Here is a 56295-nt window from a genome sequence, read left to right as displayed (position 1 = left end):
GCTGGCGCCGCGATGGGCGATCACCAGCGGTTTGGGAGGCTGGGTGGCGGCGGCCGCAGGCGCAGCGCTCGCGGTGGGTGCCGGCACCGGAGCCGCGGACACGGGCTTAGGGCGCGGCGCGGTGGCGCAGCCCGCGACCAGCGCGGCGCAGGCCGCGGCGGCCGGAAACAGCCAGCGCCGGAAGGCAAGAACAGGGAAGAGGCTGGGGCGCCGGCGCGGCGCGCTCAATCGGGACTGGCTAGGCATGCAGCGTTCCTGTGGTGAGACCAAGGCCCGATTGTAAAAGATGGGGAAGCGGGCGCAGCAAGCGCCAGCCGCTGGCGTGCTCAGCCGACCAGCCGCCCGCGCCGCACGCGCATGCCTTTGCGCACCAGGTCGGGCGCCAGGCCCGACAGCGTGCCCAGGGTATCGCTGCCGTTGGCATGGCAGATCGCCACGCCGAGCGCATCCGCCGCATCGCTGCCGGGCTGGCCGGGCAGCATCAGCAGCCGCGTCACCATTTCCTGCACCTGCGCCTTGTTGGCGCGGCCATAGCCGACCACCGCCACCTTCAGCTGCAACGCGGTGTACTCGAACACCGGCAAGCCATAGCCCACCAACCCGCAGATCACCGCGCCGCGGGCCTGGCCGAGCAGCAGCGTGGACTGCGGGTTGACGTTGACGAAGACCTTCTCGATCGCGGCGCAGTCGGGTGCATAGGTGCGCGACACTTCGCTGATGCCGTCGTAGAGGGTCTTCAGCCGTTCCGGCAGCGTTGAATTGCCGTCGCTCTTGATCGTGCCCGAGGCCACGTAGGCAAGCTTGTTGCCGTGCTTCTCGATCACGCCGAAGCCGGTGGTGCGCAGGCCGGGGTCGATGCCTAGGATTCGCATTGGGTGGGTAGGGTGGATGCCGTCGCTAGTGTATTGCCTTTTGCGCCGGCACCTAATGCAAAAAGCGGTTTCGCTTTCCCTTGCAGGAGAACGAAACCGCTTCGGGAGCCGGCGGCCTTGCCAGGCAAGACTGCAAGCACTGCCAGTGCTTAGTGGCGGAAATGCCGCGTGCCGGTCACCACCATGGCGATGCCGCGCTCGTCGGCGGCGGCGATCACTTCGTCGTCGCGCATCGAGCCGCCAGGCTGGATCACGCAGGTCGCGCCCGCGTCGACCACCACGTCCAGGCCGTCACGGAACGGGAAGAACGCGTCCGATGCCACTGCCGAGCCGGCCAGCGTCAGGCCGGCGTTCTGCGCCTTGATGCTGGCGATGCGGGCCGAATCGACGCGGCTCATCTGGCCCGCGCCCACGCCCAGCGTCATGCCGCCGCCGCAGAACACGATGGCATTGGACTTGACGAACTTGGCCACGCGCCAGGCGAACATCAGGTCGTCCATTTCCTTCGGGGTCGGGTGGCGGCGCGTCACCACGCGCAGCTCGGACGGCTGCACGTTCCGGGCGTCCGGGCTCTGCACCAGCAGGCCGCCGCCGACACGCTTGAAGTCATACTGGTTGATGCCCTTGCCCAGCGGGATCTCGAGCAGGCGCACGTTCTGCTTGGCCGCGAACACGGCACGCGCGCCGGCGCTGAACGACGGGGCGATCAGCACTTCGACGAACTGCTTGGCCACGGCCTGCGCGGCGGTTTCGTCCAGCTCGACGTTAAAGGCGATGATGCCGCCGAAGGCCGAGGTCGAATCGGTCTTGAAGGCCTTGTCATAGGCTTCCAGCGCATTCGCGCCCAGCGCCACGCCGCACGGGTTGGCGTGCTTGATGATGACGCAGGCGGCGCCGCTGGCGGCGTCGAATGACTTGACGCATTCCCAGGCCGCATCGGCGTCGGCGATGTTGTTGTACGACAGTTCCTTGCCCTGCAGCTGCACGTAGTTGGCCAGCGCGCCGTCCACGGCCTTCAGGTCGCGGTAGAACGCGGCGGACTGGTGCGGGTTCTCGCCGTAACGCATTTCCTGCACCTTGTCGAAGGCCAGGTTCAGCGTCTGCGGGTAGGCGCTGCGAGCCTGGTGCGACTTGTCGGCACCGAGGCTGGTCAGGTAGTTGGTGATGGCGCCGTCGTATTGCGCGGTGTGCGCGAACACCTTGGTGGCCAGGCGGAAATTGGTGTCGTAGCCGACGCTGTTGGCGTTGGCGCGCATTTCGTCGAGCACCACGGCATAGTCGGCCGGGTCGACGATCACGGTCACGTCGCGATGGTTCTTGGCCGCCGAACGCAGCATGGTCGGACCGCCGATGTCGATGTTCTCGATCGCGTCGGGCAGGGTGCAGTCATCCTTGGCCACGGTCTGCTGGAACGGGTACAGGTTCACCACCAGCAGGTCGATGGTCGGGATGTCGTGCTCGGCCAGCGCGGCCATGTGCTCGGGCAGGTCGCGGCGCGCCAGGATGCCGCCGTGCACCTTCGGGTGCAGCGTCTTGACGCGGCCGTCGAGCATTTCCGGGAAGCCGGTGTAGTCGGCCACCTCCGTCACGGGCAGGCCGCTGTCGGCCAGCAGCTTGGCGGTGCCGCCGGTGGAAAGCAGCGTGACGCCGAGCGCGTTCAGTTCGCGCGCGAAATCGACGATGCCGGTCTTGTCGGAAACGGAGAGTAGGGCTTGCTTGATCATGGCTGTGGGAGACGCTTCAAATTCAAAGTAAACCGTGCTGCTGCAGCTTCTTGCGCAGCGTATTGCGATTGATGCCGAGATAGGCGGCGGCCAGCGACTGGTTGCGCTCGGCGCGCACCATCACGGCTTCCAGCAGCGGCCGTTCGACCGCCTCGAGCACCATGTTGTACATATTCGACGGCTCTTCGCCGTCCAGGTCGCGAAAATAAGTGTCCAGGCTTTCCCGGATGCACTGGTCGATAGCGTTGCGGCTCATGCGGCAAGCAACTCCCCGTTTTTGTTGTTGTTCGCTTCGTCTTGGTCTTGTGCTGCGTCGTCCACGTACACCAGCCGGTCAGAGATCTGCGCCTGCTCGTCGAAGAACGCATTGACCGCCGCCAGTTGTTCGGCGGTGCTCTCCAGCGTGTTCATGCGGTGGCGGAACAGGTTGGCGCCGCGCAGCCCGCGCGTGTACCAGGCAATATGCTTGCGCGCGGTGCGCACGCCGGTGAATTCGCCATAGAAGGCGTAGTGGTCTTCCAGGTGCGCATTCATGATGGCACGGATCTCGGCAACTTCCGGCGACGGCAGCATCTCGCCGGTCTTCAGGAAGTGCTCGATCTCACGGAACAGCCAGGGCCGGCCCTGCGCCGCGCGGCCGATCATGATCGCGTCCGCGCCGGTCAGCGCCAGCACTTGCTTGGCCTTCTGCGGCGTGGTGATGTCGCCGTTGGCGACCACCGGGATCGAGACCGCTGCCTTGACCGCGGCAATGGTCTCGTACTCGGCGTCACCGTGGTACAGGTCGGCGCGGGTGCGGCCGTGGATGGTCAGCATGCTGATGCCCGCATCCTCGACCATGTGCGCGATGCGCAGCGCATTGCGGTTCTCGCGGTTCCAGCCGGTGCGGATCTTCAGCGTGACCGGCACCCGGTCGCCCACGGCGCCGACCACTGCCTGGACGATGCGCACCACCAGCGGCTCGTTCTGCAGCAGGGCCGAGCCGGCGGCGACGTTGCACACCTTCTTGGCCGGGCAGCCCATGTTGATGTCGATGATCTGCGCGCCGCGGTCCACGTTGTAGCGCGCGGCCTCGGCCATCATCGACGGCTCGGCGCCGGCGATCTGCACGGCGATGGGTTCGACCTCGCCGGCGTGGTTGGCGCGGCGCATGGTTTTCTCGCTCTTCCACAGCTGTGCGTTGGACGCCACCATTTCCGACACCGCATAGCCCGCGCCGAGCTGCTTGCACAGCTGGCGGAAGGGCCGGTCCGTCACGCCCGCCATCGGGGCGACAAACAGGTTGTTGCGGAGTTGGTGAGGTCCGATCTGCACGGTTGGGCGGCGGTTCTGAGAGGCCGTCCCGGTGACCGTAGCGCCCTCGCGGCGCGGATGGCGCCAGGGAAGGGATCGGGACAGCCTGCTCTGAGACGGAAGACGAAACGGAAAAACATGCCCCTGCCGAAACTGCTGCCGGCGTTGGATCGGGACATGTGCGAGGGCAGGATTCTACCGCCAAACCATCGCCATTGCCCAAGATTTGAGCATCCGGAGCGCAACCCGGCAGGGACCGTGGCGCAAACGCCGCCATGCGCGTGGCGCTTGCGCCACTGGCGAGGTCAGCGACGCATCCCGAACATCATGTGGCGCGCCAGCGCGTGCCGCAGCGGCGGCAGGCAGGCCAGCACGGCCAGCGACGCGCCCCGCGCGTGCGCGGCCAGCGGGTAGGAGATGCCGAACACGCGTGGCAGCAGGTCGGTCACGCCGATGGTGACGGCGCGGTCGAGCCGGTGGCGGCTGGCGAAGGCTTGCAGCGCCTGCGGCGTGCAGGCGCTGCGCAGCGAATCGGCCAGCGCGAAGGCGTCGCGCAAGCCCAGGTTGAGCCCCTGTCCGGCCACCGGGTGCAGCGTTTGCGCGGCATTGCCGACGGCCGCCACGCGGCCGTTGACGGTCACCGGGGCCGCATTCAGGCCGAGCGGGAAGGCATGGCGCTTGCCGGCCAGCGTGAAATGGCCCATGCGGTCGCCAAAGGCCCGGCCCAGTTCCGCCGCGAACTCCGCTTCCGGCAGCGCGATGCGCCGCGCGGCCTGCTCCGGCGGGCAGCACCACACCAGCGCATAGCCCGGCACGCCGTGCTCCTCGTGCGGCAGCAGCGCCAGCGGGCCTTCGTCGGTAAAGCGCTCCCAGGCCCAGCCCGGCTGCGGGCGCGAGCAGGTCACATGGGCGATCACCGCGGTCTGGCGATAGTCGCGCGTGCGCGCGCCGCGACCCTGGTGGGCGGCCTGCTGGTGGAACAGCCCGCCCTCGGCCTGCACCACCAGGCGCGCGGCCAGGTACTCCACCTGGCCGTCGTGGCCGGTGCCGGCCAGTCGCACGGCGCCGGCATCGGGATCGTCCGCGGCGCTCGGCGCGTGCTCCTGTGCGATCTGGTCGATGCGGGTCTCGAACACGCGCTGCAGCCGGCCTTCGCCCGCCGCCTGCGCGGCATGGGCGAGCGCGCGCTCCAGTGCCTCGCACAAGTCGCCGTAGCGGACCACGTAACCGAGCGCCGGCACGCCGTAGTCGTCATGGTGCAGCCGCACATGGCCGAAGCGGCCGCGCTGCGAGACATGGATATGCTCGATCGGGCTGCCGGGCACCGGCCAGGCGCCGATCTGCTCCAGCAGCTGGCGGCTGCCATGCGACAGCGCGATCGCGCGCGGATCGCGCGCGGCGCGCGCCGGCGTGGCGGCATCGACCAGTGTCAGGCGCCAGCCGGTAGTGCGGAGCAACTGGCAGGCCAGCGCCAGCCCGACCGGGCCGCCGCCGACGATGGCGATATCGCGCAGGCTTTGGAAATCAGGCTGCGCGGCCGGCATCGTCGCTGCCTCCTGCATGACCCGCATCCGCCTCCGTTGGTGCTGCCGCATCGCGCTTCCAGCAGATCGCATCCGAGCGCGACTTGCCGGCCGCAGCGTCGCGCAGCGCGTTCTCGAGCTTCTGGTGGTTGAAACCCGGCAGTGCGCGCAGCTGCTCAAGCAGTGCACCATGGTTGGCGGCATTCAGCGGCGCCACGCAGCCCTGGCCCGAATCGGGCGTGCCGATCAGGATCAGCCAGGCCGTGCCGGCCCAGGGCGCGCGGTCGGACACCCGCACCACCACGCGCTCGAGCGTGTCCCAGGCGACTTCCTCGCGCTGGCCGTCGGGGCGGTGCACCACCACGCGGTCGTCGTACAGGTTGATGATGAAGGGTTCGGACGGATCGGGCCGGCGGTCGCTGCCAGCATTGCTGCCGCTGCGGGACTGGCCCGGAAAGATCCTGCGCAGCCAGCCGATCATCGCAGACCTCCGGCAACGCTCGCGTTGTCGCGCATCAGCGCCTCGATCTCGTCGGCCAGCACCGGCACGCCGCGCGTGATCAGCTCGCAGTCGCCCTCGGTGACCACGGCGTCGTCCTCGATGCGGATGCCGACATGCCAATAGCGCTCGGGTATGTCCTCGGCCGGGCGCACATAGATGCCGGGCTCGATGGTCAGCACCATGCCCGGCTGCAGCGGTCGCCACGGACGCTCGCCTTCGCCGCCGTGGCTGGCCACGCGGTATTCGCCCACGTCATGGACATCCATGCCTAGCCAGTGGCCGGTGCGGTGCATGTAGAAGCGGCGGTAGCTGCCGCTGGCGAGCACATCGTCGAGCGTGCCCTCCTTGTTGCGGTCGAGCAGGCCGGTATCGAGCATGCCCTGTGCCAGCACGCGCACGGCGGCGTCATGCGGCACGTTGTAGGGCACGCCGGCGCGGGTCTCGGCAATGGCGGCGTCCTGCGCGGCCACCACCAGGTCGTACAGCTCTCGCTGCGCCGGCGAGAAGCGGCCCGAGACCGGGAAGGTGCGGGTGATGTCCGAGGCGTAGCCGTCGAACTCGCAGCCGGCATCGATCAGGCAGAGGTCGCCGTCCCTCAGTTCGGCGGGGCCGGCGCGGTAGTGCAGCACGCAGGCGTTGGGGCCGGCCGCGACGATCGAGTTATAGGCCACGCTCTGCGCGCCATGGCGGCGGAACTCATAGAGCAGTTCCGCCTCCAGGTGGTATTCACGCAGCCCGGCGCGGGTGGCCTGCATGGCCCGCACATGGGCCCCGGCGGAGATCTGCGCCGCGCGGCGCATGGTGGCCAGCTCGCCGGCATCCTTGAACAGGCGCATTTCATCGAGCACGGTGCGGATGTCGAGCGCAACCGACGGCGCGGCCACCCCGGCGCGGCCCTGCATGCGCACGGCGTCCATCCAGCGCCGCATCTGCACGTCGGTGCGGGTCGAGTCGGCCAGCGGGTAGGCGATCTGCGCGCGGTTGGCCAGCAGCGGCGGGAGCGCGGCGTCGATCTCTTCGACCGAATGCGCTTCATCGAAGCCGAACGCGGCGCGCGCGCCATCCGGGCCGAAACGGAAACCGTCCCAGATCTCGCGCTCTTCATGCTTGGGGCGGCAGAACAGGATGCTGCGGTCGGCATCGGCGGGGTCGCCCGGCGCGCCGGCCACCAGCACCAGCACGGCATCGGGCTCGGTAAAGCCGCTCAGGTAATAGAAATAGCTGTCGTGCCGGTACGGGTAGTCGCTGTCGCGGTTGCGCATGGCTTCCGGCGCCGTGGGCAGGATCGCCACGCCGCCGCCGCCGGCGCGCAGGTGCTGCAGCACACGGGCGCGGCGGTCGCGGCAGGCGGCGAGGAGGGCGTTGTCGGGTGAGGACATGGTAGGGCCTGGGATGAGGAGGATCAGGGCGATTCTACCGCCGCTGGCGCCTCGCTGGCCGCGGGATCGTCCGGGCGCCTTGCCAGCCCCCGCCCAGTCAGTCGACCTAGCGCCCGTGCGCCGCCACAGGCGCTGCTGTCGCAAGCGCCGCATCCAGCTCGGCCAGCTGCGCCGGCGTGCCCACGTTCTCCCAGCGTCCGTCGAAGCGTTCGCCGGTAGCGGCGCCGGCCTCGATGGCCTCCCAGTAGTAGGGTGTCATCGGCATTTTGGTGCCAGGTTCGATGGCGGTGAAGAGGCGCGTGTCGTACAGGCCGATATTGCCGAATGTCAGCCGTTCGCCACCGTTGGCCAGTGTCCCGTCGAGCGTCAGCAGCCCGTTCGGTTGCAAGGTGAAGTCGCCGTTCGGGTGAAAGTCCGGGTTGGGCACCATCACCAGGTGCATGCGCGGGGCGGGCGCGCCGGCCATGTCGTGCGCGCGAGGCAACAGCCTGCGGAAGTCGTAGTCGCAGAAAATGTCGCCCGACACGGCCAGGAAGATCTCGCCGCGCTCCGGGTGCGCGGACAGCAGCGGCAGGGCCTGTGCGATGCCACCGGCGGTTTCCAGCGCAGTGCCCTCGGCAGAATAGGCCAGCCGCACGCCAAAACGGCTGCCGTCTCCCAGCGCGGCTTCGATCTGTCCGCCCAGCCAGGCATGGTTGATGACGATGTCGCGCAGGCCGGCACGCGCCAGCGCCTCGATCTTCCAGACGATCAGTGGCTTGCCGCCAACCGCCAGCAGCGGCTTGGGGCAGGTATCGGTCAACGGACGCATGCGGTCGCCGCGGCCGGCGGCGAAGATCATGGCCTTCATCAGAACAGAGCCTCCAGGGCAAGCAGCGCGGCCATGCCACCGGCGATGGTCCAGCCCACGCTGCGGGTTCGAGCGGCGATCAGGATGGCCACCACGCCGGCCACCAGCCGCGCGTTGGCGGGGGTGAGGGCAAGCTCGCCATGCTGCATCAGCAGGTCAGGGGCGATCAGCGCCGACAGCATCGCTGCCGGCACGAACTGCAGCGCGGTGCGGAACCACGACGGCAGCCGCACGCGGCCTTCCACGGCGATGAACGACAGGCGGATCAGGAAGGTCGCCAGGCCCGCGGCAAGGAAGACCCACAGCAGGGTCATCGCACTCATGCGGCCTCCTTGCCGGCTGGTCCGCCTGGCGTGGCATCGGCGCCACGGCTGGCCGGGCGTTGCCCGGGGCGGTTGCCGCGGCCCAGCACCAGCATGCCCACGGCAATGCCGCCGAGCGCCGCCACCATCAGCCCGAGCTTGTGCGGCAGGCTGTAGCAGGCCACCGCCAGCACGCTGGCGGCCAGCGCCGCGGCCACGTGCGAGCGGTGCTTCAGGCCCGGCACGATGATGCCGATGAAGGTCAGCGGCAGGAAGAAATCGAGCGGCCAGTCGCGCGGCACCTGGGCGCCGACCAGCACGCCGGCCAGCGTCGACAGCTGCCAGCTGGCCCACAGCGCGAAGCCGCCGCCGAAGTAGTACCAGTGGCGGTAGCGGGCGCGCGGGCCGCTGTCGCCAAGCCGGTGCGTCATCGCGGCAAAGGCTTCGTCGGTCAGCAGGTAGGCGATCAGCGCCTTCCAGCGCCGCGGCAGGTGCGCGAGCGTGGGCGCGATGGTGGCGGAATACAGCGCGTGGCGCAGGTTGACCATGGCCACCGTCAGCGTGATCACCACTGCCGGCGTGCCGGCAGTCCACAACTGGGTCAGGATCATCTGCGAGGCGCCGCCGAACACAACCACGCTCATCGCGCAGGCCAGCCACGCCGGCATGCCGGCGCCGACGGCCAGCACGCCGTAGATCAGGCCGAACGGCACCACGCCCAGCAGCATCGGCGCGAGCGCGCGCGCGCCGGCCAGCCATTCGCCGGCGGCGGTGATGGCGGGCGCGCGGTGGTCGGGCAGAACGGGCTGGTTGTCGGGCACGGCGTCAGAACGTGTAGCCGGCCGGGCTGGCCACGCCTTCGAGCGCGTCCAGCAGCCGGATCAGCTTGCGCAGTTCGGTGTAGCGGCCGGCCACCTGGCGGGTGTACTTCATCACCAGCGGCAGGTTGGCCAGGTAGCCGTCCTTGCCGTCGCGGTGGTACAGGCGGGCAAAGATGCCCAGCACCTTGAGGTGGCGCTGCAGGCCCATCCACTCAAAATCGCGATAGAACTCGCCAAAGTCGGCGCTGACCGGCAGGCCGGCCTTGCGCGCGCGCTCCCAGTAGCGGATCAGCCAGTCCAGCTGCTGCTCCTCGTCCCATTCGATATAGGCGTCGCGCCACAGTGAGACCGCGTCGTAGGTGATCGGGCCGATCACCGCGTCCTGGAAGTCGAGTACGCCCGGGTTGGCGCCGCCGTCGAGCACCATCAGGTTGCGCGAGTGGAAATCGCGGTGCACGTAGACCTGCGGCTGCGCCAGGATATTGGCGAGTAGCGCTTCAGTCACTTCGCGCAGGTCCGCCTGCTGAGCCTCGGTCAGGGTGGCGCCGAGGTGCCTGGCCACATACCACTGCGGGAACAGGTCGAGCTCGCGCTGCAGCAGCGCGCGGTCGTAGGCCGGCAGCTCGCCGGGGCGGGTGGCGGCCTGGATGCGGACCAGCGCGGCGGCCGCGTCGGCGTACATGCCGTGGGCGGTGGAGTCATCGAGCCGCGACAGGTAGGTCTGGTTGCCAAGGTCGGCCAGCAGCAGGAAACCCTGCTCCAGATCCTGCGCCAGCACGGTCGGCACGGTCACGCCGGCCGCGCCGAACAGCCCGCATACGTGGATGAACGGGCGGCAGTCCTCGTGCGCCGGCGGGGCGTCCATCACGATGGCGGTGGGATGCGCCGGATGGCCGGTGCTGACGCGGAAATAGCGCCGGAAGCTGGCGTCGGCCGAGGCGGGGGCGCAGGAATCGGGATCGGCGGACCAAGTCGGGCCAAGTCCGGATACCCAGGCCTTGAGCTGGTCCAGGCGCGGGTCGTGGGGGAGAGCTGCCATACAGATACGTGTGGGGAACGGGCGCAGAGTGGAAACGTAAATGAAACCGAAAGTAAGCGGGAAGGCGACCCTAGGTTGCCCCGTATAATACCCGACCAGACCCGGGCGCCGGGCGGCCTCCGGGTGGGGCCATTCGGTGCCCCGCAGCCTGCTCCGGCGGGGGCTGGCGGCTTGCAGGCGGGCCGCAGCCGACGCCGAGACTGACAACCCGTGCGAATGACCGAACAACGACGATCACCGAACAACAGGGCCTTGCCTTCGCCTGCCCCAACCAGCGTTCCTGCCCGAGCCAGGCGCGCCGGCGGCCTGCACGCGGGCGCGCTGCGGCCGCTGGTGCTGGCCATGGCCAGCCTTTCGGCCGGCGCACACGCGCAGATGTCCGGTTCGGCGATCCCCGATCTCGACCAGGTCGAGCCGGTGTTCGAAGCCGCTCCGAAAGCGCCGCCGCTTCCCGTGGAATCCGGCGAACTGGTGCCGCGGCTTGCCGAACCCGGCAAACAGTCTGACGCCGGCTCCGACGCCCCGACCTTTATCGAGGCCGACCGCATGACCGGCTACAGCGAGCGCGGCGTCGAGCTGGAAGGCCATGCCGAGCTGCGCCGTGACGGCGGTGCGATCAAGGGCGACAAGCTGACCTACGACCAGGACACCGACGAAGCCTTCGCGCAGGGCAATGTGCGCATGTCGCGCAGCGGCACGCTGGCGGTCGGCCCCGAGGCGCGGATGAAGGTCGAGGCCAACGAAGGCTATATGCTGTCGCCGGACTATTATTTCCAGCAGACCGGCGGCTCGGGCAAGGCCGAGCGCATCGACTTCCTGGACAAGGACCGCAGCACCGCCAGGCACGCGTCATACACCACCTGTTCGCCGGACAACGCCGACTGGTATTTCAGCGCGAACCGGATCGACCTGGACAACGACCGCCAGGTGGGCGTGGCCTACGGCGGCGTGCTGAATTTCTTCGGCGTGCCGATCGCGGCGGCGCCGGCGTTCAGCTTTCCGCTGAACGACGACCGCCGCAGCGGTTTCCTGCCGCCGCTGATGGGCTACAGTTCGCGTGCGGGCTTCGACCTGACCACGCCGTACTACGTCAATATTGCGCCAAACCGCGACCTGACCATTTATCCACGGCTGATGACCGAGCGTGGCCTGCAGCTCGGCGGCGAGTACCGCTATCTCGGTCAGGGCTACAGCGGGCGCCTGCGCGCCGAGTTCCTGCCGGACGACAAGAGGACCAATTCGGACCGCTGGGCCTACTCGATCCAGCATAGCCAGAACCTGGCCAAGGGGCTCAATGCCTACCTGAACGTGAACCGGGTATCGGACGACCGATATCCGGACGACTTCAACCGCAGCGTTGCGCAGTCCGCGCAACGCCAGTACACGCAAGAAGGCGGCGTTACCTACAACTGGCAGGATTTCACGCTGCTGGCGCGGGTGCAGAAGTTCCAGACGCTGCGTCCCAGCGAACCCTCGTACGAGCGCGTGCCGCAGCTCAACGGCAAGTACATCCGCTATGACCTGGGCGGTTTCGACGTGCAGGTGGAAGCGGACTATACGCGCTTCCGCATTCCGCTGACGTCCACCGGCTTCCAGCAGCCGCAGGGCGAGCGCATGTATATTCAGCCGAGCATCAGCTACCCGATCGTGCGGGCGGGCTGGTTCGTGACGCCGAAGGTTACCTTCAACGCGGCGCAGTACCAGATGGAGGCGGCTTCCAATGCGCCTACGGCGCAGAATAACTTCTCGCGCGTGCTGCCGACCATGAGCCTGGATTCGGGCATGACGTTCGAGCGCGAAGCACCGACTGTCAGCCGCCTGTTCGGCGTGAACTATGTGCAGACGCTGGAGCCGCGCCTGTTCTACGTGTACACCCCGTTCCGCGACCAGAGCCAGTTCCCGCTGTTCGACACGGTGCAGTCCGACTTCGGCTACGGGCAGATCTTCAGCGAGAACCCGTTCACCGGCTACGACCGCGTCGCCGACAACAACAAGCTGACCGGCGGCCTGACCACGCGCCTGATCGAAGCCGACACCGGAATCGAGCGCTTCCGTGGCACCATCGCGCAGCGCTACGACTTCACCGGCCAGCGCGTGCAGATCAACGGCACGCTGGCGGATCCCAAGGCGGGTTTCTCGGACCTGCTGGCGGCCACCACCATCCAGATGTTCCGCGGCTATTACCTGGACGCGGGCGTGCAGTACAACCCGGACAGCGACCGGATCAACTACGGCAACGTGGCGGTCTCTTACCGGCCCGAGTCGCGCAAGGTGATTAATGCAGGCTACCGCTACCGCCGCCCGACTTCGGTGACCGACAACACCGCGATCGACCAGTTCGAGGTGTCAAGCCAGTGGCCGATCACGCGCCGTGCCTACGGCATCGCACGCTTTGCCTTCGACCTGACCGCGAGCCAGATGGTCGATGCGCTGGCCGGCGTCGAGTACGCCGCCGACTGCTGGGTCGGCCGCGTGGTCTACCAGCGCTTCCGCAACACCACGCAAGGCTACACCGGGCGGGTCTTCCTGCAGGTGGAGTTCCGTGGCCTTTCCAAGATCGGTTCCAACCCGTTGAACATCCTGCGCCTGAACGTGCCCGGCTATGAGCCGGTGTCGGCCAAGCCGGTGCCGACGACCCAGTTCGATCACTATGAATGACGGATTACGATGAAACGTCAAGAATTCGCCGTGTTTTCCTTTCTCCTGACGTCCTGGCACCGCTTGCTGCTGCCGGCCGTGCTGGCCGCCATGACGGTGCCGGCTGCGGCGCAGCTCAAGGCGCCCGGGACGGCGCCGCGCTCCAGTGGCATCTTCGTGCCGCAGGCGTCTGACGTCGCGGCGCCGTCGAGCCAGCCCAAGCTGGGCGTGCCCCAGGCCGGGGGCCAGAAGCGTTCGCAACTGGTCGACGAAGTGGTCGCGGTCGTCAACAACAGCGTGATCACGCGGCGCGAGCTGCTCGACCGTGCCGATGAAATCGAAGGCCAGCTGCGTGCCGCCGGCCGCCCGGCGCCCGCGCGCGCCGACCTGCTGGGCGAGGTGCTTGAGCGCCTGGTAATGGAGCGCGTGCAGACCCAGGCCGCGCAGGAGGCCGGCATCCGCGTGACCGACCAGGAAATCGACCGTGCCATCGAATCGGTGGCACAGCAGAACCGGCTGAACGCGACCGAGCTGCGCCGCCGCGTCGAGGCCAGCGGCATGACCTGGACCAAGTACCGCGAGGAACTGCGCAAGCAGGTGCAGGTGATCCGCCTGCGCGAGCGCGAGGTCGATTCCAAGGTGCAGGTCTACGACGGCGAGATCGACAACTACCTGGCGGCCCGCGGCGGACAGGGCGCCGCCAGCGGCCCGACCGAATACAACGTGGCGCAGATCCTCGTGCGCGTGCCCGAGAATGCCTCGGACGCACAGAAGCAGGCGCAGCGCGCCAAGGCCGAAGGGCTGCTCAAGCAGGCCCAGGGCGGTGCCGACTTCGCACAGCTGGCGCAGGCCAACTCCGAGGGCCCCGAGGCGGCCCAGGGCGGCGCGATGGGCTTCCGCGAGATCGGCCGCCTGCCGGCACTGTTCGCCAACGCCGTGGTCGACCTGCAGGCTGGCGGGGTGGCGCCGCAGGTGGTGGAGAGCGCGGCGGGCTTCCATGTGGTCAAGCTGGTGGCCAAGCGCGCGGCGCCGGCATCCGGCCCGGCCGCGGCCTCGAAGATCACCCAGACCCAGGTGCGCCATATCCTGATCCGCACCGGCCCCAACATGCCCGAGGCCGAGGCGCGCCGCCAGCTCAGCACGCTGCGCGACCGCATCACCCACGGCGGCGATTTTGCCGACGCGGCCAAGCGCTTCTCGCAGGACGGCTCGGCGCAGAACGGCGGCGACCTCGGCTGGGTCTCGCCGGGAGAGCTGGTGCCCGAGTTCGAGCAGGCCATGAGCCGTCTGCGCCCGAACGAGATCTCGGAGCCGGTGGTCACGCAGTTCGGCGTGCACCTGATCCAGGTGCTCAACCGGCGCGAGACCGAGATGTCGCCCGAGAAGCAGCGCGACTTCGCCCGTGCCGAAGTCCGCGAACAGAAGCTGCGCGCAGCCTATGATGACTGGGTGCGCCAGCTGCGTTCGCAGGCGTACGTGGAGTACCGGGTCAACCGGCAGCGCTGAAGCGCCGGTCCCCGATCCGCTGACCTGACATGCCCGACCCGCTAGCCCTTGCCATCTCGACCGGAGAACCCGCCGGCATCGGTCCCGATATCACCATCGGGGCGTTGCTGCAGCTGGCGGGCGCCAACAATGGCGTCGGCGGCGGGCAATACCGCTTCCATGTGCTGGGCGATGCCCGCCTGCTGGCCGACCGCGCGGCGGCGCTGGGCGCCACGCACGCCTGGGAGCGGCGCATTGCCGACGGCGACGTGGTGGTCGAGGACATCCCGCTGGCGGTCGCGTGCGAGGCCGGGCGGCTCGACGCGCGCAACGGCCCCTATGTGCTGAAGCTGCTCGATGCCGCCATCCGCGGCTGCCGCGCGCGCGGCAAGGCCGCGCCCCGGTATGCCGCAATGATCACGGCGCCGGTGCAGAAGAGCACCATCAACGACGCCGGCGTGCCCTTCACCGGCCATACCGAATACCTGGCCGAGAGCGCCCGCGTGCCGCGCGTGGTGATGATGCTGGCCGGCCCGCAGCCCGCGCACGACGGCGCCATGCTGCGCGTGGCGCTGGCCACCACCCACCTGCCGCTGCGCGCGGTGCCCGATGCGCTGTCGGTGCCGCTGCTGGTGCAGACGCTGTCGATCATCGATGCCGACCTGCGCCGCTACTTCGGCATCTCGCGGCCGCGCATCCTGGTCACGGGCCTGAACCCGCACGCCGGCGAAAGCGGCCATATGGGCCGCGAAGAGATCGACATCATCACGCCCGCGCTGGCGCAGGCAAAAGATGCCGGCATCGACGCGCGCGGGCCCTTTCCGGCCGACACGCTGTTCCAGCCGCGCCACCTGCGCGATGCCGACTGCGTGCTGGCGATGTACCATGACCAGGGGCTGGCGCCATTGAAATACGGCACCTTCGGCCACGGCGTGAATATCACGCTGGGGCTGCCCTTTATCCGCACCTCGGTGGACCATGGCACCGCGCTCGACCTTGCCGGCACCGGCCAGGCCGAACACGGCAGCATGATCGAGGCCATCCGCAGTGCGGTCACCATGGCCGGCCACGCCAATGGCCGGCGCCCTGGCAGCAACGGTGCCACGGGCAGCCATCCTGGCCACACCCATTCCGGCCTGCAGCCGCCATGCTGAAGCTGGACGAATAACCCATGCGTTCAAACGTGCACCAGGGCCATGTGGCCCGCAAACGATTCGGGCAGAACTTCCTGGTCGACGACACCATCATCCACGGCATCGTCAATGCCATCAGCCCGCAGGCCGACGACGTGCTGGTCGAGATCGGTCCCGGTCTGGGCGCGCTGACCGACCCGCTGCTCGAACGGATCCCGCAGATGCAGGTGGTTGAGCTGGACCGCGATCTGGTCGAGCGCCTGCGCCGCCGCTATGGCGAGCGCCTGCAGGTCCACGCCGGCGATGCGCTGGCGTTCGATTTCGACAAGCTCGCCGTGCCCGGCCGCCCGCTGCGCATCGTCGGCAACCTGCCGTACAACATCTCCAGCCCGCTGCTGTTCCACCTGATGGATTTCGCCGACCAGGTGCGCGACCAGCACTTCATGCTGCAGAAAGAGGTGGTGGAGCGCATGGTGGCCGAACCCGGCAGCAAGGCCTTCGGCCGGCTCTCGATCATGCTGCAGGTGCGCTACTACATGGAACACGTGCTGGACGTACCGCCGGGCGCCTTCAATCCGCCGCCCAAGGTCGATTCCGCCGTGGTCCGCATGATCCCGTGGCCGCGCCACAGCGACGGCCGGCTGCGTTCGCCGCATGCCGATTGCGACATCACCGTGCTGGGCGACGTGGTCACTGCAGCGTTCTCGCAGCGGCGCAAGGTGCTGCGCAACACGCTCTCGTTCCTGCGCGACCAGGTCGACTTCGATGCGATGGGCTTCGACCTCGGCCGCCGCGCCGAGGAAGTGCCCGTCGGCGAATATGTCGAACTGGCCCGGCGCCTCGGTGGTACGCCATCCGGCCAGGCCGGACAGGCCGCCTGAGGCCCGCACATCCCGATTCCCGAATCCCGAGTTTCCCGCGACTATTTCGTGCAAGACCGTCCCATGACAGCCCAGACCCAAACCAACCGGCGTCCCGTGATCCTGACCGGCGACCGTCCCACCGGCCCGCTGCACCTTGGCCACTATGTCGGCTCGCTGAAGAGCCGCGTGACGCTGCAGGACACGCATGAGCAATACGTGCTGCTGGCCGACACCCAGGCCATGACCGACAACGCGCACGATCCCGACAAGGTGCGCCGCAACGTGCTGGAAGTGGCGCTGGACTACCTGGCCGTGGGCATCGACCCGGCCAAGACCACCATCACCGTGCAGTCGCACCTGCCGGCGCTGGCCGAGCTGACGCTGATGTACCTGAACTTCGTCACGGTGGCGCGGCTCGAGCGCAACCCGACCATCAAGGAAGAGATCCAGGCGCGTGGCTTTGGCCGCGACATCCCGGCCGGCTTCCTGTGCTACCCGGCATCGCAGGCCGCGGACATCACTGCCTTCAAGGCCCACGTGGTGCCGGTGGGCGAAGACCAGGCGCCGCTGATCGAGCAGACCAACGAGATCGTGCGCCGCATCAACCACCAGGTCGGCCGCGAAGTGCTGCCCGAATGCAAGGCCCTGATCCCCGAGTTCGGCCGCCTGCCTGGCGTCGACGGCAAGGCCAAGATGAGCAAGTCGCTGGGCAACGCGATCGCGCTGGGGGCTTCGCCTGAGCAGATCAAGGCTGCGGTGCACAGCATGTACACCGACCCCAACCACCTGCGCGTGTCGGACCCGGGCCAGGTCGAGGGCAACGTGGTGTTCACCTACCTGGATGCGTTCGACCCCAACACCGAGGAAGTCAAGGCGCTGAAGGAGCACTACCAGAAGGGCGGCCTGGGCGACATGGTGCTCAAGCGCCGCGTCGAGGGCATCCTGCAGGACATGCTGGCCCCGATCCGCGCGCGCCGCGAAGAACTGGCCAAGGATCCGGACTATGTGTTCGACATCCTGCGCCAGGGCACCGCGAAGGCACGCGCGCTGACCCAGCAGACGCTGGACGAAGTGCGCGACGCGCTCGGCATGTTTTCGTTCGAGGCACGCCGCTGAGCGTCAGGCAGCGGCGGCTCCGGCCGCCGCAGTATTGCGCTTGCCGCGCCGCTCAGGCGCGGCGATTGACCAGCACGATGCCGGCCAGCACCAGGAGTGCCGCCATGGCAAAGCGCGGGCCCACCGCGTCGTGCATCAGCACCACGCCGAAGGCGACCCCGAACAGCGGCGTCAGGAAGGAAAATACCGACAGCCGCGACGCCAGGTAGCGCCGCAGCAGCCAGAACCAGGTCAGGTAGCTGGCAAACGCGATCAGCACTGACTGGTAGAACAGGCTCGCCAGCACCACCCCGTCGATCTGCACGGTTGCGGTCTGGCCGGCGGCCACCGCCATCGCCAGCAGCATCACCGCGGACACCGCCAGCTGGTACAGCAGGGTCTTGCTGGCCGGGGCGCTGGCCAGCGGGCTGGCGCGCACCACCACGGTGGTGGCAGCCCACAGTGCGCCGGCGAGGATGCCAAGCGCATCGCCCAGCAGCGTGCTGCCCTGCGCCGACGGCGCGGCAATGCCATCGGCAAAGGCCAGCGCCATGCCCGCGAACGCGAGCGCCACGCCCAGCCATTGCCCGGTGTGCAAGCGCTCGCCCGGCACCACGAAATGCAGGCCCAGCGCGGTGAAGATCGGCGCGGTGTACAGGAACACCGCCATGCGCGAGGCCGTGGTGTGTCCCAGCCCGACGAAGATGCAGAAGAACTCTGCGCCGAACAGCAGCCCGGCCAGCAAGCCGGCGTTCAGTGTGCCGTCGCGCCGCCACAGCGGCGTGCCGCGCCAGGCGGCAAAGCCGAACACCAGCAACGCCGCCACCGCCGAGCGCACGCCGGCCTGCAGCACCGCGCCCATCAGCGGCGCGGTGACCTTGATCACCACCTGCTGCAGGCCCCAGGCGGCGCACAGCACCACCATCAGGCCCACGGCGATGCCGTCGAGCGGCTGCCGGGTCAGGGCTTGCGTGCTCATCGTCAGCGTCCGTCAGGGACGGCTGGCGTCGCGGGTGGAATGGCGCTCGATCAGTTCGATCTTGTAGCCGTCCGGGTCTTCGACAAAGGCGATCACGGTGGTGCCGCCCTTGACCGGGCCGGCTTCGCGCGTGACCTTGCCGCCGGCGGCGCGGATGCGCTCGCAGGCGGCCGCGGCATCGTCGGTCTCCAGCGCGATATGGCCGTAGGCCGTGCCCAGGTCATACTGGTCGACGCCGTAGTTGTAGGTCAGCTCCAGCACCGCGGTCTCGCTCTCGGGGCCGTAGCCGACGAAGGCGAGGCGGTACTTGTACTCAGGGTTGTCGCTCTGGCGCAGCAGCTGCATGCCGAGCACGCGGGTGTAGAAATCGATGGAGCGCTGCATGTCGCCGACGCGCAGCATGGTGTGGAGGAGTCGCATTTGAGGGCCTTCAACTGTTTTAGGTATAGGAAGGCGCCATTTTAGTGCGTTTGGCCGAAACGTACCGGCCCGCTCCCGCTCGCTCAGAATGTCGGCAACAGCTCGGGCGGGTGCGCCCGCAGTTGCGCGCGCGCATCGCGGAACTCGGGGAAGATCGATTCCACGGTCTGCCAGAAACGCGGGCCGTGGTTCATTTCCTTCAGGTGCGCCAGCTCGTGCGCGGCGACATAGTCGATCATCGACAGCGGGAAATGCATCAGGCGCCAGTTCAGCCGGATCTTGCCGTCGGCGGTGCAGCTGCCCCAGCGCGTGGCGGCCGAGGTCAGCGCAAAGCCGGTGTGGCGCACGCCCAGCTTGTCGGCGTAGATATCGAGGCGCTCGGCCAGCAGCCGGCGCGCCTGCTGCTGCAGCCAGCCCTGCACGCGGTCCTTGATCTGCTGCTCGTCGGCATGGCCCGGCAGCGCCAGGTGCAGCACGCGGCGGTCGGCATCGAACAGCAGCGCGCCGAGCGGCGACTCCAGCGACAGCGTCAGCGGCTGCCCCAGGAAGGGCAGGCTGGCGCCGTCGCGCCATTGCACCGTGGGCAGGATGCGGCGCGACTCGCGGTGGCGCCACTCGCCCAGCTTGTTGAAGATCCAGCGCTGTTTTTCCAGGATGGCCGACTCGATGTCCGCCAGCGTGACCCAGCGCGGCGCCGTGATCGACAGGCCGCGGTCGTCGATGGTGAAGCCGATGGTGCGGCGCGCCGAGCGCTTGAGCGTGTAGTGCAGCGGCCGTTCGCCGATACGCAGCAGGCGTGCGTTGGGTTGCGGCACCGGCCAGGCGGGCTGCTGCGGGGGCTCCGGCGCAAGCGGGGCCGCAGGCTGCGGCGCCTGGGCGGACTCCGCCAGCGGCAGCTCCAGCTGCGCGCCGTCGGCGTCGGTGGCGGGTCGCAGCAGCTTCATGCGGCGGGCCCGGCCGGGGCCGCGCTCCGGTAGCTCTGCGGATCGATGCGGCGCATGTCGCGCTCGATCCATTCCGCCACCTCCTGGTTGAGCTGGTCCGCGGTCTTGTTGGCCGAGGCGATCGCCGGGCCGACCGAGATCGTCACCATGCCCGGGTGCTTCAGGAACGAATTGCGCGGCCACACCCGGCCCGAGTTGACCGCCATCGGCAGCACCCAGGCGCCGGTTTCCACCGCCAGGCGCGCGCCGCCGCTCTTGTAGCGTGCCTTCTCCAGGCCCGAAGGCGTGCGCGTGCCTTCCGGGAACATGATGATCCAGGCGCCTTCGGCCAGCCGCTCGCGGCCCTGGCGCGCGGCCGAGGCGAAGGCGCGGGTGCCTTCCTTGCGGTTGATATGGACCATCTTCAGCATGCCCAGCGCCCAGCCGAAGAACGGCACCAGCAGCAGCTCGCGCTTGAACACGAAGCACAGCGGCTTGGGCATCAGCGCCACGTAGGCCACGGTTTCCCAGGCTGACTGGTGCTTGGACAGCAGCACCACCGGCTTGTCGAGCATCACGTCCATATGCTCATGGCCTTCGATGCGGTATTGGATGCCGCAGATGCCGCGCGCGGCCCAGATCACCAGCAGGGGCCAGCCGCGCACGAAGCGGAAGCGCTGGTCGGCATTCATGAACGGGAACACCAGGAAGCAGGCGCAGGCGTACGGCGGCGTCAGCACCAGCAGGTACAGCGCAAACAACAGGGAACGGAGAAACGTCATGCGGGGGGGCGCGCGGGGGTGCGAATAGGGAATGGATGCGGGCGGTCAGCCGGCGCTATGAGTGGGCGGGCGCTGTGCGCCGCCGTTGCCGGTCAGCCAGCGCGCAAACGCGAGCAGGTCGTCGTGCACTTGCGTGCCCGGCGGCAGGGCGCCCTGGTCGAGGGTCTTCTGGCCCTTGCCGCTGCGTACCAAGTGCGGCGCGCAACCGACCGCCACGCCGGCTTCCAGGTCGCGCAACGAATCGCCAACGATGGGCACGCCGCGGAGCTCGATGCCGAAGCGCTCGCTGATCTGCTCCAGCATGCCGGGCTTGGGCTTGCGGCAATCGCAGCCGTCCGCGGCGGTATGCGGGCAGAAGAACACCGCGTCGACGCGCCCGCCCAGGCGCGCGAGCAACGTGTGCATCTTCTCGTGCATGGCGTTGAGCGCGCTCATCTCGAACAGCCCGCGGCCGATGCCGGACTGGTTGCTGGCGAGGACCACGCGGTAGCCGGCCTGGTTCAGCGCGGCGATGGCCTCAAGGCTGCCGTCTATCGGCACCCATTCATCGGGCGTCTTGATGAACTGGTCGCTGTCGAGGTTGACCACCCCGTCGCGGTCCAGGATGACAAACTTGGGCGGCGTCTGCGGCATGTGCGGCTCCGGTGGCTGAGATCAGGCGGCCAGCTTGGAGATGTCGGCCACGCGGTTGGCCATCGCGTGCAGCGAAGCCAGCAGCGCCAGGCGGTTGGCGCGCAGCTGCGCGTCCTCGGCCATCACCATCACATCATTGAAGAAACGGTCGACGGCATCGCGCAGCTGGGCCAGGTCGCGCAGCGCGGCGGTGAAATCGCCACTGGCGAAGGCGGCTTCCACGGCCGGGCGCACGCGCTCGATGGCGGCGTGCAGCGCGCCTTCGGCCTCTTCCCGGAACAGCGCCGGATCGACCGCGCCGACCGGCTCGGTGTTCTTGCGCAGGATGTTGGTGATGCGCTTGTTGGCGGCGGCCAGGGCCTCGGCCTCGGGCAGCGCGGCAAAGGTGCGCACGGCTTCCATGCGGCCCAGGATGTCGTGCAGCTGGTCCGGGCGCAGGCTGACCACGGCCTCGACTTCGTTGGTGGTGTAGCCCTTGTCCTTCAGGTAGCCGCGCACGCGGTCGTACAGGAAGTCGGCGATCGCCTCGGGTGCCGGCTTGACTGCAGCGATGCCGGCAAAGGCCTGCTGCGTCAGCGCCAGCAGCGACGTCAGCGACAGCGCCAGCGGCTTTTCGATCAGCATGCGCAGGATGCCCAGCGCATGGCGGCGCAGCGCGAACGGATCCTTCTCGCCGGTGGGCTGCAGGCCGATGCCCCAGATCCCGACCAGGGTCTCGAGCTTGTCGGCCAGCGCCACGGCGGTGCTGACCGCACCTGCGGGCAGCGCATCGCCGGCAAAGCGCGGTCGGTAGTGTTCGGAGCAGGCCAGTGCCACGTCTTCGGCTTCGTCGTCGTGGCGGGCATAGTACGTGCCCATGGTGCCCTGCAGCTCGGGGAACTCGCCGACCATGTCGGTCAGCAGGTCGGCCTTGGCCAGTTCGGCGCCGCGCATCGCGGCGGCCTTGTCGGTCGGCACGCCGCTGTCGTTGAGCGCATCGGCGATATGGCCGGCGATCTGCTGCAGGCGCTGCACGCGGTCCAGCTGGGTGCCGATCCTGTTGTGGTAGACCACGCTGGCCAGCTGCGGCACGCGCGACGCCAGCGTCTTCTTGCGGTCCTGGTCGAAGAAGAACTTGGCATCGGCCAGGCGCGGGCGCACCACGCGCTCGTTGCCGGTGATGATCGACTGCGGCGTCTCGGTGGCCAGGTTCGACACGATCAGGAAGCGGTTGCGCAGGTGGCCGTCGGCATCGGTCAGCGCAAAGTACTTCTGGTTGGTCTGCATGGTCAGGATCAGGCATTCCTGCGGCACTGCCAGGAAGGCTTCCTCGAAATGGCAGGCATAGACCACCGGCCATTCCACCAGCGAATTGACTTCATCGAGCAGCGACTCGGGCATGATCACCTGGTCGGCGCCGGCTTCCTTGAGCAGCGCGGCGCGCATGCGCTCGCGGCGCTCGGCGTAGCTGGCGACCACGTGGCCGGCGGATTCCAGCCGCTGCGCATAGTCATTGGCATGCGCGATCTCGATCACGCCATGCGACAGGAAGCGGTGGCCCTGGGTCAGGTTGCTGGCCTGCAGCCCCAGCAGCGTCACCGGCAGGATCTCGGCGCCGAACAGTGCGATCAGGCTGTGCGCCGGGCGCACGAAATGCACGGTGCTGCCGTCCGGGCGCTGGTAGCTCATGACCTTGGGGATCGGCAGCTTCGCAATGGTGTCTTCCAGCGCTGCCTGCACCGCGGCAGCCAGTTCGGCGCCGCGTGCGGTATAGCGGTAGAAGAAGGCCTCGGCCTTGCCGTCGGAGGCGCGCTCCAGCGACTGCCAGTCGATCTCGGCAACGCCGACCGACTTGGCCAGCGCAGCCAGCTTCTTGGCCAGCGGCGCGGTGGGCTCGCCGTTGGCGTCCAGCGCCACCGACAGCGGCAGGACCTTCTCGCGCTGCTCGCGGTCCGGCGCGCTGCGGCGCACGCCCGACACCAGCGCGGCCAGGCGGCGCGGGGTGGCGAACGGCGTCACGGTGGCGCCCGGCTCAAGCAGGTCGCGCTCGCCCAGGCCGGCGAACAGGCCCTGCGCGAAGGCGTCGCCCAGGCGCGCCAGCGCCTTGGGTGGCAGCTCTTCGGTGAACAGTTCGATCAGCAGCGAGTCGGTCATGGGTTGCGACATGAATCGTATCCAACAGGTTGTAGCGCGCGCCGCTTATCAGCAGCGCGGCGAAAGATTAGGTTCCACTCCGGACAGCAGCCACAGGCCGTTCTGTTGCCGGAATTGCAGCGTGGTGTAGGCGCATTGCGCGGCCGCCGCGGCGCTGGCCGCGCCGTTGCTGCCGCCGCGGCTGCCTGCAGCCGGGAAGCGTGCGTCGATACGGCGCAGGCGCTTGTCGTAGCGGATCTCGTCGATGCGCCCGCCCACCCAGAAATCGATCTTCGGCGGCAGCTGCGCCGCCGAGTAGTAAGTCTTGACCGTGCGGCGGGTGCGGCCGTTGTGGGTCTCCATCTCCACCCACGTCAGCGGGTAGCGGATAGCGCTTTCATAGGCGCGCAGCGGCACGCGGTGCCAGCCCAGGTCGCGCTGGCCGGACAGGTCGCACGAGAACGAGCGCACCAGCTGCGTCCACTGGTCGAGCGCATTCAGCGACGGGCGCCATTGGCGCGCCATGGCCAGCTGCAGCGCCTGCGGATCGGCCTCGCACACATTGCTCAGTTCGGCCGGCAGCATCAGCACCTGCGCGCTGGGTGCCGCCTGCGCGCGCGCGCCGATGGCATTGCCGGCGGCGGCGAGCGCGGCGATCGCCGTGGCGCAGCACAACGCGCTGCGCGCCAGTTGCGTCATGCCCGGGCTCCGCCGTTGCCGCACATCGGGAAGCCGAGGGCCTCGCGCGAGTCGTAGTAGGCCTGCGCCACCTGGCGCGACAGGTTGCGGATGCGGCCGATATACGCCGCGCGCTCGGTCACCGAGATCGCGCCGCGCGCGTCCAGCAGGTTGAAGGTGTGGGCGGCCTTGAGCACCTGCTCGTAGGCGGGCAGCGCCAGGCGCGTGCCGGCGGCCTGGCCTTCCTCGGTGCCTTCGCCGTTGCCCATCAGCCGCTTGGCCTCGCCTTCGTGCTCGGCGAAATGGCGGAACAGGATCTCGGTGTTGCTGTGCTCGAAGTTGTAGGTCGACTGTTCGACTTCATTCTGGTGGTACACGTCGCCATAGGTCAGGCGGCGCGTCTCGCCGTTCTCGACCCACTCGGTCCAGATCAGGTCATAGACGTTCTCGACCTTCTGCAGGTACATCGCCAGGCGTTCGATGCCGTAGGTGATCTCGCCGGTGATGGGCTTGCAGTCGATCCCGCCCACCTGCTGGAAGTAGGTGAACTGCGTCACTTCCATGCCGTTGAGCCAGACTTCCCAGCCCAGGCCCCAGGCACCCAGCGTGGGGTTCTCCCAGTCGTCCTCGACGAAGCGGATGTCGTTCTGCTTCAGGTCCAGGCCGAGCGCCTCGAGCGAGCCCAGGTACAGCTCCAGGATGTTCTCCGGCGCGGGCTTGAGCACCACCTGGTACTGGTAGTAGTGCTGCAGGCGGTTGGGGTTCTCGCCATAGCGGCCGTCCTTGGGGCGGCGCGACGGCTGCACGTAGGCGGCACGCCACGGCTCGGGGCCGAGCGCGCGCAGGAAGGTGTGTACGTGGGATGTGCCGGCGCCGACCTCCAGATCGATGGGTTGCAACAGCGCGCAGCCCTGCCGGTCCCAATAGGCCTGCAGGGTCAGAATCATTTGTTGGAAGGTCAGCATATGAAGACTAGGTAGAGGCACCCGGGCGCGTTCGCGGCGCCCGGCATGCAGGCCGCGCGGCGCGTGCCGGAGCCGGCGCATGCGGATTTTGCCAAACCCTGAATTCTATCGGCTTTTTGGCGAGGCGCCCCGTTTGGCGGGGCCGGCTAGGTCACGCACCGATGGTGGAGGATGCCCGCCAATGTCGGTCCTACGCAACGCATCGGGAAAATACCGAGGCGGATTTCAGGTTTGGCCGCTGCTGGCCGATAACGTTTTTGTATACAGTATGAGTAAGCAACCCGTTTCAGAGCGTTGCGATTGACAGTCCGTGCCGGCATGGCGGGCACGGCGGCTGCTGGCTGGCACCGCAGTGGCCGTTTGTCGGTAACTGATTATTGATGGGGACTTGGCATCATGGCACTTCTTTCTCGCAAACCTTACCTGGTCGCAATCGCGGTCATGATCGCCGCGGCCACCGTGTCCGTGGCGACCGGGCTGCTGAACTGAACCGGCTGGCGCTCACCTGAGGCGCCACCACCGGCACCGCAATCCAGCGCCGGACGGCGGCGGCGATCCCGCCGCGTCCGGTGCCTGCGCCAGCCTGTGCCTTCAGCCTGCACCGCGCAGCTTGCGCATACGCCAGGCAGCAAGCCCCAGCACCAGTGCAAACAGCGCCAGCACCGGCGCGTTCCCCCAGCGGATATAGGGCGTCAAGCCCTGCATGCCCTGCACCTCGGCCGCCAGCGTGCCGACCGTGAAGGTCGGCAGGCGTTGCTGCACCGAGCCGTCCGGACGCACCACCGCAGTCATGCCGGTATTGGTCGAGCGCAGCATCGGCCGGCGCGTTTCCAGTGCGCGCATGCGCGAGATCTGCAGGTGCTGGTCCAGCGCGATGGTGTCGCCGAACCACGCCAGGTTGGTCAGGTTGGCCAGGACATTGGCCGGCGCCGGCTGCTGGCGCAGCGTCTGCGCGATCTCCTCGCCGAACAGATCCTCGTAGCAGATATTGGGCGCCACGCGCACGCCGCGCACCGGCAGCGAGGCCTGGTCGAGCCCGCCGCGGCGGAAGTCGCCCAGCGGCATCTTCATCATGTCGACGAACCAGCGGAACCCCAGCGGGATGAATTCGCCGAACGGCACCAGGTGGTGCTTGTTGTAGCGGTACAGGCGTTCGGTCTCGGGGCCCAGGCCGAAGACGCTGTTGGTGAAGTCCACCGGCGAGTCGGCGCCGGCGGCGCCGAACAGCACCGTGGTGCCGCTGGCCAGCGCGTAGTCGCGCACCGCCACGGCCACGTCGACCGGCAGCTCCTGCAGGATGACCGGGAACGCGGTTTCCGGCGTGACCACGAGGTCGGCCGGCGCGGCGGTGATCATGTCGCGGTACAGCTCGATCGAGCGCTGGATGCCGGCGGGCTCGAACTTGATGTCCTGGGCCACGTTGCCTTGCAGCAGCCGCACCGACAGCGGCTTGCCGGCGGGCGTGGTCCAGGCCAGCGGCGCCAGCGCGGCGCCCGCGGCGGGCAGGGCCAGTGCCAGTGCCAAGGCGCCCAGCGCCCGGCCGCGCTCGCCGCGGCCCAGCCCGCGTACGGCAGCCGCCAGCAGTGCCGCCACCGCGGCTGCCAGGGCGCCGATGCCGTATACGCCAAGCAGCGGCGCGAAGCCGGCCAGCGGGCCATCGGCATGGGCATATCCGCCCGACAGCCACGGGAAGCCGGTAAACACCACGCCGCGCAGCCATTCGGTGAGACCCCAGGCAGCGCCGAAGGCCAGCGGCGCCAGCAGCGTGGCCCCGGGCAGGCGCGCCGTCAGCCGATGCCACAGCGCGCCGGCCAGCGCCGGGTAGAGCGACAGGAAGCCAGAGAACAGCACCACCGCGAGCGCGGCCATCCACGCCGGCATCTCGCCGTAGACGTGCATGCTGATATAGAGCCACCAGATGCCGGACAGGAACCAGCCCAGCCCGAAGGCGTAGCCAGTGGCGGCGGCCAGGCGCGCGCGCGGCGCGTCGGCCATCAGCGCGGCCAGGCCGGCCAGCGACAGGATCTGCAGCCACCACCAGTCATGGGGGGCGAAGGCTTGCGTATGGGCGATGCCGAGCACGCCGGCCAGCAGCAGCCGCGCCATGGTCGCCGTGCGCGAATGCGCGCGCGTGCCAGGCACACCCGCCGGGGCGGCGTCGGCAGCGGCGGCGCCGTTGAGGATCGGGGCGGAACGCTTCATGCGCCGGCCGCGCCCGCGTTGTCGCCGTTGGATTCCCGGTGCACCTGCAGCAGGTGCACCTGGCGCGCGTCGGCGCGCAGCACCTCGAAGCGGATCGGCGGCAGGGTGATGACCTCGCCGCGGTGGGGCACGTGGCCCACGTGGTTGGACAGCAGCCCGCCCACGGTATCGACGTCGTGGTCGGAGAAGGCGGTGCCGAAGGCGTCGTTGAACTGGGCGATCTCGGTCAGGCCGTGCACGCGCCAGCTGCCGTCGGGCATTGGCAGGATATTGTCCTGGTCTTCGTCGAGGTCGAACTCATCCTCGATGTCGCCGACGATCTGCTCCAGCACGTCCTCGATCGTCACCAGGCCGGCCACGCCGCCGTACTCGTCGACGACCATGGCGATATGGTTGCGGTTGATGCGGAAGTCGCGCAGCAGGATGTTCAGGCGCTTGGACTCGGGGATGAACACCGCCGGGCGCAGGGTCTCGCGCAGGTCGAAGGCGGGGTCGGTGTAGTAGCGCAGCAGGTCCTTGGCCAGCAGGATGCCGATGATGTTGTCACGGCTGCCTTCATAGACCGGAAAGCGCGAGTGCGCGGTCTGCTGCATGAAGGGGATGAACGCCTCCGGGGCATCCGCGATATTGACCATATCCATCTGCGCGCGCGGCACCATGATGTCGCTCGCGGTCAGTTCGGAGACCTGGAACACGCCCTCGATCATCGACAGCGAGTCGGCGTCGATCAGGTTGCGCTCATGCGCTTCCTGGAGCACTTCGAGCAATTCCGCGCGGGTGTCCGGCTCGGGGGAAATCAGGTCTGACAGGCGTTCGAGAAGCGATCTGGGACGATCGGCCTGCTTCAGGTAAGCGGGCTTCGAACTGGGATAAGGGTCGTTCATTTCGCGGCGAGCGCGTGGTGGAGATCGTCTGAAGGATACACTAAAAGCCTGGCCGTCCCGTGACGGCGGGCGGTGTCCTGCGACGATATGTGCAGCATGCGGCGCCCGGTCGGCGCCGCCCGTGAGAAAGGGATTACGCGGGGATCACGCGGCGCGGTCGCTGTGGTAGGGGTCGGCGTAACCGAGCGCCAGCAGCGTTTCGGTCTCGATCGCTTCCATTTCCTCGGCTTCGACGTCTTCCTCGTGCTCGTAGCCTTGCGCGTGCAGCACGCCGTGGACGATCAGGTGCGCATAGTGCGCTTCCAGCGGCTTGCGCTGCTCGCGCGCCTCGGTTTCCACCACCGGGCAGCACAGCACGATATCGCCCGTGACCGGGTCTTCCTCGTTCTCCGCATAGGCAAAGGTCAGCACATTGGTGGCGTAATCCTTGCCGCGATAGGTGCGGTTCAGCGTGCGGCCTTCTTCCTCGTCGACGAAGCGGATGGTCAGCGCGGCGTCGGCATATAGCGCCGACTTGACCCAGGTCTCGATCTTGCGGCGCGGCGGCAGGCCGGCGCGCTTGCCGACGCCGTCGCCGTTCTGGATCTCGAGCTCCAGCCCGGGCGGAGTGGCCGGCGTGCCGGTGGTGGTGACCACCGGCGTGGCGGTCACGGCCACCGACAGCGAGTCATGGTTGTCCGGGCGCACCAGCAGGCCAGCCTGCTGGTTGGTGTCGGTGTGCTCGGCCAGCAGCGCGACCACGCCGTCGGCTGCCTGCGACAGGTCCAGCGTCAGGCTGCGGCCGTCGGGCAGCTGCACGCGCAGCGCGTGCGCGGCGCTCTTGCGCGCGCGGCCGTCGCCGTCGAACAGGGTCAGGCTCACGGCGGAAGACTTGGATTTCTGGGATTTCAATTAAGCGTCCTTGTGCTGGGCGTGGTATTCGTCATAGGCATCGACGATGCGGGCCACCAGCGGATGGCGCACCACGTCGATGCTGGTAAAGCGGGTGCAGGCAATGCCGCGCACGTCGCGCAGCACGTGCAGCGCCTCCACCAGGCCGCTCTTCTGCCCCCTGGGCAGGTCGATCTGGGTGGTGTCGCCGGTGATCACCGCCTTGGAGCCGAAGCCGATGCGCGTAAGGAACATCTTCATCTGCTCGGGCGTGGTGTTCTGCGCCTCGTCCAGGATGATGAAGGCATGGTTCAGCGTGCGCCCGCGCATGTAGGCCAGCGGCGCGATCTCGATCATCTGGCGCTCGAACATCTTCTGCGTGCGGTCGAAGCCGAGCAGGTCGTACAGCGCGTCATACAGCGGGCGCAGGTAGGGGTCGACCTTCTGCGCCAGGTCGCCGGGCAGGAAGCCCAGGCGCTCGCCGGCTTCCACCGCCGGGCGGGTCAGCACGATGCGCTTGACCGCGTCGCGCTCCAGCGCGTCGACCGCGCACGCCACTGCCAGGTAGGTCTTGCCGGTGCCGGCAGGGCCGACACCCAGGGTCAGGTCGTGCGACAGGATATTGCGCAGGTAGTCGCGCTGCGCCACGGTGCGGCCCTGCAGGCCGGTGCGGCGCGTGTGCAGCACCGGCGATTCGTCGCCGATCTCGCGCTCTTCGACATTGTCGCCGTTGCCGGGCAGGTAGCTGCCATGCGCGGACAGCTGGCGTGTTTCCACCAGGCCCAGTTGCACGTCGTCGATCGACAGCGGCGTGCGCGCCTGGTTGTAGAAGCGCTCCAGCGCCGTTGCCGCATCCTGCGCGTTGCCGCCGCGCACCGTCATGCGGTGGCCACGGCGCTGGATGTTCACGTCCAGCGCCTGCTCGATCTGGCGCAGGTTCTCGTCGAGCGGCCCGCACAGGTTCTGCAGCCGGGTGTTGTCGTCCTTGGGGGCGACGAATTCTGCGGAAGGGATTTTCATCGGTTGGCGATGGCCTCGCTGGATGGTGCCTGGTTACTGCCGAACCATGATCTCGCCGCGCAGCGAGTGCGGGAAGGCCTGCGTGATGCTGACATCGACCAACTGGCCGACCAGCCGGTCGCGGCCTGCCTGCGGCACGCCCGGCAGCGCAAAGTTGACCACGCGGTTGTTCTCGGTGCGCCCGTGCAGCTCGGTCGGATCCTTGCGCGCGGGGCCTTCCACCAGGATGCGCTGCACCGTGCCGACCATGTTCTGGCTGATGCGCTGCACGTTTTCCTCGATGGTGGCCTGCAGCCGCTGCAGCCGGCGCAGCTTGACCTCGTGCGGGGTGTCGTCGTGCAGGTTGGCAGCGGGCGTGCCCGGGCGGGGGCTGAAGATGAACGAGAACGAGGTGTCGTAGCCGATCTCTTCGATCATCGCCATCAGCTTCTCGAAGTCGGCATCGGTCTCGCCGGGGAAGCCGACGATAAAGTCCGAAGACATCGACATATCCGGGCGCAGCACGCGCAGCTTGCGGATGATGCTCTTGTACTCCAGCACGCTGTAGCCGCGCTTCATCGCCATCAGGATGCGGTCGGACGCATGCTGCACCGGCAGGTGCAGGTGGTTGACCAGCTTGTCGCAGCGGCCATACAGCTCGACCAGGCGCGAGGTGAATTCCTTCGGGTGGCTGGTGGTGTAGCGGATGCGCTCGATGCCGGGAATCTCGGCCACGTACTCGATCAGCAGCGCAAAGTCGGCGATCTCGGTGGTGTCGCCCATCTTGCCGCGGTAGGCGTTGACGTTCTGGCCCAGCAGCGTGACTTCGCGCACGCCCTGTTCGGCCAGGCCGGCGACTTCGGCCAGCACGTCCTCGAACGGGCGCGACACTTCCTCGCCGCGGGTGTAGGGCACCACGCAGTAGCTGCAGTACTTGGAGCAGCCTTCCATGATCGAGACAAAGGCGCTCGGGCCTTCGACGCGTGCCGGCGGCAGGTGGTCGAACTTCTCGATCTCGGGGAAGGAGATATCCACCTGCGACTGGCCGGTGCGCTGGCGCCGCGCGATCAGGTCGGGCAGGCGGTGCAGCGTCTGCGGGCCGAACACCACGTCGACATAGGGCGCGCGCGAGACGATGCTGGCGCCTTCCTGGCTGGCCACGCAGCCGCCCACGCCGATCACCAGGTCAGGCTTGACCGCCTTCAGTGCCTTCATCCGGCCGAGTTCCGAGAACACCTTCTCCTGCGCCTTCTCGCGCACCGAACAGGTGTTGAACAGGATCACGTCGGCGTCTTCGACGTTGTCGGTGGGTTCCAGCCCCTGGCTGGCGTTGAGGACGTCGACCATCTTGTCCGAGTCGTACTCGTTCATCTGGCAGCCGTACGTCTTGACGAAAACTTTCTTCATATGCCGATCTCAGTGGTTGACCTGGGGGCATCAGGGTGTTGCAACAACACGGCCGGCGCGTGGGGCACGCCGGTCGCACTTCCGGGGGACTACGATTTCTTCTTCAGCGCCTTCTGTTCCGGCTCGCTCAGCACCCAGGCGGTCAGCAACTGGCCGTACAGGTCCAGCTTGTACCGCACCGGCAGCTTCTGGCCCGCCACCGCGGCACTGGCCAGCAACTGGTTGTCGGTGCCGAACAGGCGCAGGCCCGGCGCCACGCCGACGGTCTTGCCGTCGAGCGTGGCCGTCTGCGGGGCACCGGCAGACGGCGTGGCGATAACGAGCCTGGCCGCCTGCGCATCGTCCGGGATCGCCCGCACCGGCTGGGCCATCGCGCTTGCCGCACCGAGCAGCAGGGCGGCGGCGCAGGCCAGCGCTGGCAACAGCCTGCGGGCGCGCCCGGGTTGGACAGACTCCGGCGCCTCGCGGCGCGCATCACGACCTGCTGGCATGGGGGAGAACTCCGACTAATGGGACGACGCGTTGGCGGGAATGGCCCAAAGGCGGGCGCAACCCGGCATTTTACCCCGCTGGCGGCCTGACAGGGTCGGCGATGCGGCGGGGCTCAGAACAGACAGGATGCCTCTTGCAGCACACGCTGCTTGGACACCGTGCCCATCAGTTCGCGGCCGGCGCTGTCGCGCACCAGCGGGATGCGGTTGATGCCGTGCTCGGCAAACACCGCCAGGGCGTCGCGCAGGCCCGAATCCGGGGTCAGTGCGGGGAAGTCGCGTTCGGCCAGCGCCAGCACGTCGTCCGCGGCGCCCTCGCGCTGGGCGCGCTGCAGCGCATGGATCGACAGCGCGCCCAGCAGGCGGCCATCCGCTTCGACCAGATAGAGGTAGCGCGTCCCGGTCTCGGCAAACTTGTCGGCCGCGGCCGCCAGGGTGGCGTTCGGGTCGAGCACGGTATCGGTCGGGTCGCACAGGCCCGCCAGCGTCAGCGTGCGGGCGTGTTCGGCCGCGGCCGAGGCCTGCGCGCGCTCGGCGATCACGCTGTACAGAGACAGCGTCTGGCAGCGTGACGCGGTGTAGTACGCCGCCACTGCGCCGATCATCGACGGCAGCAGCAGCGCGGGCGCCAGCGTCATCTCGAACACCATCAGCACCGACATCAGCGGCGCCTGGCTGGTGGCCGCCAGGAACGCGCTCATGCCCACCAGCGGCAGCAGCGGCGCCGCAGCGGCCGCCGTGCCCTGCATGCCGATGGCCAGCAACTGCCCGAGCGCCGCCCCCACGAACAGCGACGGCGTGAACACGCCGCCGACCGCCCCCGAGCCCATGCTGATCACCGTAGCCACCAGCTTGGCCAGCAGCACGCCGGCCACCGGCACGCTCAGCGGCTGCTCCTGCAGGATGGTCTGGATGGTGGAATAGCCGTTGCCAACCACCTCGGGCACCGCCATCGCGAGCACGCCGACCAGCGCCCCGCCCAGCGTCAGCCGGGCCACCGGGCCGCCAGGCATCGCTGCAAAGCGGCTGCGCGCAAAGCCCGCCGCACGCATGAACAGCGCGCCCGCAATGCCGGCGGCCACGCCCAGCGCGGCCGCGGCCAGCAGGATGTGCGGGCGCAGGTCGGGGGCGATATCCAGGCCCGGGTAGAGCGGCTGCAGGCCGCCGTGCCACTGGCTGACCATGGCACCGGCCACCGAAGCCAGGAAGAGCGGCATCAGGCGCTGCACCGCGAGCGCCCCGAACACCACTTCGGCAACGAAGACGGCAGCGGAGAAGGGGGTGTGATAAACGGTGGCAAGGCCCGCCGCGGCCCCGCAGGCGGTCAGCATGCGGCGCATGTTCGAGCCGCCGCCGCGTTCCAGCCGGGTCGACGGGAACAGCGAGCCGCACAGCGCCGCCAGCTGGATCATCGCGCCTTCCTTGCCGACCGAGCTGCCGCTGACGATCGAGAAAAACGACGAGAGCGCGCGCAGCAAGGTGATCCGCACCGGCAGGCGGCCGCTGCCGTTGGCCACCGCTTCCATGTAGTCGGTGGCGCCGCCGTGGCTGCCGGCCAGGCGATTGGCCAGCACCAGCAGGCCGCCCGCCAGCGCGCCGCCCACGGCCGGCACCACCACGCGCCACGCCAGCGCCAGCGTGGCGAATACGGCCACCACGTCGGCATGGCTGGAAAACAGGACCACGCCCGCGCCATCCAGCGCCTCCTTGAACAGCGTGGTGGCAATGGCCGCGACGATCCCGACCGGGATGGCCGCGAACAGGGTGACTTCCTGGTCTTCGAGGAAACGCAAGCGCATGGCGGCTTTCCGGGGCACATGTGGCGCGGGTGCGGAGCCGGAGCGGGGGCGGGCAGAGGCTGTCATGATAGCGCAGCGCCACCCGCGCAGATCCGATGTGCGCCGGCGCGCATGCGGGGCCGCGCGCGGTGCAGAACCCGCTGGTCCCGGACTGGTACACTACCGCTCTTTCCTTCGCGGGCGGGCCGGTGCCCTGCCATGCCGGCTTCCCGGCGTTCGCGTTCCGATTCCGATCCGATTACCAGGAGCCATCCGGCGTTTGGCGCACCGCGTGCGCAGCGATGGCCCAAGCAGCAATTCATGTCTTTTTCTGAACTCGGCTTGTCCGACAAGATTGTGCGTGCCGTGGCCGAACAGGGCTACACCACGCCGACTCCCATCCAGGCCCAGGCGATCCCCGCCATCCTCAAGGGCGGTGACCTGCTCGCCGGCGCGCAGACCGGCACCGGCAAGACCGCCGGCTTTACGCTGCCGATGCTGCAGCTGCTGTCCGATTCCGCGGCGCGCGGCGCCAATGGCGCGCAGCGTCCGGCCCGCCTGCCGGTGCGCGCACTGGTGCTGACGCCCACGCGCGAACTGGCCGCCCAGGTCGAGGAGAGCGTGCGCAACTACGGCAAGTACCTGCGCCTGCGCTCGATGGTGATGTTCGGCGGCGTCGGCATCAATCCGCAGATCGAACAGCTCAAGCGCGGCGTCGAGATCGTGGTGGCCACGCCCGGCCGTCTGCTGGACCACGTGTCCCAGCGCACCATCGACCTGTCGCAGGTGGAACTGCTGGTGCTGGACGAAGCCGACCGCATGCTCGACATGGGCTTCATCCACGATATCCGCAAGATCCTCAACGTGCTGCCGGCCAAGCGCCAGAACCTGCTGTTCTCGGCAACGTTCTCGGACGATATCCGCGCGCTGGCCGACCGCCTGCTGAACAACCCGGCCTCGATCGAGGTGGCGCGGCGCAATACCACGGCCGAGACCGTGGACCAGCGCGTCTATCCGGTGGACCGCGAGCGCAAGCGCGAACTGCTGGCCCACCTGGTGCGCCAGCATGACTGGCACCAGGTGCTGGTGTTCACGCGCACCAAGCACGGCGCCAACCGCCTGGCCGAGCAGCTGACCAAGGACGGCCTGTCGGCACTGGCGATCCATGGCAACAAGAGCCAGTCGGCGCGCACGCGCGCGCTGTCGGAATTCAAGTCCGGCACGCTGCGGCTGCTGGTGGCAACCGATATCGCCGCGCGCGGCATCGACATCGACCAGCTGCCGCACGTGGTCAACTTCGACCTGCCCAACGTGCCCGAGGACTATGTGCACCGCATCGGCCGCACCGGCCGCGCCGGCGCCGAGGGCGAAGCGATCTCGCTGGTCTGCGTGGACGAGATTGCGCTGCTGCGCGATATCGAACGCCTGATCAAGCGCAAGCTCGAGCAGACTGTGCTGCCGGGCTTCGAGGTCGACCCGAGCATCGCGCCCGAGCCGATCCAGAAGGGCCGCCAACAGCGTGGCGGTGGTGGCCAGGGGCAAGGACAAGGCCAGGGCCGCGGACGCGCCCAGGCGCGTCCGGCCGGCAACGAAGGCGAGGGCGCCCAGCGCCAGCGCCCGGCGCGCGAAGCGCAGGCTGCGCCGCGGCAAGCCCAGGGCGGCCAGCCGCGCACGCGGGCTGTCGAAGGCGGCCAGCGCGGCAACGGTGCAGCCAACGGCAACCGTGGCGGCCAGCCCGCCGGCGGCGCGCGCAATCCCGCACCGCGCCGCGACGGCCAGGAGCCGGCGCGCCAGCAACGGGCCGCGGCGCAACCCGCGCGCCAGCCGCACGACGCGGCCCCGGCACCGGCGCGCAATCGCCGTCCGGCGCCGCAGGCCGCGCTGCTCGGCGGCAACCGCAAGCCGGCGCGCTGAGCGGGACAGGCTGACAACATGCACGCGTCCGACACCCCGGCCGACCCCGGCGTTCCCTACGCCGGCCTGACGCCGGAGCTGATGCTGGACGCGCTGGAAGGCGCTGGCCTGCGCCCCGACGGGCGCCTGCTGGCGCTCAACAGCTATGAGAACCGCGTCTGGCAGCTGGGCATCGAAGATGCCGCGCCGGTCATCGCCAAGTTCTACCGTCCGGGCCGCTGGACCGATGCGGCCATCCTGGAAGAACACGCCTTCGTGCAGCAGCTGGCCGATGCCGAGATCCCGGCCGTGCCGGCCATGGTGCTGGCACCGGGCGCGGCCGGCACGCTGCTGCATCACGCCGGCTTCCGTTTCGCGGTATTCCCCCGCTGCGGCGGCCGCGAGCCCGCGCTGGACCGTTCCGACACGCTGACCTGGCTCGGCCGCTTCATCGGCCGCATCCACGCGCTGGGGGCGACGCAGCCCTACCAGGCGCGCCCGGCGCTAAATCTTGAAACCTTCGGCGTTGCCCCACGCGACTGGCTGCTCGCCAGCGGCTGCATTCCCGCCGACCTGCTGCCCGCATGGCAATCGGTGACCGACCTGGCGCTGGACGGCGTGCGCCGCTGCTATGAGCGCGCCGGCGAGGTGCGCCTGCTGCGCACCCACGGCGACTGCCATCGCGGCAATGTGCTGTGGATCGGCGAGGACGACGCGCGCGGCGGCACTCATGGCGCACCGGGCCCGCATTTCGTTGACTTCGATGACAGCCGAATGGCGCCGGCGATCCAGGACATCTGGATGCTGCTCGAGGGCGACCGCGCGGCCATGCAGGACCAACTGGCCGACATCGTTGCCGGCTATGAGGACTTCGCCGAATTCCAGCCGCGCGAACTGTGGCTGGTGGAAGCGCTGCGCACGCTGCGGCTGCTCCATTACAGCGCCTGGCTCGCCAGCCGCTGGGCCGACCCGGCCTTTCCGGCCGCGTTCCCTTGGTTCGGCACGGCGCGCTACTGGCAGGATCGCATCCTGGAACTGCGCGAACAGGTGGCGCTGATGGACGAAGCGCCCCTGTGGGGCGCCTGAGGTCTACCGGTCGGCGCCGCCAGGGCGCCGGTTTTCCACTACTTTGCTCAACCCTTCTTTTCCGGCGCCTTGACCAGCAGCACCGGGCACTCGGCCTGCGCCAGCACGCGGCCTGCGACCGAACCGATCACCGCATCGAAGAACGAACCCCGGCCATGCGTGCCCATCACGATGGCTGCGGCGTCGACCGAGCGCGCACAGGCGACGATGCGCTCCGGCGCGAAGCCGTGCAGCGGGTGCCGCTCGAACGGCACCTTGGCTGCGGACAGAATCTCGCAGACCGTCGCCATGGCCTTGTCGCTGGCCTCCTTGTGCCAGTCATCGATGGTCTCCTTGCTGACAAAGGCGCGCACCTGGCCGCTTACTTCCGGCGCGACATGCACGACATGCACGGTGAAGCCGCTCTGCAGCAGCTTGCCTTCGGCGATAAAACGGGCCGCGGCGTCGCTGAAGGCCGAACCGTCGGTGGCGAGCACGATATTGGTCATGTTGGAAATCTCCTGGATGGGGGCTGTCGGCAGGCGGTGCACCATGAGGCGGCACCGCCATCTGGAACCATCATGGCACCTAGTGTCCTGCCAGGACCCGATTTAGATCAAGTCGGATCGGATTTATCCGATTTCGCCGTGCGATAGCCGGCCGGCTGACGGATTCCGTCAAGCCGGCTGAAGCATTTGGCCATTGCCCCGTCAACGCCGTGGCGCGTAGCATGCTCCCGAGCCCCGCGGCAGGCATTGGCACGCCCGCGCTGCCGCAGGCACAGCCCATCCCATACCAATTCAATGCAAGCTGTCCCCCGGCCATGGCCCGGGCGGGCGGCGATTCCGGAGACGACGATCATGAGTGAGCGTGGCAACCTGCTGCCCCTGCGCGGTATCAAGGTAGTGGAATTCGAAGGCATCGGCCCCGGCCCGTTGTGCGGTGCGATGCTGGCCGGCCTGGGCGCCGAGGTCACGCTGGTGACCCGGCCGGTCGCGCCGGATGCCCGCCGCATCCTGCGCGGCCAGCCCGTGCCGCCTGAGATGGAGCTGGAGCACGGCAAGCGCGTGGTGCAACTGAACCTGAAGTCTGCGGACGACGTGGCCGCCGCGCTGGACCTGGTGGCCGGCGCCGACGCGCTGATCGAAGGGCTGCGCCCGGGAGCGATGGAGCGCCTCGGCCTGGGCCCGAAGGCGTGCCATGCACGCAATCCGCGCCTGGTCTACGGGCGCATGACCGGCTGGGGCCAGACCGGCCCGCTGTCGCAGAGCGCCGGCCACGACCTCAACTACATCGCGCTGACCGGCCTCTTGTCGATGGCCGCGCGCGAGGGCGAGCTGCCGATGGTGCCGCCGACCGTGATGGGCGATGCCACCGGCGCGCTTGGCCTGGCATTCGGCATCACCAGCGCCATCCTGAGCGCGCGCGCAAGCGGCGAGGGCTGCGTGGTGGATGCGGCCATCACCGATATCGTCGCCATGCTGGGCTCGCTGGTGCAGGTGTCGCGCGCAGCCGGCACGCTGGGCGGCCCGCAACCGAGCCCCTTCCACGATTCGCCGTTCTATGACGTCTTCCCTTGTGCCGACGGCCGCGCCATCACGCTGGGCGCGCTCGAGCCGCAGTTCTACCGCGAGCTGCTCGAGCGGCTCGAACTGACCGACATCGACCCCGCCACGCAGTATGACCGCGCCCAGTGGCCCGCGGTGAAGGCACGCATTGCCGCTTGCATCGCAGGCAAGCCCAGCACCCACTGGGAGGCGGTGCTGGGCGGCACCGACGTGTGCTTTGCACGCGTGCTGACCCTGGACGAGGCCGCGCGCCATCCGCACAACCAGGCACGCGGCACGTATCGGCTGTACCAGCAGGGCGAGCGCGAGGTGCCGCGTTCGGCGCCGGCGCCGCGCTTCCTGCCCGCGGGCATGGAATGACCTTGGGGCCGCGGCACCGATGCTGCGGCCGCTCGAATCGGCTTGATCGGTTCGGCTACCATGCGGCATCCACCCAAACCGGAGACCCATGCCATGGCCGAACCCAGCCAACTTCCCGCCTACACTCCCACGCCGGCCTTCGAGGCCGGTCTTGACGTGCGCACCGAAGTGCTCGGCCCCGAGCACGTCCGGCGCGCGCTGGACGCCGCCGCACAGCAGGGCGACACCAGCCTGCAGCAACTGGTGACGGAGTTCGCCTGGGGCACGGTCTGGACCCGCGACGGCCTGGACCGCAAGCAGCGCAGCCTGGCCACGGTGTCGATGCTGATTGCGCTGAACCGGCCGCAGGAGCTGGCCGGCCACCTGCGCGGCGCGCTCGCCAATGGCGTTACGCCGCAGGAACTGCGCGAACTGATGGTGCACAGCGCGGTCTACTGCGGGTTCCCCGCGGCGCTGGATGCCAGCCGCAAGCTGACTGAAGTCCTCGACGCTGCCAACGGGTAACGCCGACCGCGGCATCGATACGAAAACAGCCATGCAGAAGAGTCTGACTCTGATGCAGATTTTGCCGCATCTGCGCGGCGAGGATTCGGCGCATCAGGATCTCTCCGGCCCCTTAACCTTGGCACCAGGCCAAGCCATGCAAGTCGTTAAGGAGCCTCAAATTGCATCTCGCGCTGATCGTCGATGAACCCTCCCGGTTCCGCACCACGCTGTCCGCTGAAATCCGCGCTGAGTTGGGCGCCGGTGAAGTACTGGAAATGGACGGCATGCAGGAAGCATTCCGGCTGGTCCGCGAGCAACGGCCGGGGCTGGTGCTGGTCGATATCGAGTGCTTCGGCAATCCCGGCATCGACTTTGTCCGGCGCGTCTCGGCGACGCAGCCCGCCGTGCCCTTGCTGGTACTGTCCGACAGCGACGCCACCCTGGCGTCGGTGCGGGCGCTGCGCGCCGGCGCCCATGGCTTCGTGGTCAAGCAGCGTGGGCTGGCCGAGGTGATGCAGGCCGTACGCGGCGTGCTCAGCGGCTACCTGGTATTTCCCATGCATACGCTGGAAACCGTGCGCCAGATCGGCGAGCAGCGGGAATCCGGCTTTGCGCGGCTGAGCAACCGCGAGATCACCATCCTGCAATACCTGGCGCGCGGCCATTCCAACAAGTCGATCGCGGCGCAACTGCTGATCAGCAGCAAGACGGTCAGCACGCACAAGGCCAACATCATGGCCAAGCTCAATGTCGGCTCCCTGGTCGAAATGGTGGACTACGCGCGGCGGCATCAGCTGGTGTGGTAACGCGCACCCCGGGCGGCTTGCGGCACCATGCCGCCATCGCGGGTAGACTGTTGGCGTGTGTGACGAATCCGAACTTTTCGCCCGATGCCACCGACCCTGAATGCCGCCGCACGCCGCCTGGGCGCTGTCGTGCTTGCCTGTGCCGCCGCATGCCTGGCCACGCCTGCCTTCGCCAACGAACCGATGTGGTTTGCGCAGGGCCGACCGGTGCCGGCGGCCCGCCAGGCCGTCGATGCGCTGGCCGCGGCCGCGGCCGACGGCCTCGACCCGCGCGACTACGATGCCGACGCCTTGCGCCAGGCCGTGGCCCAGGCCGCCAGCGGGCCAGCATTGCCGCCGGACGCGGCCGCACGCGTGGACGCGGCGCTGAGCGCCGCGATGGAGCGGATGCTGGCAGACCTGCACGGCGGGCGCGTCAACCCGCGCGCGGTCCATGCCAACTTTGCCCCGCAGGCGGAACGGCCCTTCGATGCCGCCGTCTGGCTGCGCGATGCCGTCAAGCAGCAGCGGCTGCCCGCCGCCATCCGCCAGGCAGCGCCCACCTTCCCGCTCTACGGCACGCTGCGGGACGCCCTGGCGCGGTACCGCGAGATCGCGAAGCAGCCGGTCTGGGGGCAGCCGCTGCCACCGTTGCCGGCGAGCAAGCTGACGCCGGGCCAGCCCTGGGCCGGTGCCGCGGCGCTGGCTGCACGCCTGGTTGCGCTGGGCGACCTGCCCGCCGGCACCCAGGTGCCGGCCCGCTACGAAGGCGCCCTGGTCGACGGCGTCAAGGCGTTCCAGTCGCGCCACGGCCTGGAGGCCGACGGCGTGATCGGCGCGGCCACGCTGGCACAACTCAACCCGCCCATCGCCAGCCGTGTGCGGCAAATCGAACTGACCATGGAGCGGCTGCGCTGGACGCCGCTGGACGGTCCGCGCATGATCGTGGTCAATGTGCCGGAGTTCATGCTGCGCGCCTATGAGATCCGCGACGGCAAGCTCGACATCAAGCTCGAGATGAAGGTGATCGTCGGCAAGGCACTGGATACGCGCACGCCGCTGTTCGAGGAGGATATGCGCTACATCGAGTTCAGCCCGTACTGGAACATCCCGCCCTCGATCGCGCGCCGCGAGACCGTGCCGCACCTGCGCAGCGATCCGGCCTATTTCAACCGGCAGGGCCTGGAGTTCGTTACCGGCGACGGCAAGGCCGTGACCACGCTGTCCGAGGAAAATCTCGAAGCAGTGCTGAATGGCCGCATGCGCATCCGCCAGCGGCCAGGCCCGCTGAACGCGCTGGGCGATATCAAGTTTGTGTTTCCCAACAACGAGAACATCTACCTGCACCACACGCCCTCGCCGCAGCTGTTCAAGCGCGGCCGGCGCGACTTCAGCCACGGCTGCATCCGCGTGGAATCCCCAGTAGCGTTGGCCCAGTTCGTGTTGCACGATATGCCGGACTGGAACGAAACCCGTATCCGCGAAGCGATGACGCGTGGCAAGTCCAATACGGTGCGCCTGGAGCAGCCCTTGCCGGTGGTGCTGGCCTACGGCACGGTCATTGCGCGCGCCGATGGTCGTGTATCCTTCTTGCCTGACATTTACGGTCACGACAAACTGCTGGACAAGGCACTGCGGCAACGCAACGGACGGCCCCAGCAACCAGCTATCGCAAGCGCCTCCGGCACCACCCGCTGAGGCGCCACTGGGACATTCAGAGGAAGTACCATGACTGATGCGACGCGCAAGGCACGCCGCCGCTTTCTTCATACCACCGGAGGCCTGGCCCTCGCCGCCAGCCTGATGCCGCTGGCACCGCGCCAGGCGCTGGCAAACCTGCCTGCAAACCAGGCCCTGGCAGGCCTGCCGGACGCCCGCACCCTGGCTTTCGACCACACCCATACCGGCGAACGCGTGTCGCTGGTCTATGCCGTTGGCGACCGCTTCGTGCCCGACGCGCTGACTACGCTCAACGGCTTCCTGCGTGACCATTACTCCGGCAAGGTCGGCATGATCGATCCGCAGCTGTTCGACCTCCTGTTCCAGGTCCGCCGCGAGCTTGGCACCGAGCAGCCGTTCCAGGTCATTTCCGGCTACCGCAGCCCGGCCACCAACTCGCGCCTGCGCAACTCGCGCGGCGGCGGCGTGGCCAGGCACAGCCTGCACATGGACGGCAAGGCCATCGACATCCGCCTGGCCGGCGTGCCGCTGGCGGACGTGCGCGACGCGGCCAAGTCATTGCAGGCTGGGGGCGTCGGCTTCTATGAGTCTGACCAGTTCGTGCACATCGATACCGGGCGCGTGCGTTACTGGTAAGCGTTGTCTGTGGCCGCCCATCATGGGCGGCTCGCTTGCGCGAGCTGGTAGCGACCCAAAGAAAAAAGCCGCGAACCCATGCGGGATCGCGGCTTTTCAAATAGATGGTGGCGAATCAGGGACTCGAACCCCGGACCTGCGGATTATGATTCCGTCGCTCTAACCGACTGAGCTAATTCGCCAACGAAGACTGAGATTATACCTGGGCTTTCGTTGCTGTCAACACCTTCGCGTGAAGATTTTGCACGAAGGGCCCATGCATAAAAAAAAAGGCAGGCCGGTGGGCCTGCCGTTTCCGTTAGTGCCGGACGACCGCTCAGTCGTTGGCGTAGATGTTCACGTCCTTGGTCTCGCGGATGAACAGCGCGCCGATCACGAAGGTGATGGCTGCGATGATGATCGGGTACCAGAGCCCGTAGTAGATGTTGCCGTTCTGGGCCACCAGCGCGAACGAGATGGTGGGCAGCAGGCCGCCGAACCAGCCGTTGCCGATATGGTAGGGCAGCGACATCGAGGTGTAGCGGATGCGGGTCGGGAACAGCTCCACCAGCATGGCGGCGATCGGGCCGTACACCATGGTGACGTAGATCACCAGGATGACCAGGATCACCAGCACCATGATCGTGTTCATCTGTGCCGGGTCGGCCTTGGTCGGGTAGCCGGCGGAGGCCATCGATTCACCCACCTCCTTCTTGAACGCCGCGATCTGCTTCTTGCTGGCGTCGTCGAAGCTGTGGCCGTTCACCAGCTGCGCGTCGAAGGCCTTGATCTCCTTGTCGCCGATCTTCACCGTGGCCACGGTGCCGGCCGGGGCCTCGACCACTTCATAGCTGGCCGATGCCTGGGCCAGCGTGCGCTTGGCGATGTCGCAGGAGCTGCGGAAGTCGATCTCGCGGGCGATCGGGCTGCCCTGGAACGAGCACTGCTTCGGGTCGGCGGTGACCACGATCTGGGCGCTCTGCTGGGCGCGCTCCAGCGCCGGGTTGGCGTAGTGGGTCATGGCCTTGAACAGCGGGAAGTAGGTCAGCACGGCCAGCGCGCAGCCCGCCATGATGATCCACTTGCGGCCGATCTTGTCCGACAGCGAGCCGAAGAAGATGAAGAACGGCGTGCCGAGCACCAGTGCGCCGGCGATCAGCAGGTTGGCCGTCTTGGCATCGACCTTGAGCACCTGGGTCAGGAAGAACAGCGCATAGAACTGGCCGGTGTACCAGACCACGGCCTGGCCGGCGGTCAGGCCGAGCAGGGCCAGGATCACGATCTTCAGGTTGCGCCACTGGCCGAAGGACTCGGTCAGCGGGGCCTTGGAGGTCTTGCCCTCTGCCTTCATGCGCTGGAACGCCGGCGATTCATTCATCGACAGGCGGATATACACCGACACGCCCAGCAGCAGGATCGACACCAGGAACGGGATGCGCCAGCCCCAGGTCTCGAAGTTGGGCCCGGTCATTTCGCGGCACAGCAGGATCACGATCAGCGACAGGAACAGGCCCAGGGTGGCCGTGGTCTGGATCCACGAGGTATAGGCGCCGCGCTTGCCGTGCGGTGCGTGCTCGGCCACGTAGGTGGCGGCACCGCCGTACTCGCCGCCGAGCGCCAGGCCCTGCAGCATGCGCAGTGCGATCAGGATGATCGGCGCGGCCCAGCCGATGGTGGCGTAGCCCGGCAGCAGGCCGACGATGAAGGTCGACAGGCCCATGAGCAGGATCGTCACCAGGAAGGTGTACTTGCGCCCGATCATGTCGCCCAGGCGGCCGAACACCAGCGCGCCGAACGGCCGCACGATAAAGCCGGCGGCGAATGCGAGCAGCGCGAAGATGAAGGCCGAGGTGGGATCCAGTCCGGCGAAGAACTGCTTGGCAATGATCGCCGCCAGCGAGCCGTAGAGATAAAAGTCGTACCACTCGAACACCGTGCCCAGCGATGAGGCAAAGATCACCTTGCGCTCTTCGGCTGTCATCGGTGCGTTCTGCGCGCCCCCTCCGGGCACCGCAACGTTTTGCACGTTTGCCATATTGTCTCCTCCGTCTGGAATGGATCTCGGGTGGGCGTGGCGCGGGAAAGACCGCGCGGCTGGCCGCTATGCCTGAGTTGCAGAGGATTGTGGGTGGCGAAACTTACTGCGTTCTGACAGAACGGGGGACGGAATCGTCAAAGAATATCGGGGTATACGCTAGCCGTGGGCGGGAGTTTGGATGCTGCGCTGCGGGGCGCAATTCACTTGTGTGGCGGAATGGCGCGCTTTGCAGGGGTGCGGCTATGCAGCATCGGTGCCTGTTCCACGCGAGGCGCCCTGCGAAGGCGCAGGGGCGGGCGCGGCCAGGCTGTCGGCGTCGGCTTCGCCGTCGGCGCGGTTCATGCGCCAGGCGTAGAGCGCGGCCATCAGCACGTAGACCACCAGCGCGCCTTGCGCGCCGACCCAGAACGAAAACGGCCAGCCAAAGAAGTCGAAGCGCAGGTCGCGCGCAAACCATGCCACCACGAAGGTGACGGTGAACCAGATCGCGAGCAGGCCGCAGATCCAGCGCAGGTTGCGCCGCCAGGCCTGGCGCTGGCGGGCTTCGGCACTGTCGGGGGCGAGGCTGTCGTTCATGCGGGCGGGAGGTAGTCGGGCCGGCGCAGCGTCACGCGGAAATGCGCGCCGGCCAGCCGTGGCGATTGCTGGTAGACGTGGTCGGAGATCTGGACGTCGCCGCCGTGCTGCTGCACGATCTCGCGCACGATGGCCAGGCCCAGGCCGCTGCCTTCGGTATTGGTGCCGAGCACGCGGTAGAAGCGCTCCATCACGCGCTCGCGCTCGGCCGGCGCAATGCCCGGGCCGGTGTCTTCCACATCCAGGTAGGCGAACGGCTCGAAGGCATCGGCGCTGACGCGCACCGTGGCGTGCCCGCCGCGCGGCGTGTAGCGGATGGCGTTGTCGAGCAGGTTGTTCAGCATCTCGGTCAGCATCAGGCGGTTGCCCTGCACCATCACCGGATGTTCGTCCGCGTCCAGCCCCAGGTCGATGTCGCGCGCCCAGGCCTGCGGCAGCCAGTCCTTGACCACCTCGCGCGCGAGCGCCGCCAGGTCCAGCGCGGCCATGCCGCCGGTGCCCGCCAGGTTTTCCATGCGTGCCAGCGACAGCAGCTGCGTGACCAGGTGCGCGGTGCGCTCAGAGCTGCCGGCGATCTGCGCCAGCGAGCGCCGCAGCTCTTCCGGCGACTGCTCTCGCTGCGCCAGCTCGGCCTGCATGCGCAGGCCCGCCAGCGGTGTCTTCATCTGATGCGCGGCATCGGCGATAAAGCGCTTCTGGGTCTGCACCGACTGGTCCAGGCGCGCCAGCAGGTCGTTGAACGAACCCACCAGCGGTGTGATCTCCTGCGGCGCGGCGCGTTCGTCGATCGGGCTGGTATCGCCGGGGTTGCGCGCGCGGATGCGCTGCTGGATCGCGGTCAGCGGCGCCAGCCCGCGCGACAGCCCGAACCACACCAGCACCACCGCCAGCGGCAGGATCACGAACTGCGGCAGGATCACGCCCTTGATGATCTCGTTGGCCAGGCGCGCGCGCTTGTCCAGGGTCTCGGCCACCTGCACCAGCACCGGCTGGGTGCCGCTGACCTGCTTCAGGTCGATATAGGTGTAGGCCACGCGCACGTCGTTGCCGGCCACGCGGTCATCGCGCAGGGACACCAGCCCCGCATGGCCCTGGTCTTCCTCGGATGGCAGCGGCAGGTCGTGGTCGCCGGCGATGTATTCGCCGCGCTTGCCGACCACCTGGTAGTAGATGCTGTCGGTCTCGTCGGCGCGCAGGATCTCGCGCGCTGACAGCGGCAGCTGCAGCGTGATGCGCCCGTTGACCTCGCGCACCTGCTGCGACAGCACGATGGCGCTGGCTTCGAGGGCGCGGTCGAAGGGCCCGTTGGCGATCGACTTGGCCACCAGGTAAGTCACCGCGATGCTCATCGGCCACAGCAGCAGCAGCGGCGCCAGCATCCAGTCGAGGATCTCGCCGAACAATGAGCGCGGCGACGGATGCGCGGTGCTTTCCTCCAGGTGCGGCAGCGCGTCGGCCAGGTCCTGGTCGGCGGCGTCCGGGCCCGGGGTGGCGGAAGGAGAGGGTGGCGCGGCGCGGGGCGCGCGCCGCCAGGGTAGTCGCAGCAGGCTCATCTCGGCGGTTTGCGCTCAGGTCGGTCGCTTGGCCTGCGGTGGCGTTGGACGGAGGTCAGTCGTGCGCGGCCACCGCCGGCTGGAATTTCTCCAGGCAGTAGCCAAGCCCGCGCACGGTGGCGATGCGGATGCCGCCGACTTCGATCTTCTTGCGCAGCCGGTGCACGTAGACCTCGATGGCGTTGTTGCTGACTTCCTCGCCCCACTCGCACAGGTGGTCCACCAGTTGCTCTTTCGATACCAGGCGGCCGCTGCGTGTGAGCAGTATCTCCAGCAACCCGATCTCGCGCGCGGACAGGTCCAGCATCTGGTCGTTGAGATAGGCGATGCGCCCGACCTGGTCGTAGGCCAGCGGCCCGTGCCGCATCAGCGTGGCGCCGCCGCCGGCGCCGCGCCGCACCAGCGCGCGCACGCGCGCTTCAAGCTCGGACAGGGCAAAGGGCTTGGCCATATAGTCGTCGGCGCCCAGGTCCAGGCCCTTGACGCGCTCGTCGACGCTGTCGGCGGCGGTCAGGATCAGCACCGGCAGCATGGCGCCACGCGCGCGCAGGCGCTTGAGCACTTCCAGCCCGGACATGCGCGGCAGGCCCAGGTCCAGGATCAGCAGGTCGAAGGTCTGGGTCGACAGCGCGGAATCGGCTTCCAGGCCGTTGGTGACGTGATCGACGGCATAACCCGAGTGGCGTAGCGAGCGCGTCAGGCCGTCGGCCAGCACGTCGTCATCTTCGGCGATCAGAATGCGCATGGTTGTCTCCACCCTGGCCGGCATAGCCGGCGCCGGCGGAATGGGGCACGATGGGGCTTGCCAAGCATACTGTTTTTTTATACAGTACCCGCACGTTCCGCTGGGGCTGCCCGGGGAGACCCCCTGGAGAGCGGCCGCGCAGACAGCCGGGCCGGCGCTGGAGCCGGAAAATGCCGGTGCCGCGCCACATGCGGCCTATTTATACACCATTGATTCAAGGACGACCATGGACGACAAGAAGGCAGGTGCCGGCGTGAGCGCCGAGAAGCAGAAGGCGCTTGCCGCCGCGCTCTCCCAGATCGAGAAGCAGTTCGGCAAGGGCTCGATCATGCGCCTGGGCGACGGCGAGGTCGAGAAGGACATTCAGGTGGTATCCACCGGTTCGCTCGGCCTGGACATCGCGCTTGGCGTCGGCGGCCTGCCGCGCGGCCGCGTGGTCGAGATCTATGGTCCGGAATCGTCGGGCAAGACCACGCTGACGCTGCAGGTCGTGGCCGAGATGCAGAAGCTGGGCGGCACCTGCGCCTTTATCGACGCCGAGCACGCGCTGGACGTCAGCTACGCCAACAAGCTGGGCGTCAACGTCGGCGACCTGCTGATCTCGCAGCCGGACACCGGCGAACAGGCGCTGGAAATCACCGATGCGCTGGTGCGCTCGGGCTCGATCGACCTGATCGTGATCGACTCGGTGGCGGCGCTGGTGCCCAAGGCCGAAATCGAAGGCGAAATGGGCGATTCGCTGCCGGGCCTGCAGGCCCGCCTGATGAGCCAGGCGCTGCGCAAGCTGACCGGCACCATCAAGCGCACCAACTGCCTGGTGATCTTCATCAACCAGATCCGCATGAAGATCGGGGTGATGTTCGGCTCGCCGGAAACCACCACCGGCGGCAACGCGCTCAAGTTCTACGCCTCGGTGCGCCTGGATATCCGCCGCATCGGCTCGATCAAGAAGGGCGACGACGTGATCGGCAACGAGACCAAGGTCAAGGTGGTCAAGAACAAGGTCTCGCCGCCGTTCCGCGAAGCCTTCTTCGACATCCTGTACGGCCAGGGCATCTCGCGCCAGGGCGAGATCATCGACCTGGGCGTGGACGCCAAGATCGTCGAGAAGTCCGGCGCCTGGTACAGCTACAACGGCGACAAGATCGGCCAGGGCAAGGACAACGCGCGCGAATACCTGCGCGAGAACCCTGACATCGCCGCCGAGATTGAAAACAAGGTGCGCGCCGCGCTGGGCGTGGTGGCCATGAACCCCACGGCGGCTGCCACGCCGGTAGCGGTCGAAGACTGACCGCGCCAGCGGCCATTGCGCCATCAGGAAGGCCGGGGCATCGCCGATGCCCCGGCCTTTTTGCTTGGCGCGGACCCCTCCATCCACAGATTCCGGCAACCATGGCAACCCGTCCCCCGCTTTCGCTGAAGGCCCGCGCTGTCGGCTACCTGTCGCGCCGCGAGCACAGCCGCGCCGAACTGGCGCGCAAGCTGGCGCCGCATGCCGAGTCGGCCGAGCAGCTGGAGCAGTTGCTGGACGCGCTGGAGCGCGAGAACTGGCTGTCGAACCAGCGCTTTGCCGACAGCCTGGTGCACCGCCGCGGCGCCCGCTACGGCACCGCGCGCGTGATGCAGGAAGCCAAGACCCACAAGCTCGGCAGCGAGCAGCTGGGCGATCTGCAGGAGCGGCTGCGCGCCACGGAAGTGGCGCGCGCCCGTGAGGTCTGGCGCAAGCGCTTCGGCACCCCGCCGGACACGCCCGAGGCGCGGGCCAAGCAGATCCGCTTCATGGTGGCGCGCGGGTTTTCGCGTTCGGTCGTCAGCAAGATCATCCAGGGTGCGGACGAAGACTACGGCGACGACGGTGGCGAGGCCTGATGCGCCATGGTCGGCCGACAATCCCGCTGCGACAGTTGCTGCACAAGGATGTTCCCGGCCAAAGCGGCGCGGCATGTTAAACTCCCCCGGTTTTCGGTGCTCCGGCACCGCCGTTCCCCAGCCCCCCGTATTTCCAGCCTGGCCATGCCTCTGTCCCAGCCCGTCAACCGCTCCCAGCGTCACCGTCGCGCCATTTCGGCCGAGGCGTACCAGAGAGAGGACGGCTTGTGGGACATCGAGGTGCGCCTGACCGACACCAAGCCTCGCGACATCGAACTGGCCGGCGACCGCGTCCGCCCGGTAGGCCAGCCACTGCACGACCTGTGGCTGCGCGTCACCATCAATGAGGAAATGACGGTGCTGGATGCCGAGGCCTGCTCGGATTGGGTGCCGTATCCGTCCCATTGCGACACGATCGGCCCGGCTTACCGCAAGTTGATCGGCCTGAACCTGCGCAAGGGCTTTCGCAAGGCCGTGCGCGAGCGCCTGGGCGGCATGCATGGTTGCTCGCACCTGACCGAGGCCGCTGGCGTGCTGCCCAGCACGGCGATCCAGGCCTTTGCCGGTGAAGTCATCAATATCCGCGACAACGGCGAGGACGACCCGAATCCGGAGCCGCCCTATCAGTTGAACGGCTGCCACGCCCTGCGTTTCGATGGCGAGGTGGTTCGTCAGTTTTACCCGCGCTGGTATGGTCACCAGCCGACGCCCAAGGTACGGGCCGAGGCAGCACCTGCCGTCGCAACTGCGCCTCAGGCGCCGCCCGCGGCCAATGGCGACCGCGGCAATGATGGCAACGACGCTGTCCCGGCCGAGCGGCCGACCGGCACCTCCGGCTGATTCTCAGGATTGGCCAGCCAGACGAGAGAGTTCGTCTTCTTTCAGATTCTTCCCTTCTACCTTTTACGCCTACCCGAAAGGAAACACGCATGAATATCCATGAGTATCAAGGCAAGGAAATCCTGCGCAAATACAATGTGCCGGTTCCGCGCGGCATCCCCGCGTTTTCGGTTGACGAGGCCCTGAAGGCCGCAGAAACGCTCGGCGGCCCGGTGTGGGTCGTCAAGGCCCAGATTCATGCGGGTGGCCGCGGCAAGGGCGGCGGCGTGAAGGTTGCCAAGAGCATCGACGACGTCAAGACCTACGCCTCGAACATCCTGGGCATGCAGCTGGTCACGCACCAGACCGGCCCGGAAGGCAAGAAGGTCAACCGCCTGCTGATCGAAGAAGGCGCCGACATCAAGAAGGAACTGTACGTTTCGCTGGTGGTGGACCGTGTTTCGCAGAAGGTCGCGCTGATGGCCTCGAGCGAAGGCGGCATGGACATCGAAGAAGTCGCTGCCCACAGCCCGGAAAAGATCCACACCCTGATCATCGAGCCGTCGATCGGCCTGACCGACGCTGAAGCCGACGACATCGCCCGCAAGATCGGCGTGCCCGACGCGAGCGTGGCGCAAGCCCGCCAGGCCCTGCAAGGCCTGTACAAGGCGTTCTATGAAACCGACGCTTCGCTGGCCGAAATCAACCCGCTGATCCTGACCGGCGACGGCAAGGTCATCGCGCTGGACGCCAAGTTCAACTTCGACTCGAACGCGCTGTTCCGTCACCCGGAAATCGTGGCCTACCGCGACCTGGATGAAGAAGACGCCAACGAAATCGAAGCCTCGAAGTTCGACCTGGCCTACATCTCGCTGGACGGCAACATCGGCTGCCTGGTGAACGGCGCCGGCCTGGCCATGGCCACCATGGACACCATCAAGCTGTTCGGTGGCGAGCCGGCCAACTTCCTCGACGTGGGCGGCGGTGCCACCACCGAGAAGGTGACCGAAGCCTTCAAGCTGATGCTGAGCAACAAGAACGTGCAGGCCATCCTGGTCAACATCTTCGGCGGCATCATGCGTTGCGACGTGATCGCCGAAGGCGTGATCTCCGCTTCCAAGGCCGTGCACCTGACGGTGCCGCTGGTCGTGCGCATGAAGGGCACCAACGAAGACCTCGGCAAGAAGATGCTGGCCGACTCGGGCCTGCCCATCATCTCGGCCGACACGATGGAAGAAGCCGCCCAGAAGGTGGTGGCCGCTGCCGCTGGCAAGTAAGCCGTCGCACGAACGCAACCATACGCGAACGCGAGCGGTGCGCAGGCGCTCCCTTGAGCCCCTGTGCGCGCCGCTCGTAGCCAAGCAAAGGATTACAGCATGTCGATTCTGATCAACAAAGACACCAAGGTCATCACCCAGGGCATTACCGGCAAGACCGGCCAGTTCCACACCCGTGGCTGCCGCGACTACGCCAACGGCAAGAACGCCTTTGTAGCAGGCGTGAACCCGAAGAAGGCCGGCGAAGACTTCGAAGGCATTCCCATCTACGCCAGCGTCAAGGACGCCAAGGCCCAGACCGGCGCCACCGTGTCGGTCATCTACGTGCCGCCCGCAGGCGCCGCTGCCGCGATCTGGGAAGCCGTTGACGCCGACCTGGACCTGGTGGTCTGCATTACCGAAGGCATCCCCGTGCGCGACATGATGGAAGTCAAGGACCGCATGCGCCGCGAGAACAAGAAGACCCTGCTGCTGGGACCGAACTGCCCGGGCCTGATCACGCCGGACGAAATCAAGATCGGCATCATGCCGGGCCACATCCACAAGAAGGGCCGCATCGGCGTGGTGTCGCGCTCGGGCACGCTGACGTACGAAGCCGTGGGCCAGCTGACCGCGCTGGGCCTGGGCCAGTCGTCGGCCGTCGGCATCGGTGGCGACCCCATCAACGGCCTGAAGCACATCGACGTGATGAAGATGTTCAACGACGATCCGGAAACGGACGCCGTGGTCATGATCGGTGAGATCGGCGGTCCGGACGAAGCCAACGCGGCCAACTGGATCAAGGACAACATGAAGAAGCCGGTGGTTGGCTTCATCGCTGGCGTGACCGCGCCTCCGGGCAAGCGCATGGGCCACGCCGGCGCGCTGATCTCGGGCGGTGCCGATACCGCCCAGGCCAAGCTGGAAATCATGGAAGCCTGCGGTATCAAGGTGACCAAGAACCCGTCGGAGATGGGCCGCCTGCTGAAGGCAATGCTGTAAGTTGTACCTCCTCATTCCCGCTAGCGCGGGGATGAAGAACCAGACAATGCCCCCGCCCGTGCGGGGGCATTGTCGTTCTGGAGGACGGTTCGGCGTGGCTTCCGGCACGAAACATTACAAGATTGAAATCTAATCGAAAGGTTCGTGCGGTAAACAGTCATGTCCGTGTTTCGAGACATCCGAAATCCCGTCAGATGACGGGTGTGCCATCTATAAAATTCGAGGAGCCCTCCCGTGGAACTGCTGTCTTCCACCACATTCTGGATTGCGTTGGGATCGATCATCCTGACCAATATCGTCCTGTCCGGCGACAACGCGGTGGTGATCGCGCTCGCCTCGCGCAACCTGCCGCCCGCCCAGCAAAAGAAAGCCATCTTCTGGGGCAGCGCCGCCGCCATCATCATGCGCGTGGTGCTGACCGTGGCCGCGGTCAAGCTGCTGAGCCTGCCGTACCTGAAGATCGTCGGCGCCGTACTGCTGGTCTACATCGGCGTGCAACTGCTGACCGGCGATGACGACGAGGAAGGCCACGACGGCAAGGACAATATCTGGGCCGCGATCCGCACCATCCTGATCGCGGACCTGGTGATGTCGCTCGACAACGTGGTGGCCGTGGCCGCCGCCGCGCAGAAGGGCCCCGAGGGCAGCCAGCTGATGCTGCTGATCATCGGTCTGGGCCTGTCGATCCCGCTGATCGTGTTCGGCAGCACGCTACTGCTCAAGGTGATGGAACGCTTCCCGGTCATCATCGTGCTGGGCGCCGCGCTGCTGGGCTACCTGGCCGGCGAAATGCTGGTCAGCGACCCGGTCGACGCCGCCTGGTTCGAAGTCCACGTGCCGCACGCCCACCTGGTATTCGGCGCCGCCGGCGCGATCCTGGTGGTGATCATGGGCAAGCTGCTGAGCCGCCGGTCGGCGCAGGCCGCCTGACGAGGTTCCGCCCAGGCGAGAAGGGCGGCCAGCTGGCCGCCCTTTTTCGTTGGCGCGCCGGCAAGGCGGTCGTCGGTGCCTTGGCCAACTAACTCATGTGAGTGATCGCACATTTTGTCGCTTCGCGCGGTGGTAGGGGACGCGAGTGACAAATTTTGGCGCATACGGCATGCATCCCCCCTGACGGGTGACGAAATTTGTCGCTTTTCACCCCCTGCGGATGGGGGATGCCGCTGGCACGCTTACTGCTCAATAGTCCCCGCGTCACGAAACCGAAGACGTGCAACGCTCAACCAAAATCTCTTCGAGGGGTCAAATCATGCAACGGGTACAACTGAAGAAACTGGGCCGTCGTGTCCAGAAGGGCTTTACGCTGATCGAACTGATGATCGTGGTGGCGATCGTTGGTATCCTGGCGGCCATTGCAATTCCGCAGTATCAGGATTACACGCGACGCGCACGCGTCTCTGAAGGCATTGCACTGGCTTCCTCGGCGAAGACGGCGGTTACAGAAACTTTCCAGTCGCGCGGGATTGGCGCCATGATCGCCGCCACCGGTTGGGTCGCGCCGGCCGCGACGCCGAGTGTTAACAGCGTCGCTATCGCAGATACAGGCGTGATCACCATCACTTACAATCAGGCTGTTATGGGAACGGCGGCAGCACCGACGCTCTTGTTCACTCCCGTGGACGCCGCTGGCGCAGCGATGGCCCTAGACGTGGCCGCTGGAGCAACTTGGCCCAACCAGTGGAGCTGCTCCCTCGGCGGCACCCTGCCGAACAACCTGCGTCCGGGAAACTGCCGCCCGTAACGACAGGATTGACGTAGGTTGTATGGAAAGCGCCTTCGGGCGCTTTTTCTTTGTTCACCCTGCAAGCTATCATGCGCCTTTTCCCTAAACAGCCGCGCTAATGCTGCCGTCCAGGACCTTCCTACCGTCGGCCGCCCTTTTCGCAGCAATCTTCGTCCCGCTGCTAATCTCCCGGCACACGCTGCCGCTGGCGACGTTCTACGGCGAATGGACCGCCGCGCTCTGCGCGCTCGCCGTCCTCGCTATCCATGCGGGTCGCCGCCCCGTGGCATCGCCTGGAGTGTCGCTGCCGTGGGTGACACTGCTGTTTCTCTGGCTGGTCGCCGTCGGACTTGTCTTGGGCGCCACTGGCCATCACGACATCACCGGTAGCCGCCTCACCACCATCCTCACGCTGTTCCTGGGCGCAGCGGTGACATGCGCCGCATGGTCGTACCGAGGCACGTCTGCGGCATCCACTCAGAACATCGGCGACACTCTCGCCACCGCCTTCCTCATCGCCGGCCTGCTGGGTACCCTCACGCAATGGGTGCAGTTGTTCCATCTCGAACCCCGTGCCTTCGGCCTCGTCTCCAGCTACTTTTACGACAGCAACCGCCGCCTCTGGGGCAACCTGAACCAGCCCAACCACCAGGCCACCGTTGAGGGCCTGGCGTTGGTGGCGTCAATGTGGCTGGCCTCGCGCGGCCGCCTGCGTTTCCCGATGTGGCTCGCCGCCGTGGCCCTGCTGGAAAGCGGCATCGTGCTGTCCGGATCGCGCACCGGCGTGCTGCATGTTGGCCTGGCTGCGGTCTATGCACTGGTCGCCGCGTGGCTCGCACGAGGCGAGCGGCGCGACTCGGATCCGATGCAGCGACCCGTCGGCCTGCTCGTCGCAGCAGTCTCAATGGTGGCAATGCTACTGATCCTGCAACCCGCAATCCGCGCAGCAGGGCAAGCCTTCGACTGGCGCCTGTTCGACACCATCGCCCAACTCGAAGCAGAAGACCAGATGTCCGCACGCAGCGCACTGTGGACCCACGCGCTGGCAATGTTCCGCTCCCACCCCTGGTTCGGCGTCGGCTGGGGCGAGTTCGGCTGGGCGCAATTCCAGCAGTTGCAGCAAGTCGGCGTGAAGGTGGAGATGTCCCTGCACGCCCACAACGCCATCCTCGACCTGCTGGCGAAGACGGGCATCGTCGGCACCGCCGGCGTAGGCCTGATCCTGCTGGCGTGGCTATGGCGCGTGATTCGCGTTCGCCTGTGGCACGGCGATGGCGAAGAGCGCAAGCAGACCGTGCTGGTTCTTACCTGGCTGGCGATGCTGTGCGCGCATTCGATGCTCGAATACCCGCTGCATTACCTCTATTTTTTCCTGCCGTTCTGCTTCATGCTCGGTTGGCTGGAGCCGTCGGGCTTCGGGCGTTGGCGCGTGCCGATGCCAGTGGCACGTGGACTGGCGATCGCGTTTGTCGTGGTAGCCGCGATCGTGCTGGCCACCATGTGGCAAGACTACCGCCGCGCCGAAGCGCGCGAATACGCCAGCAGCGAAGGCCGCAGCGCCTTGCCGATGCCGCGCTTCTGGTTCCGCCAGCACGCGCAGGCCGATGCTGCCGGCCTGGCCACGATTACGCCGGCCAATGCGGCCGAGTTGTTGCCCGCCCACATCGCGGCCGTCCACCTGCTGCCTACGCCGACCATGATCGCGCGCACCGCATGGCTGCTGGCGCTGACCGGCGATCCTGCGCAAGGCCGCCAGTGGATGGAACGGCTGCGCTGGTACTACCTTGGCGATGAAGTTGCGCAATACGCCGAGATTGCGAAGGCATGCCGCGATCTGGCAGCAGACCAACGCCCGCAGGGATTCTGCGCATGGGTCGGCGACCGTTCGCGTCGGTACTCCGAATGGCCCCGGGACTGACCTAGTAGTACGGGTACGGGCTGTAGTAGACCGGCGGCGGAGGCGGCGGATAGTAGTAGTACCGAGGTGCCGGCGGCGCAGCGGCCACGCGTCCGGGGGCCGGCACGCGGTTGCCGCTGGCGTACATGCACTGAACGTAGGCGGCATCGTATTGCTGTTGCGTGCCGTAACCCGCGTACTGGGCATTGCCAGCGCCGACCGCCGCGCCAGTCAGCAGGCCGACGCCTGCACCCACCGCCGCACCCGAGCCGCCATTAAAGGCCGCGCCCGCGGCTGCGCCGAGGGCGGTGCCGACCACGGCGCTGCCGACGGCGGCATTGTTGGCGGCCTGCGCGGACGAGACACCGCCCACCCGCCCGAAGGCGAACTGGCGGCAGTTGTAGTCGTCGGCGCGGAACTGGTCGAAGCTCTTGCCGGTGCCCGGCAGCACCATCACGCTGGGGCCGGCAGGCATCACGGCGCAGGCGCCGAGGGTCAGGGTGGCCACGGCCAGCGTGGCGCGGGTCAGGGCATGCATGGTGTCACCCCGCATCAGAAGTTGGCCGGCGGCTGTGCCGGTATGCGTTGCCAGCCGCCGGGGCAGGACTGCACATAGGGGTAGTAGCCTTCGGGCTGGTTGCAGTGGTACCACCAGCCCTGCTGCGGCGCTACGCCGTCCGGGCCGGGGACCGGCACGGGGCCGTTCGGACCCTGTTCGATATAC

Annotated in this window: 54 protein-coding genes and 1 tRNA gene (2 of these 55 cut by a window edge); 20 read left to right on the top strand and 35 right to left on the bottom strand. The window is 67.9% G+C overall.

The features are described from left to right. The 12 genes from AC3WON_RS09045 to AC3WON_RS08990 all read right to left on the bottom strand — a co-directional run. Positions 1 to 246, bottom strand: the 5' portion of a protein-coding gene (locus tag AC3WON_RS09045; protein WP_492351647.1) for a glycerophosphodiester phosphodiesterase. Its footprint begins 987 nt before the window's first position; only the first 246 of its 1233 coding nucleotides appear in the window; the start codon lies at positions 244 to 246; its stop codon lies beyond the left edge, outside the window. Positions 247 to 326: 80 nt separating this feature from the next. Beyond that, positions 327 to 872, bottom strand: a complete 546-nt coding sequence (gene ruvC, locus AC3WON_RS09040; RefSeq protein ID WP_492351646.1) for a crossover junction endodeoxyribonuclease RuvC — start codon at positions 870 to 872, stop codon at positions 327 to 329. Between the two features lie 149 nt (positions 873 to 1021). Further along, positions 1022 to 2596, bottom strand: a complete 1575-nt coding sequence (gene purH / locus AC3WON_RS09035) for a bifunctional phosphoribosylaminoimidazolecarboxamide formyltransferase/IMP cyclohydrolase (protein ID WP_492351645.1) — start codon at positions 2594 to 2596, stop codon at positions 1022 to 1024. Positions 2597 to 2618: 22 nt separating this feature from the next. After that, positions 2619 to 2852, bottom strand: coding sequence for a Fis family transcriptional regulator (locus AC3WON_RS09030; RefSeq protein WP_010813887.1), 234 nt, complete (start codon positions 2850 to 2852; stop codon positions 2619 to 2621). Next, positions 2849 to 3910, bottom strand: coding sequence for a tRNA dihydrouridine synthase DusB (dusB, locus tag AC3WON_RS09025; protein ID WP_454749237.1), 1062 nt, complete (start codon positions 3908 to 3910; stop codon positions 2849 to 2851). Before dusB ends, AC3WON_RS09030 begins: the two co-directional genes overlap by 4 nt. A gap of 284 nt (positions 3911 to 4194) precedes the next feature. Continuing rightward, a complete protein-coding gene (locus AC3WON_RS09020) occupies positions 4195 to 5433 on the bottom strand; it encodes a UbiH/UbiF/VisC/COQ6 family ubiquinone biosynthesis hydroxylase (protein WP_492351649.1) in 1239 nt (412 codons plus the stop codon). After that, positions 5414 to 5893 carry a hypothetical protein gene (locus AC3WON_RS09015; RefSeq protein ID WP_492351644.1) on the bottom strand — a complete coding sequence of 160 codons (480 nt, stop codon included), beginning with the start codon at positions 5891 to 5893 and terminating at the stop codon, positions 5414 to 5416. The genes AC3WON_RS09020 and AC3WON_RS09015 overlap by 20 nt, the downstream gene beginning before the upstream one ends. Next, positions 5890 to 7293 carry an aminopeptidase P N-terminal domain-containing protein gene (locus AC3WON_RS09010; protein WP_492317674.1) on the bottom strand — a complete coding sequence of 468 codons (1404 nt, stop codon included), beginning with the start codon at positions 7291 to 7293 and terminating at the stop codon, positions 5890 to 5892. Before AC3WON_RS09010 ends, AC3WON_RS09015 begins: the two co-directional genes overlap by 4 nt. A 106-nt stretch (positions 7294 to 7399) precedes the next feature. Beyond that, the gene (gene murU / locus AC3WON_RS09005) at positions 7400 to 8143 is read right to left on the bottom strand and encodes an N-acetylmuramate alpha-1-phosphate uridylyltransferase MurU (protein ID WP_011614547.1); all 744 of its coding nucleotides are present in this window, start codon (positions 8141 to 8143) and stop codon (positions 7400 to 7402) included. Further along, positions 8143 to 8466, bottom strand: a complete 324-nt coding sequence (locus tag AC3WON_RS09000; RefSeq protein ID WP_010813881.1) for an AzlD domain-containing protein — start codon at positions 8464 to 8466, stop codon at positions 8143 to 8145. Before AC3WON_RS09000 ends, murU begins: the two co-directional genes overlap by 1 nt. Next, entirely contained in the window at positions 8463 to 9266 is an 804-nt protein-coding gene (locus AC3WON_RS08995; protein ID WP_492351643.1) for an AzlC family ABC transporter permease, read from the bottom strand. Before AC3WON_RS08995 ends, AC3WON_RS09000 begins: the two co-directional genes overlap by 4 nt. A 4-nt stretch (positions 9267 to 9270) precedes the next feature. After that, entirely contained in the window at positions 9271 to 10305 is a 1035-nt protein-coding gene (locus tag AC3WON_RS08990; protein ID WP_492317671.1) for an aminoglycoside phosphotransferase family protein, read from the bottom strand. Positions 10306 to 10521: 216 nt separating this feature from the next. Between AC3WON_RS08990 and AC3WON_RS08985 the strand changes: the two genes are divergently transcribed. From AC3WON_RS08985 to trpS, 5 genes are all read left to right on the top strand, one after another. After that, the gene (locus AC3WON_RS08985; RefSeq protein WP_492351642.1) at positions 10522 to 12963 is read left to right on the top strand and encodes an LPS-assembly protein LptD; all 2442 of its coding nucleotides are present in this window, start codon (positions 10522 to 10524) and stop codon (positions 12961 to 12963) included. Between the two features lie 9 nt (positions 12964 to 12972). After that, a complete protein-coding gene (locus AC3WON_RS08980; RefSeq protein ID WP_492351641.1) occupies positions 12973 to 14448 on the top strand; it encodes a peptidylprolyl isomerase in 1476 nt (491 codons plus the stop codon). A gap of 29 nt (positions 14449 to 14477) precedes the next feature. Beyond that, entirely contained in the window at positions 14478 to 15581 is a 1104-nt protein-coding gene (gene pdxA / locus AC3WON_RS08975) for a 4-hydroxythreonine-4-phosphate dehydrogenase PdxA (RefSeq protein ID WP_011614551.1), read from the top strand. Positions 15582 to 15598: 17 nt separating this feature from the next. Then, positions 15599 to 16441 (top strand): 16S rRNA (adenine(1518)-N(6)/adenine(1519)-N(6))-dimethyltransferase RsmA, encoded by an 843-nt coding sequence (gene rsmA, locus AC3WON_RS08970; protein ID WP_018312802.1) that lies wholly within the window; start codon positions 15599 to 15601, stop codon positions 16439 to 16441. Positions 16442 to 16504: 63 nt separating this feature from the next. Then, positions 16505 to 17539, top strand: coding sequence for a tryptophan--tRNA ligase (gene trpS / locus AC3WON_RS08965; protein ID WP_492297307.1), 1035 nt, complete (start codon positions 16505 to 16507; stop codon positions 17537 to 17539). 52 nt (positions 17540 to 17591) lie between these two features. Here the strand turns inward: trpS and AC3WON_RS08960 are convergent, their stop codons facing one another. The 15 genes from AC3WON_RS08960 to AC3WON_RS08890 form a co-directional block, all read right to left on the bottom strand. Continuing rightward, positions 17592 to 18497: a DMT family transporter gene (locus tag AC3WON_RS08960; protein WP_492317668.1), complete on the bottom strand. Its 906-nt coding sequence runs from the start codon at positions 18495 to 18497 to the stop codon at positions 17592 to 17594. Between the two features lie 12 nt (positions 18498 to 18509). Further along, on the bottom strand, positions 18510 to 18917 hold the full coding sequence (gloA, locus tag AC3WON_RS08955; protein ID WP_492317667.1) for a lactoylglutathione lyase: 408 nt from the start codon (positions 18915 to 18917) through the stop codon (positions 18510 to 18512). Positions 18918 to 19000: 83 nt separating this feature from the next. Beyond that, positions 19001 to 19861 (bottom strand): M48 family metallopeptidase, encoded by an 861-nt coding sequence (locus AC3WON_RS08950; protein WP_492317666.1) that lies wholly within the window; start codon positions 19859 to 19861, stop codon positions 19001 to 19003. Beyond that, entirely contained in the window at positions 19858 to 20622 is a 765-nt protein-coding gene (locus tag AC3WON_RS08945; RefSeq protein WP_492317665.1) for a lysophospholipid acyltransferase family protein, read from the bottom strand. Before AC3WON_RS08945 ends, AC3WON_RS08950 begins: the two co-directional genes overlap by 4 nt. A 45-nt stretch (positions 20623 to 20667) precedes the next feature. Beyond that, positions 20668 to 21255 carry a D-glycero-beta-D-manno-heptose 1,7-bisphosphate 7-phosphatase gene (gmhB, locus tag AC3WON_RS08940; RefSeq protein ID WP_010813869.1) on the bottom strand — a complete coding sequence of 196 codons (588 nt, stop codon included), beginning with the start codon at positions 21253 to 21255 and terminating at the stop codon, positions 20668 to 20670. A 21-nt stretch (positions 21256 to 21276) separates the two neighbouring features. Then, the gene (gene glyS / locus AC3WON_RS08935) at positions 21277 to 23400 is read right to left on the bottom strand and encodes a glycine--tRNA ligase subunit beta (protein ID WP_492351640.1); all 2124 of its coding nucleotides are present in this window, start codon (positions 23398 to 23400) and stop codon (positions 21277 to 21279) included. Positions 23401 to 23436: 36 nt separating this feature from the next. Beyond that, the gene (locus tag AC3WON_RS08930; RefSeq protein WP_492317663.1) at positions 23437 to 24066 is read right to left on the bottom strand and encodes a hypothetical protein; all 630 of its coding nucleotides are present in this window, start codon (positions 24064 to 24066) and stop codon (positions 23437 to 23439) included. Next, positions 24063 to 25010, bottom strand: a complete 948-nt coding sequence (gene glyQ / locus AC3WON_RS08925; RefSeq protein WP_492317662.1) for a glycine--tRNA ligase subunit alpha — start codon at positions 25008 to 25010, stop codon at positions 24063 to 24065. Before glyQ ends, AC3WON_RS08930 begins: the two co-directional genes overlap by 4 nt. A gap of 591 nt (positions 25011 to 25601) precedes the next feature. After that, the gene (lnt, locus tag AC3WON_RS08920; protein WP_492317661.1) at positions 25602 to 27212 is read right to left on the bottom strand and encodes an apolipoprotein N-acyltransferase; all 1611 of its coding nucleotides are present in this window, start codon (positions 27210 to 27212) and stop codon (positions 25602 to 25604) included. Beyond that, positions 27209 to 28096, bottom strand: coding sequence for a CorC family transporter (locus AC3WON_RS08915; RefSeq protein ID WP_010813864.1), 888 nt, complete (start codon positions 28094 to 28096; stop codon positions 27209 to 27211). The genes lnt and AC3WON_RS08915 overlap by 4 nt, the downstream gene beginning before the upstream one ends. A 144-nt stretch (positions 28097 to 28240) precedes the next feature. Beyond that, positions 28241 to 28987, bottom strand: a complete 747-nt coding sequence (ybeY, locus tag AC3WON_RS08910; protein WP_492351639.1) for an rRNA maturation RNase YbeY — start codon at positions 28985 to 28987, stop codon at positions 28241 to 28243. Further along, entirely contained in the window at positions 28988 to 29986 is a 999-nt protein-coding gene (locus AC3WON_RS08905) for a PhoH family protein (RefSeq protein WP_010813862.1), read from the bottom strand. Positions 29987 to 30019: 33 nt separating this feature from the next. Next, on the bottom strand, positions 30020 to 31372 hold the full coding sequence (gene miaB / locus AC3WON_RS08900) for a tRNA (N6-isopentenyl adenosine(37)-C2)-methylthiotransferase MiaB (protein ID WP_492351638.1): 1353 nt from the start codon (positions 31370 to 31372) through the stop codon (positions 30020 to 30022). An 89-nt stretch (positions 31373 to 31461) separates the two neighbouring features. Further along, entirely contained in the window at positions 31462 to 31863 is a 402-nt protein-coding gene (locus AC3WON_RS08895) for a hypothetical protein (RefSeq protein WP_492317658.1), read from the bottom strand. A gap of 113 nt (positions 31864 to 31976) precedes the next feature. Then, positions 31977 to 33662 (bottom strand): ClcB-like voltage-gated chloride channel protein, encoded by a 1686-nt coding sequence (locus AC3WON_RS08890; RefSeq protein WP_492351637.1) that lies wholly within the window; start codon positions 33660 to 33662, stop codon positions 31977 to 31979. Positions 33663 to 33962: 300 nt separating this feature from the next. Here AC3WON_RS08890 and AC3WON_RS08885 point away from each other — a divergent pair, with 300 nt between their 5' ends. Both AC3WON_RS08885 and AC3WON_RS08880 read left to right on the top strand, forming a co-directional pair. Beyond that, a complete protein-coding gene (locus AC3WON_RS08885) occupies positions 33963 to 35555 on the top strand; it encodes a DEAD/DEAH box helicase (RefSeq protein WP_492351636.1) in 1593 nt (530 codons plus the stop codon). Between the two features lie 18 nt (positions 35556 to 35573). Continuing rightward, the gene (locus AC3WON_RS08880) at positions 35574 to 36620 is read left to right on the top strand and encodes a serine/threonine protein kinase (protein ID WP_492317656.1); all 1047 of its coding nucleotides are present in this window, start codon (positions 35574 to 35576) and stop codon (positions 36618 to 36620) included. 47 nt (positions 36621 to 36667) lie between these two features. Here the strand turns inward: AC3WON_RS08880 and AC3WON_RS08875 are convergent, their stop codons facing one another. Continuing rightward, positions 36668 to 37108 carry a universal stress protein gene (locus tag AC3WON_RS08875; protein ID WP_492351635.1) on the bottom strand — a complete coding sequence of 147 codons (441 nt, stop codon included), beginning with the start codon at positions 37106 to 37108 and terminating at the stop codon, positions 36668 to 36670. Positions 37109 to 37459: 351 nt separating this feature from the next. Here AC3WON_RS08875 and AC3WON_RS08870 point away from each other — a divergent pair, with 351 nt between their 5' ends. The 5 genes from AC3WON_RS08870 (at position 37460) to mepK (ending at position 42114) form a co-directional block, all read left to right on the top strand. Continuing rightward, positions 37460 to 38527: a CaiB/BaiF CoA transferase family protein gene (locus AC3WON_RS08870; protein ID WP_492317654.1), complete on the top strand. Its 1068-nt coding sequence runs from the start codon at positions 37460 to 37462 to the stop codon at positions 38525 to 38527. A gap of 93 nt (positions 38528 to 38620) precedes the next feature. Further along, positions 38621 to 39031: a carboxymuconolactone decarboxylase family protein gene (locus tag AC3WON_RS08865; RefSeq protein ID WP_492317653.1), complete on the top strand. Its 411-nt coding sequence runs from the start codon at positions 38621 to 38623 to the stop codon at positions 39029 to 39031. Positions 39032 to 39192: 161 nt separating this feature from the next. Beyond that, positions 39193 to 39819, top strand: a complete 627-nt coding sequence (locus tag AC3WON_RS08860) for a LuxR C-terminal-related transcriptional regulator (RefSeq protein WP_492317652.1) — start codon at positions 39193 to 39195, stop codon at positions 39817 to 39819. 84 nt (positions 39820 to 39903) lie between these two features. Continuing rightward, positions 39904 to 41496, top strand: a complete 1593-nt coding sequence (locus AC3WON_RS08855) for a L,D-transpeptidase family protein (protein ID WP_492351634.1) — start codon at positions 39904 to 39906, stop codon at positions 41494 to 41496. Positions 41497 to 41526: 30 nt separating this feature from the next. Beyond that, positions 41527 to 42114 carry a peptidoglycan L,D-endopeptidase MepK gene (gene mepK / locus AC3WON_RS08850; protein ID WP_492351633.1) on the top strand — a complete coding sequence of 196 codons (588 nt, stop codon included), beginning with the start codon at positions 41527 to 41529 and terminating at the stop codon, positions 42112 to 42114. A 105-nt stretch (positions 42115 to 42219) separates the two neighbouring features. Here the strand turns inward: mepK and AC3WON_RS08845 are convergent. The 5 genes from AC3WON_RS08845 to AC3WON_RS08825 form a co-directional block, all read right to left on the bottom strand. Next, positions 42220 to 42296, bottom strand: a tRNA-Met gene (locus AC3WON_RS08845). Between the two features lie 134 nt (positions 42297 to 42430). After that, on the bottom strand, positions 42431 to 44128 hold the full coding sequence (locus AC3WON_RS08840; RefSeq protein ID WP_492317649.1) for an MFS transporter: 1698 nt from the start codon (positions 44126 to 44128) through the stop codon (positions 42431 to 42433). A gap of 243 nt (positions 44129 to 44371) precedes the next feature. Next, positions 44372 to 44707 (bottom strand): DUF4212 domain-containing protein, encoded by a 336-nt coding sequence (locus tag AC3WON_RS08835; protein ID WP_492351632.1) that lies wholly within the window; start codon positions 44705 to 44707, stop codon positions 44372 to 44374. Beyond that, positions 44704 to 46260 (bottom strand): sensor histidine kinase, encoded by a 1557-nt coding sequence (locus AC3WON_RS08830; protein ID WP_492317647.1) that lies wholly within the window; start codon positions 46258 to 46260, stop codon positions 44704 to 44706. Before AC3WON_RS08830 ends, AC3WON_RS08835 begins: the two co-directional genes overlap by 4 nt. 55 nt (positions 46261 to 46315) lie before the next feature. Next, positions 46316 to 47005: a response regulator gene (locus AC3WON_RS08825; RefSeq protein WP_456803113.1), complete on the bottom strand. Its 690-nt coding sequence runs from the start codon at positions 47003 to 47005 to the stop codon at positions 46316 to 46318. Between the two features lie 226 nt (positions 47006 to 47231). On the opposite strand from AC3WON_RS08825, the gene recA reads away from it, so the two are divergent. The 8 genes from recA (at position 47232) to AC3WON_RS08785 (ending at position 55592) form a co-directional block, all read left to right on the top strand. Continuing rightward, the gene (recA, locus tag AC3WON_RS08820) at positions 47232 to 48296 is read left to right on the top strand and encodes a recombinase RecA (protein ID WP_492351631.1); all 1065 of its coding nucleotides are present in this window, start codon (positions 47232 to 47234) and stop codon (positions 48294 to 48296) included. Positions 48297 to 48397: 101 nt separating this feature from the next. Continuing rightward, positions 48398 to 48874 (top strand): recombination regulator RecX, encoded by a 477-nt coding sequence (recX, locus tag AC3WON_RS08815; RefSeq protein WP_492317645.1) that lies wholly within the window; start codon positions 48398 to 48400, stop codon positions 48872 to 48874. Positions 48875 to 49018: 144 nt separating this feature from the next. After that, positions 49019 to 49714 carry a DUF2889 domain-containing protein gene (locus AC3WON_RS08810; protein ID WP_035816134.1) on the top strand — a complete coding sequence of 232 codons (696 nt, stop codon included), beginning with the start codon at positions 49019 to 49021 and terminating at the stop codon, positions 49712 to 49714. An 89-nt stretch (positions 49715 to 49803) separates the two neighbouring features. After that, positions 49804 to 50970: an ADP-forming succinate--CoA ligase subunit beta gene (sucC, locus tag AC3WON_RS08805; RefSeq protein ID WP_492351630.1), complete on the top strand. Its 1167-nt coding sequence runs from the start codon at positions 49804 to 49806 to the stop codon at positions 50968 to 50970. A gap of 99 nt (positions 50971 to 51069) precedes the next feature. Then, positions 51070 to 51951 (top strand): succinate--CoA ligase subunit alpha, encoded by an 882-nt coding sequence (gene sucD, locus AC3WON_RS08800; RefSeq protein WP_062796940.1) that lies wholly within the window; start codon positions 51070 to 51072, stop codon positions 51949 to 51951. A 234-nt stretch (positions 51952 to 52185) separates the two neighbouring features. Beyond that, positions 52186 to 52881 (top strand): TerC family protein, encoded by a 696-nt coding sequence (locus AC3WON_RS08795; protein ID WP_058698367.1) that lies wholly within the window; start codon positions 52186 to 52188, stop codon positions 52879 to 52881. A gap of 319 nt (positions 52882 to 53200) precedes the next feature. Beyond that, complete coding sequence (locus tag AC3WON_RS08790; protein WP_492351629.1) at positions 53201 to 53692, top strand: pilin; 492 nt, start codon at positions 53201 to 53203, stop codon at positions 53690 to 53692. Positions 53693 to 53792: 100 nt separating this feature from the next. Next, a complete protein-coding gene (locus AC3WON_RS08785; protein WP_492351628.1) occupies positions 53793 to 55592 on the top strand; it encodes a PglL family O-oligosaccharyltransferase in 1800 nt (599 codons plus the stop codon). 1 nt (position 55593) lies between these two features. On the opposite strand, the gene AC3WON_RS08780 is transcribed toward AC3WON_RS08785, so the two are convergent. Further along, on the bottom strand, positions 55594 to 56109 hold the full coding sequence (locus AC3WON_RS08780) for a hypothetical protein (protein WP_492351627.1): 516 nt from the start codon (positions 56107 to 56109) through the stop codon (positions 55594 to 55596). A 14-nt stretch (positions 56110 to 56123) separates the two neighbouring features. Continuing rightward, positions 56124 to 56295 carry the 3' end of a hypothetical protein gene (locus tag AC3WON_RS08775; RefSeq protein ID WP_492351626.1) on the bottom strand. Its footprint extends 263 nt past the window's final position, so the window shows 172 of its 435 coding nt (coding positions 264-435); the start codon falls outside the window, past its right edge — the gene reads right to left on this strand; its stop codon occupies positions 56124 to 56126.

The sequence above is a fragment of the Cupriavidus sp. FW305-46 genome, from assembly GCF_058787075.1.
Note: the sequence above shows the minus strand (reverse complement) of the source record. Positions and strands in the feature narration are given on the sequence as shown.

Coding starts and splice junctions, on each gene's coding strand:
- ruvC (WP_492351646.1), bottom strand. CDS start 872: ATGCGAATCCTAGGCATCGACCCCGGCCTGCGCACCACCGGCTTCGGC.
- purH (WP_492351645.1), bottom strand. CDS start 2,596: ATGATCAAGCAAGCCCTACTCTCCGTTTCCGACAAGACCGGCATCGTC.
- AC3WON_RS09030 (WP_010813887.1), bottom strand. CDS start 2,852: ATGAGCCGCAACGCTATCGACCAGTGCATCCGGGAAAGCCTGGACACT.
- AC3WON_RS09020 (WP_492351649.1), bottom strand. CDS start 5,433: ATGCCGGCCGCGCAGCCTGATTTCCAAAGCCTGCGCGATATCGCCATC.
- AC3WON_RS09015 (WP_492351644.1), bottom strand. CDS start 5,893: ATGATCGGCTGGCTGCGCAGGATCTTTCCGGGCCAGTCCCGCAGCGGC.
- AC3WON_RS09010 (WP_492317674.1), bottom strand. CDS start 7,293: ATGTCCTCACCCGACAACGCCCTCCTCGCCGCCTGCCGCGACCGCCGC.
- murU (WP_011614547.1), bottom strand. CDS start 8,143: ATGAAGGCCATGATCTTCGCCGCCGGCCGCGGCGACCGCATGCGTCCG.
- AC3WON_RS09000 (WP_010813881.1), bottom strand. CDS start 8,466: ATGAGTGCGATGACCCTGCTGTGGGTCTTCCTTGCCGCGGGCCTGGCG.
- AC3WON_RS08990 (WP_492317671.1), bottom strand. CDS start 10,305: ATGGCAGCTCTCCCCCACGACCCGCGCCTGGACCAGCTCAAGGCCTGG.
- AC3WON_RS08985 (WP_492351642.1), top strand. CDS start 10,522: ATGACCGAACAACGACGATCACCGAACAACAGGGCCTTGCCTTCGCCT.
- AC3WON_RS08980 (WP_492351641.1), top strand. CDS start 12,973: ATGAAACGTCAAGAATTCGCCGTGTTTTCCTTTCTCCTGACGTCCTGG.
- pdxA (WP_011614551.1), top strand. CDS start 14,478: ATGCCCGACCCGCTAGCCCTTGCCATCTCGACCGGAGAACCCGCCGGC.
- rsmA (WP_018312802.1), top strand. CDS start 15,599: ATGCGTTCAAACGTGCACCAGGGCCATGTGGCCCGCAAACGATTCGGG.
- trpS (WP_492297307.1), top strand. CDS start 16,505: ATGACAGCCCAGACCCAAACCAACCGGCGTCCCGTGATCCTGACCGGC.
- AC3WON_RS08960 (WP_492317668.1), bottom strand. CDS start 18,497: ATGAGCACGCAAGCCCTGACCCGGCAGCCGCTCGACGGCATCGCCGTG.
- gloA (WP_492317667.1), bottom strand. CDS start 18,917: ATGCGACTCCTCCACACCATGCTGCGCGTCGGCGACATGCAGCGCTCC.
- AC3WON_RS08950 (WP_492317666.1), bottom strand. CDS start 19,861: ATGAAGCTGCTGCGACCCGCCACCGACGCCGACGGCGCGCAGCTGGAG.
- AC3WON_RS08945 (WP_492317665.1), bottom strand. CDS start 20,622: ATGACGTTTCTCCGTTCCCTGTTGTTTGCGCTGTACCTGCTGGTGCTG.
- gmhB (WP_010813869.1), bottom strand. CDS start 21,255: ATGCCGCAGACGCCGCCCAAGTTTGTCATCCTGGACCGCGACGGGGTG.
- glyS (WP_492351640.1), bottom strand. CDS start 23,400: ATGTCGCAACCCATGACCGACTCGCTGCTGATCGAACTGTTCACCGAA.
- AC3WON_RS08930 (WP_492317663.1), bottom strand. CDS start 24,066: ATGACGCAACTGGCGCGCAGCGCGTTGTGCTGCGCCACGGCGATCGCC.
- glyQ (WP_492317662.1), bottom strand. CDS start 25,010: ATGCTGACCTTCCAACAAATGATTCTGACCCTGCAGGCCTATTGGGAC.
- lnt (WP_492317661.1), bottom strand. CDS start 27,212: ATGAAGCGTTCCGCCCCGATCCTCAACGGCGCCGCCGCTGCCGACGCC.
- AC3WON_RS08915 (WP_010813864.1), bottom strand. CDS start 28,096: ATGAACGACCCTTATCCCAGTTCGAAGCCCGCTTACCTGAAGCAGGCC.
- AC3WON_RS08905 (WP_010813862.1), bottom strand. CDS start 29,986: ATGAAAATCCCTTCCGCAGAATTCGTCGCCCCCAAGGACGACAACACC.
- miaB (WP_492351638.1), bottom strand. CDS start 31,372: ATGAAGAAAGTTTTCGTCAAGACGTACGGCTGCCAGATGAACGAGTAC.
- AC3WON_RS08895 (WP_492317658.1), bottom strand. CDS start 31,863: ATGCCAGCAGGTCGTGATGCGCGCCGCGAGGCGCCGGAGTCTGTCCAA.
- AC3WON_RS08890 (WP_492351637.1), bottom strand. CDS start 33,662: ATGCGCTTGCGTTTCCTCGAAGACCAGGAAGTCACCCTGTTCGCGGCC.
- AC3WON_RS08885 (WP_492351636.1), top strand. CDS start 33,963: ATGTCTTTTTCTGAACTCGGCTTGTCCGACAAGATTGTGCGTGCCGTG.
- AC3WON_RS08880 (WP_492317656.1), top strand. CDS start 35,574: ATGCACGCGTCCGACACCCCGGCCGACCCCGGCGTTCCCTACGCCGGC.
- AC3WON_RS08875 (WP_492351635.1), bottom strand. CDS start 37,108: ATGACCAATATCGTGCTCGCCACCGACGGTTCGGCCTTCAGCGACGCC.
- AC3WON_RS08870 (WP_492317654.1), top strand. CDS start 37,460: ATGAGTGAGCGTGGCAACCTGCTGCCCCTGCGCGGTATCAAGGTAGTG.
- AC3WON_RS08865 (WP_492317653.1), top strand. CDS start 38,621: ATGGCCGAACCCAGCCAACTTCCCGCCTACACTCCCACGCCGGCCTTC.
- AC3WON_RS08855 (WP_492351634.1), top strand. CDS start 39,904: ATGCCACCGACCCTGAATGCCGCCGCACGCCGCCTGGGCGCTGTCGTG.
- mepK (WP_492351633.1), top strand. CDS start 41,527: ATGACTGATGCGACGCGCAAGGCACGCCGCCGCTTTCTTCATACCACC.
- AC3WON_RS08840 (WP_492317649.1), bottom strand. CDS start 44,128: ATGGCAAACGTGCAAAACGTTGCGGTGCCCGGAGGGGGCGCGCAGAAC.
- AC3WON_RS08835 (WP_492351632.1), bottom strand. CDS start 44,707: ATGAACGACAGCCTCGCCCCCGACAGTGCCGAAGCCCGCCAGCGCCAG.
- AC3WON_RS08830 (WP_492317647.1), bottom strand. CDS start 46,260: ATGAGCCTGCTGCGACTACCCTGGCGGCGCGCGCCCCGCGCCGCGCCA.
- AC3WON_RS08825 (WP_456803113.1), bottom strand. CDS start 47,005: ATGCGCATTCTGATCGCCGAAGATGACGACGTGCTGGCCGACGGCCTG.
- recA (WP_492351631.1), top strand. CDS start 47,232: ATGGACGACAAGAAGGCAGGTGCCGGCGTGAGCGCCGAGAAGCAGAAG.
- recX (WP_492317645.1), top strand. CDS start 48,398: ATGGCAACCCGTCCCCCGCTTTCGCTGAAGGCCCGCGCTGTCGGCTAC.
- AC3WON_RS08810 (WP_035816134.1), top strand. CDS start 49,019: ATGCCTCTGTCCCAGCCCGTCAACCGCTCCCAGCGTCACCGTCGCGCC.
- sucC (WP_492351630.1), top strand. CDS start 49,804: ATGAATATCCATGAGTATCAAGGCAAGGAAATCCTGCGCAAATACAAT.
- sucD (WP_062796940.1), top strand. CDS start 51,070: ATGTCGATTCTGATCAACAAAGACACCAAGGTCATCACCCAGGGCATT.
- AC3WON_RS08790 (WP_492351629.1), top strand. CDS start 53,201: ATGCAACGGGTACAACTGAAGAAACTGGGCCGTCGTGTCCAGAAGGGC.
- AC3WON_RS08785 (WP_492351628.1), top strand. CDS start 53,793: ATGCTGCCGTCCAGGACCTTCCTACCGTCGGCCGCCCTTTTCGCAGCA.
- AC3WON_RS08780 (WP_492351627.1), bottom strand. CDS start 56,109: ATGCATGCCCTGACCCGCGCCACGCTGGCCGTGGCCACCCTGACCCTC.